Genomic DNA, 55,199 nt, shown 5'->3' with positions numbered 1-55,199 from the left:
CGAGGTCGAGGACCTGCGTGAGCGCATCAAGGTGCTCGAGCGGATCACCACCGAAACCAACACCACCGCCGCCCTCGAGACGCGCCGCGTCGCGGACGAGATTGAGGCGCTGCGCGACCGCGAACATTCGTAACGGCCATTGGTTCAAGGGAGGACCTGACCATGATGAGCGACCAGATCGTCACCGCCGCCGCATCGCTCACGGCCATCTCCATCGTCGCCTTCGCCATGCTGCGCGGGTGGCATGGATGGCTGACGCTGAAGGAGCATGAGCTCGACCGCGCGACATCGGGCAAGGCGCCCGAACGCGAAGTGGATACCGGCAGCGCGCTCGGTGCAGCGAGGATCGAGCTGAGCGACCTCAAGGAGCGCATCAAGAAGCTAGAGGCAATCGCCAGCGGAGTCGACCCATGAGCAATGCCGCCAACAACGCCGCGCAGGCGGGAATAGGTCTCGGGAGCGCAATCGCCGTCGCGATCTCGTGGTCGCTGCACAAGTCGATCCTGTGGGCCGCCATCCAAGGGTTCTTTGGCTGGTTCTACGTGATCTACTACGCCTTCACCCGCCCGGGCGGCTTGTCGGGCTGAGCCCCCTTCCGCTAGAGGCGCGCGAAATGCGCAGCCTTCAAGACATCGCCGAGGAATACGATTTCCTCGATACCGACGACCGCTATCGGCTCCTGATCGAGCTCGGCCGTGAGCTCGAGCCCATGCCCGATGCGCTCAAGACCGACGCGACCCTTGTGCGCGGATGCTCGGCGGCGGTCTGGGTCTATCCGACCGGCGATACCGAGCGGCTGCACTTCCTGGCCGACAGCAATGCCGCGATCACCAAGGGCATCGTCGCGCTGGTGATCGCCGCGGTGCAGGACAAGCCGGCGCGCGAAGTCGCCGCAATGGACGTGGCGGAGGCGCTGGCCCCGTTCGACCTCAAGAACCAGCTCAGCAGCAACCGGACCCAGGGCGTGCCCAACATGATCGCGCTGGTACGCGATCACGCGGCGAGGATCGCAGCCGGCTAGGCGCGCAAGTCGTCGGGAATGGGGGCCAGGCGCGGTCCGGCGTCCCGGAAATGACGCAGGTCGAGGAAACGCGACAGGAACGGCATGTCCGGGTTGGCAATACGCGCGGGCGTCCGGCCGGCGAACATGCGGATCTCGCGGATCATGTGCGGCTGGTCGTAGAAGTGGTCCTGGATCGCGGCGAAATCCTCGTCGGAAAGATCCGGGCGCGACAGGAGCACCGCCGCGCGCAATGCCCGGTACTTGCGGATGAGCGTTCGCGGCGCGAGCCCGAAGTAACGCTCGGTCAGACGCTGGACCTGCCTCACCCCTATCCGGAACGGGCCACGAGATCGTCGAGCGATGGCGAGAGCGACCCGGCGATCCATTCCGCAACGATACGAATGAACGCGACGTGCCGGGGCGGCAGGGGACGCGCCGCCGCAGCCATTCCGCGCGCGAGCATGGCGGCCTTGTCGGCGTCGGAGAGCCGCTCGTAATCCTCGATGATCCCGGCGCAAGCCTCTGCCAGGGGACGCGGAACGATGTCGGCACCTGCGCAAACCTTGTTGCCATGCGCCTCGGCCGACAGCCCGGTAAGGCTTGCCCAGCCAACCGGGCTCAGCATCGCGCCGAACGCGTCCCACGGCCCGTCCATTTCGAGGGCCGTCGCGTCCGAGGTCGGCGTGACCAGGGTGAACGGCGGCCCCTGTTCGACCCGCCCGTCGAGGAACCGTAGGGTGCCCGAGCCCTTGCCGAGCAATATCAGGATGCCGATCGACGAAGGCTGCACGTCCCGGATGTGCGGCTCGTCACAGCGAACCCGGTAGAATGTCGTCGCCAGCCCCGCCGCTTCTTCAGGTGGTACGATAAGTTCCATCCGGACGAGGTCTTTCCGCGTCAGACGCGGTTCGTCCGATGCTTCGGCGGCAGGAAAGTCCGTCAGGTCGCGACCCATCGGTCGGATTTCTTCCCGATCGCGAGCGGCGAGTCCAGTCGTTTGCGCGCCTAGGCTCCCACGCTCTCGCGTACGACCGCGATGCCCGCCTCGCGCTGGCGCTTCAGCTCGGCCTTGAGCTTGGCAGGGTCACGCGCGAAGACGAACCCGAAGCTCACCCCGCCTTCCTTGCCGATCGTCGCGTGGTGCAGCTTGTGAGCCTGCACCAGCCGCTTGGCATAGCCGCGCTTGGGCACCCAGCGGAACCAGCGCTGATGGACCAGTCCGTCATGTACCAGGGTGTAGATGATCCCGTAGGCCAGCACGCCGAGACCGATCCAGGTGCCCGGCCACCAGGCGTCCACGCCCATGATCATCGGGCTGCCGATCGCGAACATCGAGATGCTCATGGCTGCGCCCACGAGGGCATACAGGTCGTTCTTCTCGAGGAAGCCGTCGTGCGGTTCGTGATGGTCGCGATGCCACGCCCAGCCGAACCCGTGCATCACATACTTGTGGCTCGACCACGCGACGAATTCCATCGCCAGCACGGTGAGCACAACGATCAGGGTCGGAAGCAGCCAGTCCATCGGTGGCGAGTATAGGTCAGTCGCCGGGGAAAAAGAACCGCGCGATTTCCTCGGTGATGCGCGCGGGGCGCAGAGTTCCGGCATCGACGCAGCACCAGCTGGAACTGACTTCCGCGAGAACCTCCTCGCCGCGCTGGATGACCGTGCGATAGAACGCCCGCGCGCCATGGATCTTTTCGAGAACCGTGCTGGCGATCACGTCGTCTTCGAGGAATGCCGGCCGCCGGTAGGTGATCTCATGCTTCAGTGCGACCCACAGCCGCTCCGCGACGGCTTCGGCCGGGGCGAGCTTCTGCCAGTGCGCCAGGACCGCGTCCTGCACCCAGCCGAGATAGCGCGCGTTATTCACGTGCCCCATGAAATCGATGTCCCCGGGAACGATGCGAATCGGGAAATGGAACGGCGCTGCTGCTGACATGCTTGTCAGTTAAGCACGAATGCATTGCTTTTCCATGACCAATCGCACCGGGGGTCTTGGGAGCGGCCAAGTTTTCCCATCTTGTCCGGACCGCGACGGGGCGCATAGCCCGTTCGCATGGCCAGCCGACCCCGCACGCTCTACGAAAAGATCTGGGACGCGCACGTCGTCGAAACCCGCGACGACGGTACCGCGCTCATCTACATCGACCGGCACCTCGTCCACGAAGTGACGAGCCCGCAGGCGTTCGAGGCGCTGCGCGTCGCCGGCCGCCCCGTGCGTCGGCCCGACCTGACCCTTGCCGTCCCCGACCACAACCTGCCGACGACGCCCCGGCTCGATAGCGCCGGTAAGCGTCTTCCCATCGCCGACCCGGAAAGCGCCGCGCAGCTTGCCGCGCTCGAAGCGAACGCCCCGGCCTTCGGCATCCGTTACATCGGCGCGACCGACGCCGCGCAGGGCATCGTCCACGTGGTCGGGCCGGAACAGGGGTTTTCGCTCCCCGGCGCGACGATCGTCTGCGGCGACAGCCACACCGCCGCGCACGGCGGCATCGGCGCGCTCGCCTTCGGCATCGGGACGAGCGAGGTCGAACACGTCCTCGCCACGCAGACGCTGCTGCTGCGCAAGTCGCGGACGATGGAAGTGCGGGTCGATGGCCAGCTCGGCCCCGGCGTTACGCCCAAGGATTTGATCCTCCACATCATCGGCGTCGTCGGGACCGCGGGCGGAACGGGCCACGTGATCGAGTACCGGGGGCCGGTGTTCGAGGCGATGAGCGTCGAGGGCCGGCTAACCGTGTGCAATATGAGCATCGAGGCGGGTGCGCGCGCCGGTCTCATTGCACCCGACGACATCACTTTCGCCTATCTCAAGGGTCGGCCTCTGGCGCCCGAGGGGCAGGACTGGGACCGCGCCGTCGAGTGGTGGCGCTCGCTGGCGACCGATCCCGGCGCGGCATTCGACAAGTCCGTCGTCATCGATGCGTCGGCGGTCGAGCCGACCGTCAGCTGGGGCACCAGCCCCGAGGATGTCGTGCCGATCGGTGGCCGCGTGCCCGCACCGGACAGCTTTGCAGACCCGTCCAAGCAGGATGCCGCGCGGCGCAGCCTCGATTACATGGGACTCGAGCCCGGCCAGCGGATGGTCGACGTGGCAATCGAGAACGTGTTCATCGGCAGCTGCACCAACAGCCGCATCGAGGACTTGCGGGCCGCCGCCGAAGTCCTCCGCGGGCGCCACAAGGCCGATGGCGTCAAGTGGGCGATCGTCGTTCCCGGTTCGGGCCTGGTGAAGGCCCAGGCCGAGGCCGAGGGACTCGACCGCGTGTTCATCGAAGCCGGGCTCGAATGGCGCGAGCCGGGTTGTTCGGCCTGCCTGGGCATGAACCCCGACAAGGTTCCGCCGGGCGAACGCTGCGCCTCGACCAGCAACCGCAACTTCGTTGGCCGTCAGGGTCCCGGATCGCGCACCCATCTCGTCAGCCCCGCGATGGCCGCCGCGGCGGCGGTGACAGGCAGGCTCACCGACGTGCGCGAGCTGGCGAGCTGAGCGTCCGCAAGACCGCCTTCGCGCCCGTCGCCGCCGGCGACGCACGTGTCCTGATCCTTGGCAGCCTGCCGGGCGACGCGTCCCTCGCCGCCGGACGGTATTACGCCCATCCGCAAAACCGCTTCTGGCACCTCGTCGGCCACGTCATCGGCAGCGACGTCTCCCACCTTGCGTACGAGGAGCGACTCGATGCGCTGAAGTCCGCCGGTATTGCCTTGTGGGACACGGTCGCCTCCGCGCGTCGCGAAGGCAGCCTGGATGCGGCCATTCGCGAAGCCAGCCATGCGCCGCTGGCCGATCTTGCAGCGGGGCTGCCGGATCTTCGCGCGGTCGCCTTCAACGGCCGCAAGGCGAGCGCAATCGGGCGGCCGCAACTTGCCGGCAGGGACCTCGCGCTGATCGACCTTCCTTCATCATCGCCTGCCTTCGCGGCGATGCCCCTAGCCGACAAAGAGCGGCTTTGGGCGCGGCTAGCCGATTTCCTGATCTGACCCCTTGCGTGGCCCCGCGCAGCGCCGCATGGATAGGCCCATGACCAAGAAACTCACTGGCAAGGCGATCGCCGCAGGCGCTGCGATCGGGTCCGCCGCCATCGCCGCCGCGCTGCTCTATGCGAACAAGCGCAAGGAAGAGAAGAAACCTCCGGCGCCACCGCAAGCACCTTCGGGCGAGCCCCCGGAAACCGACTGATGGAGCCGCTGCGCGAAGTCGAAGGCCGGGCGATCCCGTTCGGCGCGAAGAACGTCGATACCGACGTGATCATCCCGGCGCACTGGCTCAAGACGATCACCCGCGAGGGCCTCGGCCGGGGTGCTTTCGAGACGGTGCGCGCGAAAGGGGACAGCGTCTTCGACGACCCCGAGTTCGCCGGCGCGCCGATCCTGATCGCGGGCGACAATTTCGGCTGCGGTTCGAGCCGCGAGCATGCCGCCTGGGCCCTGCTCGACATGGGCATACGCGCGGTGATCGCGCCGAGCTTTTCCGACATCTTCGCCAGCAATGCGTTCAAGAACGGCGTCCTCACCGTCGCGCTGCCGCAGGACCAGGTCGACAGGCTGTTGGAGGTTGCACGGACCGATCCGATCGCAATCGACCTCGAGAGCCAGGTCGTGACCACGCCTTTCCAGGATCGCTTCGCGTTCGAGATCGACCCGTTCCGCAAGCATTGCCTGCTCGAAGGGCTCGACGAAGTCGGCCTGACACTCGCGCGCGATGCGGCGATTGGAGAATACGAGACGCGCCAGGCGACACAGATGCCCTGGTTCGCACATGGAACGGAGAAAGCTGCATGAAGGCCTTGCGTTCGCACACGGTCGGTGGACCCGAGACCCTTACCCTCGATGAGGTGGAGGTACCGACCCCCGGGAAAGGGCAGGTGCTCGTCGATGTGAAGGCCTGCGCCATCAACTACCCCGACGGGCTGATCGTACGCGATCTCTACCAGTTCAAGCCCGAGCGGCCCTTCTCTCCCGGGGGCGAGATTGCCGGGGTGATCGAGGCGCTCGGCGAGGGCGTCGAGGGCTGGCAGGTCGGCGACCGCGTGCTCGCGGGGATCGGCAATGGCGGGCTGGCCGAAAAGGTCTGCGTGGCCGCGGGACGGATGTTCAAGGTGCCCGACGGCGTGCCTTTCGAAAAAGCGGCGTCCTTGATGATGACCTACGGCACGACCATCCACGGCCTCAAGGACCGCGGCCATATCAAGCCCGGCGACGTGATGCTGGTGCTCGGCGCTGCGGGCGGTGTGGGCCTGTCGGCCGTCGAGCTCGGCAAGGCGTTCGGCGCGAAGGTCATCGCTGCGGTCTCGAGCGAGGCCAAGGGCGAAGTTGCGCGCCAGGCCGGGGCCGACGAGGTCGTGATCTACCCGCGCGATGCGATGGACAAGGACGCGTCGAAGGAGCTGGCGAACAAGTTCAAGGCAGCCTGCGGGCCCGATGGAGCGAATATCGTCTACGACATCGTCGGCGGGCAGTATTCCGAACCGGCCCTGCGCGCGATCGCGTGGGAAGGGCGCTTCCTGGTGGTCGGCTTTCCCGCCGGCATTCCGAAGATGCCGCTAAACCTGACCCTGCTGAAGAGCTGCGACATCTGCGGCGTGTTCTGGGGCGCCTTCACCGCGCGCGAACCCGAGAAGTTTCGCGCGCAGGCCGACGAGCTGTTCGACCTGATGGCCGCGGGCAAGATCGACCCGCTGATCTCGGAGACATTCCCGCTCGAACGCGGGGGCGAGGCGATTGCCAAGCTCGAAGCGCGTGAGGCAGTCGGCAAGCTCGTCGTCACCATGGATTGAGGACAACGCGATGAAGGCAAGAACCATTCTGCTGGGCGCAGCGACCGCTTGTGCCCTGGCTGCGGCAGGTCATGCGCATGTCCACCCGGCCAAGTCGCTCAAGCCCGACGATCCTGCGCTGCTCGTCGAGGCTCGGCAGGGAGGCATGGCGATGTCGGTTGCCGCGATCGGGGCGATCGGCAGTGGCCTCGAGCGCAAGGCCCCGCCCAAGTCGTATCGCATGGCGGCCATGGGCCTCGCGCATTTCGCGACTTCGCTGCCCGCCCTCTTCGACCAGAAAACCTCGAAAGTGGCCGGGACCGAGGCGAGTCCGGCGATCTGGAGCGATAGCGCCGGATTCGCAGCCCGCATGGCGGAGTATCGCGATGCAACCGGGGCTTTGCTCTCGGCCATCGATGCCAACGACGAGGCGGCTGTCGCGGCCGCCCTTGCCAGCACGAAGGCAGCGTGCAAAGCGTGCCACGATACGTACCAGCTCAAATAGACAGGCAGGATTTCCATGACCGATTTCAGGGATCGCGAGCGCGCCGAGGAAGCCAAGTTCGCGATGGACGAAGACACCGCGTTCCGCGTCGCTGCCAGGCGCAACCGGCTTCTGGGCCACTGGGCCGCGGAGAAGATGGGCCTCACACCCGAAGAAACCGACGCCTATGCCAAGGCAGTGGTCCAGGCCGATTTCGAGGAAGCGGGCGACGAGGACGTCATCCGCAAGGTTCTGGGCGACCTCACCCAGGCTGGATGCGAGATCGACGAGGCCGCGGTGCGTGCCGCCCTCGAGGAGAAGTCGGTCGAGGCGCGCCGCCAGCTGATGAGCGAAAGCTGAGCCCATGCCGATGGCGGCTGCCGATATCGTCGCGATGATCGAGGCCGCGCTTCCGGGCGCGGTCGTCGAGATGCGCGATCTTGCCGGCGACAACGATCATTGGGCGGCGCGAGTGACCGCACCGCAGTTTGCCGGGCTCACGCGGGTGAAGCAGCACAAGCTGGTCTACGATGCCCTCGGTGGACGGATGGGCGGGGAACTCCACGCCTTGCAACTGACGACCGCCGTTCCCAACTGATCATCCATACTCCATTCCAAAGGGAAGGATCGGCCATGTCCGACGTCACCCAGCGTATTGCCGACATCGTCGAAGCCAACGATGTCGTCCTCTTCATGAAGGGCACTCCGCTCTTCCCCCAGTGCGGGTTTTCCAACCGCGCGGTATCGATCCTCGACCATTGCGGCGTGACCTACGAGAGCGTCGACGTGCTGCAGGACATGGAAATCCGCCAGGGCATCAAGTCGTTCAGCGACTGGCCGACGATCCCCCAGCTCTACGTGAAGGGCGAATTCGTCGGCGGCAGCGACATCATGATGGAGATGTTCGAGGCCGGCGAGCTGCAGACGATGTTCGGCGAAAAGGGCGTCGCCTCAGCCAGCTGACTGTTCGGTCCCTCGGGATCCGGAAAAGAAAATCCCGTCCGGCTGGGTAAGGCCGGACGGGTTTTTCGTATGGGATCTTGGTCGGGGAGGCAGAACCGGAGACCGGTGGTCCCGCCTCATGGGAAGACCGTTGGGGTGCCATCTTCTCTGCACAGTCCGTGCCAGATCGGCGGATTCGCGGAAAACCGCGCGTTTCGATGGTTAAGGAAATTAACTCCAGAACCAGTGTGTAAGGAATCCCGACAAGCCAGCGCCGACAATCGGTGTTGGCATGCAACCGATCGCGCGCCACAGTCGGTCCATGAGCGACAGCGAATCCAGACCCACCATCCCCGCTGCCACCGTTGTGGTCTTTCGCCGCGCCAGGGATGAAGGTCCGCCCGAGATTCTGATGACCATCCGCCATACCGCGATGGCATTCGCGGGCGGAATGGCCGTGTTCCCCGGAGGGCGCGTCGACGAAGCAGACCGGGTGCTGGCAGCGCACCTTCCAGGCGACACCGACGAGATCGCCCACCGCATCGCAGCGGTTCGCGAGGCGCTCGAAGAGACCGGGCTTGCGATCGGGATTCGGGAACGGCCCACCGCCGACGAGGTCAGGCGCGCGCGCGAACTCCTGCTGGCTGACGGCAGCCTGGCGCCCGTTCTTGCCGCGATGGGCTGGACACTCGAGCTCGGCAGCGTGGTGCCGTTTGCCCGCTGGCATCCCAAGAACGAGCGGATTCCGCGCATATTCGACACGCGCTTTTACCTCGCCGACCTGGGTACGGGCGCGGTCGAGCTGGAAATCGACGAAACCGAGACGACCCACCTGTTCTGGACAACCGCGCAGGGCGCGCTCGACGCAGCCGACCGCGGCGAGATCGCGCTGATCTTTCCCACCCGCCGCAATCTCGAGCGTCTCGCCCTGTTCGGCACCTTCGCCGAGGCCCGGGACCAGGCCGAGGCGATCCCGGTCAAGACGATCACGCCCTGGATGGAAGAGCGCGACGGCGAGAAATGGCTGATGATACCCGACGACGCCGGATACCCGGTCCCGGGCGAGCCGCTGAGCAGCGCCGCCCGGGCCTGATGCCTCAACGCAGCAAGGCCACCATGATGTCGGCATCGGTCTTGAAGTCGGCCACCCGATAGCCGCGCTCGGCCATTTCCTTCGAATAGTCCTTCTGCGCGTCGTGGAGTTCGCGGTAGTACTCGGCCCACGCCTCGCGGACGTCCTCTTCGTCGGTTGCACGATCGAGGTCGGAGGCCAGTTCGCGCTTCGCCTCGCTGACGTCGGTCTGGTAGTCGAGCCAGTACTTGTTGCTGTCGTTGCTGACCGCGATCGGCAGCATCGAGGCGGCGACGGTGATCTCCGTCTCGGCCTCGACCGACGCATTGGCTTTGCCTTCCGCGGCCGCGATGTAATGCGGCGCTGCGGCGAGCATGACGGCAATCACGATGGTTCCGGTTCGCACGGTATGTTCCTCCTCTGATATCTCGATGAGGAGAAAACGGTCGCGCAGACGAGATTCATCCATGCTCGCCACGTATCATTCGAAAATGGCCGCTAAGGCGAGAAAAAGTCCGGCTTACCTTGATCCCATCGCCTGGCGCCGTTAGCCTTCCCCCCCCACGATCATTCTTCGAGGGGATTTTCATCATGGGTCGCACATTCCGGCAGCCGCTTCGTCGGCTTGCCTTCGCTTCGCTTGCCTTGCGCGCCTCCGCCTTCGCTGTCGCAGGCGCTACCGCACTGGTGTTTCCGGTTGCTGCGCAGGTAGCGCCCGCCAAGTAGCAGCAGGGCGGCGTGCCCGCGTGGGAGATCACCAGCAGCGACCTGCCCGCCGATCCCGCTGTCCGGTTCGGGACCCTGCCCAGCGGCATGCGCTACGCGATCAAGCACCACGAGAACCCCAAGGCCGCGGCCGCGATCCGCATGGCCTTCGACGTGGGCAAGCGCGAAGAGGCCGACGGCGAGATAAACGCCGCGCACTTCGTCGAGTACATGGCCTTCAACGGATCGACCAACATTCCCGAAGGCGAACTCATCAAGCGGCTCGAACGGCTCGGGTTGGCCTTTGGCGCCGACTCCAACGCCGAAACCGATATCGAGCACACGACCTACAAGCTCGACCTGCCGAACCTCAATCCCGAGACCGTCGACGCGGGCTTCACTGTCATGCGCGAGATCGCCTCGGAGCTGACGATCGCGCAGGCCGCGGTCGACCGCGAGCGCGGCATCCTGGTGTCCGAATACAACCAGCGGAATACGCCGCCGCTGCGCCGCCTGCTTGACCTGCTGCAGAAGGGTATCCCCGGTTCGCGGTTCGGTCCGCAACTCGTCGGCGATCCCGACTCCATCCGCGCGATCAGCGCCGAGGGCCTGCGGGCCTATTACAACGGCTATTATCGCCCCGAACGGGCGACGCTGGTCGTGGTCGGCGACGTCGACGTCGATGCGATGGAGGCCGAGATCAAGAAGCGCTTCTCGGGCCGGAAGGGGACCGGCGAAGCCCGCGAGAACTATCTTCCCACGATTGCCGTACCGGCTCAGCCGGTCGTCGCGACCTTTTCCGATCCGTCGATCGCCGAACTGATCCAGTTCGACCGGGTCACCCCGGCGCGTACCGCGACAAACACCGTCGCCGATGTCCGCCGCGACTATCTCGAGGCGATCGCCAACCAGGCGCTCGCCAACCGCTTCAATGCCCTCGCCCGGCAGGACGGCAGCCCGATCATCGGCGGCCAGGCCATGGCGCAGGACCTCGGGCGCAGCGCGCAGGTCGCCACCTTGCTCGTGATCGCCAAGGACGGTGAATGGAAGGCCGCGACCACTATAGGCGAGCAGCAGCTTCGCAGGGCGCGGCAGTACGGTTTCACGGCCAGCGAGATCACCGAAATCAAGGCCAACATCCTCGCCAATCTCAAGAACGCGGCCGAACAGGCCGACGGGCGCAAGAGCAGCGCGATCGCAGACGCACTCACCCGCGCTTCGCTCTCCGACCAGGTACCCCTGGCCCCTGAGACCGCACTTGCCGCATACCAGGCGATCTCGGATTCGATCGATGCCGCTGCGGTCAGCGCCGCTTTCGCCGGCTTGTGGGACGGCGGACCGACCTTGGTCCACGTGTCCACCAAGACCGTCGTCGAAGGCGGAAACCCCGCCATCGCAGCCGCGCTGACGGAAAGCGCGAAGGTCGCGGTCACTGCTCCGGTCGAGGAAGTGACGAAGGCGTTCGCCTATGAAACGTTCGGTCCCGCAGGCAAGGTCGTGGCCGATACCACGATCGCCGACCTCGGCATCCGCACCGTGCGGTTCGCCAACGGCGTCCAGCTCAACATGAAGAAGACCGACTTCGTGCCGGGTCAGGTCCTGTGGCGGGCCGAAATCGGGTCGGGCGCTCGCGTGTTCCCGCAAGGCAAGCCGGGGCTCGACATCGCCGCGGGCATCATGACCCAAAGCGACGGTCTGGGCCAGCACGACCCCGAAGAACTTCGCCGCATCCTTGCCGGCCGCAAGGCATCGACCGGACTTTCGGTCGAAGGCGACGCCATCGTTTCGGCCGGGTCTTCGACCCGCGAGGACATCGGCCTGCAGTTGAAGCTCATCGCCGCGCAGATCACCGATCCCGCATGGCGCGCGACGACCGGCGCGCAGTGGGCCGGCGTTGCGCCGGTTCTCGCCAAGAACATCCTCGGCAACCCGACTCAGCGGTTCGGCTCGGCGCTTTCGACCGTGCTCGCGAGCGGTGACGATCGTGTCGGCCTGGGCGACCCGGCCGCGCTCCCTGCCATCACGATGGACGATGTGCGTGCAGCGCTGACACCGCAGCTCTCCAAGGGCGGAATCGAGATCGGCCTCGTGGGCGACATCGACGAGGCGGCCATGATCGCCGCGGTCGCATCGACGCTGGGCGCACTGTCGGCACGAGGCGAACCGGGGGCGGCATCAGCGCCGGTCAGCCCGCTGGTCTTCCCCGCCGACAGGGCGGTGCGGACGATCCCGCACAACGGCGCCGCAGACCAGGGCCTGATCGGGGTTGCGTGGTCGACCGAAGACGGAAAGGATCACAAGGACACGCTCGAGCGCGAACTTCTCGCCGCGGTGATGCAGCTCCGTTTGACCGACGTGCTGCGCGAGGAACTGGGTGCGAGCTACACCCCGCAGGCGCTGTCCAGTGCATCGCTCACGTTCGACGACTACGGGTTCCTCGTGGCCTTCGCGCCCGCCGAGCCGGCATCGATGGACACCGTGGCCGCTGCGGTGAAGCGTATTGCGGCAGGCCTCATCGCCGCTCCTCCGAGCGAGGATGAAATCCTGCGGGCGCGGCAGCCTATCGTCCAGCGCTGGGACCGCCAGTTGCGCGAGAACAGCGGGTGGTCGAGCCTCGTCACCGAGGCGCAGAGCCGGCCCGAGCTGCTCGACCGGCGCCGCCAGCGGGCTGACGTCATGAACGCGATTACTGCGAAGGACCTGCAGGCAGCCGCGCAGCGGTACCTCGATCCGGCAAAGGCGCTCGAAGTGCGGGCGCTGCCCCAGCCGGCAGCGGGCCAGTAAGCAGCCGCGAATGCCAGGCCCTCTCGCCGCAATGGGCGGCGGGAGGGTTTGGCGCGCCCGGCAGGACTCGAACCTGCAACTCCAAGCTTAGAAGGCTCGTGCTCTATCCAGTTGAACTACGGGCGCGCTCGGGCACGCGCATAGCGTGCTTTTCGCGGGGCACAAATCGCGATAACCCGTGCCGATGAGCGAAAAGGTGGCAGCGATCGAGGGGGAAGCCGCCGCGCCGCGGCACTTCCGCTATTACGACATCATCATGGCGGCATTCGTCGCCATCCTGCTGCTGTCGAACATCATCGGCGCTTCGAAGCCAAGCTACGTGACGCTGCCCGTGGTCGGCGAATGGTCGTTCGGCGCGGGCGTGCTGTTCTTTCCCATCAGCTACATCATTGGCGACATCCTGACCGAGGTATACGGCTACGCCCGCGCGCGCCGAGTGATCTGGACCGGGTTCGCAGCGCTTGCCTTCATGGCGTTCATGGCGTGGGTGGTGGTCAAGCTGCCGCCGGCCGCAGGCTGGCCCGGCCAGGAGGCCTACGAGTTCGTATTCGGCAATTCGTGGCGCATCGTGCTCGCGTCGATGACGGCGTTCTGGGTTGGCGAGTTCGCCAACAGTTTCGTGCTCGCGAAACTCAAGGTCTGGACCGAAGGCCGCCACCTGTGGCTGCGGACGATCGGATCGACTTTCGTCGGCCAGGGCCTCGACAGCCTGATCTTCTACCCGCTGGCGTTCTACGGCCTCGCCGGCTGGCCGCCCGAGCAGCTGATGATGGTGGTGGTTTCGCAATGGGCGATCAAGACCGCCTGGGAAGCGCTGCTCACCCCGGTCACGTACGTTGTCGTCGGCCGCCTCAAGCGTGCCGAAGGGGTCGAGGTGTTTGACCGCGACACGAACTTCTCGCCCTTCGGCAAGGCCGCATAGAAAAAGGGCCGGGAGTTTCCCCCCGGCCCCGTTTCTCGCTATGGCGGCGACCGCTCAGAACTTGGTGCGGACGGTCAGGCCGTAAGTCCGCGGCTCCTCGATGAAGCCGATCCGCGAACGCGCGCCGGCTGGACCACGGAGCGGCGTGTTTGCAGTGATGCCGCGAGTCACTTCATTCGAGATGTTGTTGACCCACGCTTCGATCGCGAACCGCTCGTTCGGCAGCGACAGGCCGAGACGGGCGTTCATCTTGATCGCCGCTTCCTGAATGTCGAACGGGATCGGCAGGCCGTTGGTATCGAGCGGGATGGTAGAGGTGCGGCGGCTGCTCGAGTAGTTGGCGTTGAACGCCGCGAGCAGGCCCAGCCCCGAATCGTTGATGGGGCCGTCATACGTCACGCCGAACACGCCAGAGAACTTGGGCGCGTTGGTCAGCGATGCGCCGCAAAGGCGAACGGCCGAGGGACGAACCGCAGGGTTCGTGATGCTGTCCGCGCAATCGCTCGGATACCGCGAATCGGCATACGTCAGCGCGAGGTTCAGGTTGATGTACGGATCGAGCCGCCCGAACAGTTCGAGTTCCGCACCGGTCGACTTGGCCTTGTCGACGTTGAACGTGATGAACTGGATTCCAGTGAATTCGAGCACCTGGAAGTCGGTGAGGTCCATATGGAACACCGCAAGGTTCGCCTTGATGCGGCCGTTGGCGAATTCGGTCTTGATACCCGCTTCGTAGGCATCGACCTTTTCCGACTTGAACCGCGGATCGCCCCCCGCGAACGTCGTCGCCGCCGCTGGATCGAGGTTGAAGCCGCCCGACTTAAAGCCGTGGCTGAGGCCTGCATACAGCAGGGTTCCCTGGTTGGTGTTGTAAGCGACCTGCGCAGTATAGGTCAGTTCGTTGTCCTTGAACCTCGTGTTGTATTCGCGCGGCAGGAACGAGAGCGGCGGGGTGGCGACCGAACTGGCAAGGGTAGTGCTGCCCGGCAGGGTCAGCGCGGTCGAAGTCGCAAACGGGAAGCACGTGGCGGCGAGGAAGTTTGCCTGGGTCGCCCCGAATGCAGCCGAACGCCCGGATGCGATCGCGTTGACCACCGCCTGGCACGCGTTCGATCGCGCGGCGATCTGGTCGAAGAAGCCGTCCTTGGTCTCGTCAACGTACCGCGCACCGAGCGTGACCGAGATATTGTCGGTCAGATCGAAGACGTTGTGCGTGAATACCGAGAAGCTCTCCGAATCCGCCCCGAACTGGTTGATCGCGTAATCGCCGGCAGCGTTGACCGCGGTGCCGCCGGTGATGGGAATGCCAGCCGCACCCGGGATGCCCGCGAGCGTACCGCCGGTACCCAGCCTGGTGACCTGAAGGAGCGGATTGGCCCCGAGGGCGCCGCCGAAGTTGAACGCGCTGACATAGGCCTGATAGGCCGATCCGAGCGTCATGGCCTGCGTCTCACGGATCTTCTCGTCCGAGTAGTAGGCGCCGATAAGCCAGTCGAGCTTGTCCGAGAAAGCCGAGCCCTGGAGCCGCAGCTCGTGCGTCATGGTCTTGATCGGGCCGCCGTTGCTCGGGAAGTTGGGTGTGCCCGTCAACGCACCGGTGTCGGCGCCGTTACCCGAGAAATAGACATTGAGATTGACGAACTCGGAGTCCTGATCTGACCGGGCGCGGAAATTGCGATAGCCGCCGATGTAGGTCAGCTTGGTGGAGCTTGCGATATCGTAGGTCACCTCTCCCGAGATGCCCCACTGCCTCTGCGAGTTGTTGAACGAAGACCCATTCGAATTGCGACGCTGCACTGCACCGGGCCCGAAGTCCTCCACGCCATCGCGCGGCAGTCCGTGCAGCGCAAAGAACGGCGCCAGCTCGGTTTCGCGGACGATCACCGCATCGCAGCAGTTCTCGCTCGCCTTCGAGTAGTCTCCGATGATGCGGACCGAGAGATCGGCGGTCGGCTCGTAAACGAGCTGGCCGCGCAGGATATAACGGTCGCGATTGAGGCTTTCTGCTCCCGTCGAGCTGGTCAGCAGCCCATCGCGCTTGCGATAGGCACCCGACAGGCGGACCCCGGCTACGCCCTCGGCGAGCGGAAGCGACACGCCGCCCTGGACATTAAAGAAGTCGAAATTGCCGTAGGTCGCGTTCGCGAAGCCTTCGATCCGGTTCAGGTTGGGGCGCCGGGTGGTGATGTTGAGGGCACCGGCCGAAGTGTTGCGCCCGAAGAGCGTGCCTTGCGGTCCGCGGAGGATTTCCAGCCGCTCGAGGTCCAGCAGGTCGCCCAGCGCCACGCCGGGCCGCGACTGGTAGACCCCGTCGATAAATACGCCGACCGAGCTTTCGAGGCCGGTGTTGTTGCCGGTAGTGCCGACACCGCGGATTTTGATCGAGGTGCCCTGCGTTTCGGTCTGCGACGACTGGATGTTAAAGCTCGGCGAGATTGACGACAGGGTCTTAATATCGACTACGCCTTGGCGCTCGAGGGTTTCGGGCGCTACCGCCGTCACCGCAAGCGGGATGTCCTGGACGTCGGCCTGACGAAGCGTCGCCGTAACGATGATGACGTCGGCATCGTCGTCCTGATCGGCGGTGTCCTGTGCGAATGCGGCGACCGGAAAAGCGGAAAAGCAGATTCCTGCGAGCAGAGCAGCCTTGGCTCTCATGTGTCCTCTCCTATCGATTGGGCCGTCTGAAGCGCGGCTCATATCATGGGCAAGGTAATGCAATTTCTCATGGGCTTGCAATGGCTATGCGCCATGGTCGGACGGCTGGGCCCCAGCGCAACAATCGTGCTGTTGGCCGCCAGCGTGCGAGAAGCGGTTTTACGCTACGGAATGGGTGGCCGCGCGCGCGTTGCACTTTGGCAACATCATTCGGCAATATCGCGGGTCAGGCTATCGAGGCGCTCTCGGCGATCGCGGTAATGCCGCGCTTGCCCTCTCCATCGCGGCCAAGCTGGACGATCACGTCGATCACGCCCGCGGCATAGGCGATGGTGTCGCTGCGCATGAGGCCGATGCCGGTCTGCATGACCATCAGCGCCAGCTGCTCGAGCGCGCCGCGCAGCGAGTTCGCGTGGATGGTCGAGAAGCTGCCGGGATGCCCGGTGTTGATCGCACGCAGGAAGCTGACGCTTTCGGCCCCGCGCAACTCGCCCAGCACGATCCGGTCTGGACGTAGGCGAAGCGCGGCTTGCAGCAACTCGTTCGCGGTGACTTTGGCCTCGCCCAGCTCGCCCTTGACCGCGACAAGGCCGACACCGTTCTCGCCGGGTAGGCGCAGTTCGGGCGTGTCCTCGACGAGGATAACCCGCTCACCGTGCGGTATTTCGCCGAGCATGGCGTTGAGAAATGTGGTCTTGCCCGTGCTGGTCCCGCCCGAGATGAGGATCGTGCGCCGCTGGCGTATCGCCTCGCGCAGGAAGGCGATCGGTTCGGCCTGCGCGTCGGGCATCGGCGCACGAACGTCCCCGCCGAGCGGGCCCGCGTCGTAGGCGTCGAGCGGCAGGTCGAGCCGGCGGTGGCGCCGGATCGCCATCGCCCAGTGCCTGCGCGCAGCCGGCGGGCCGCAGAACTGCACGCGCGCGCCGTCCGGCAGCGTCGCACCGAGCAGCGGGTGCTCGCGGTTGATGCCCTGGTGGCTGACCCGCGCGACCTGTTCGGCAAGGCGCTGGACAAGGCGGTCGTCGATCTCGGGGGCTTCGATCCGCTGCATGCCGGGATGGGCGGCATCCTCGATCCACACCTCGCCCGGCCGGTTGACGAGGATCTCGGTGATCGTGTCGACGTCGAGCCAGCGCTGGAAGGGCGCGAGATAGGCGTCGAGATACACGCTGCGCTCGGCAGACGACCCCGGCTGAAGCGGATGCACGTCTGCCGTCATCAACTCACTTCACCGCGGAGAAGTCGAGATCGCGCGCCGTGAAGACGCGGATCGGCTCACCGGCGCGGACCCGCACCGTCGGGGCGATCTGCCCGTCCTGCTGGAGCGCTGTCGAAGCCGCGCTGGTCCCGCCGCCGAGAACGACCGAGGCTCCGCCGGTGGCGAGACCGCCAATCACCGAGAGCAACATCGACGAGCCGAAGCGCTTGAAGAAGTGGCTGTTCACCTTGCCTTCGAGCCCCGTCGTCCCGTCGAAACCGACCGCTGGAGAGGCCAGGTTCACCGAAGCACCATCGGGCCGGATCAGCCGGGTCCAGATAACGTAGGCGCGCTTCTGCCCGCCTTGCAGTCCCGACTGGTATTGGCCGATCAGCCGGCTCGAGCGGGGCACGAGGATGCGCGTGCCATCGAAGCTCCGCACGTCCTGGCTCACCACCGCGCGGACATAGCCGGGGACGTCGGTGTTGATCGCGGTCTCGAGCACTGCCGGGATCAGCGTGCCTTGGGTCACCGTGGTTTGCGGATTGACCATGGCGCTTGCCTGAGCGGGTGCGCCGCCTACCCCGCCGACCCGGCTGGCGAAGTCGTTCGCACTGCCGCCGCCCGGCGTTGCCTGGCCGGGCGCGCCGGTGACCGCTTCGCCAAGACCGCCGCCAAGGTTGCTCGCGTCGAACACCACCGTTGGGTTGGAATAGGGATTGGCACGCACGCCCGGGACCTGCTGCACCGGCTGGGCATAGACCGGCTGCGGTGCCGGATCGGGGCGCGGCGCGACCGCCTGCTGCGGCGGCGCGACTGTGGTCACTGCCTGCGGCGGGACGACCGGGGCCGGTTGCACCGGTTGCGGAGCAGCGGCGACTTGTTGCTGGTCGGTCCGCGCCGCGTTCATGCTCCACAGGGTGATCGCGCCGATCAGGCCGATGACCGCTACGCCGGCCGCAAGCCCGAATCCGTCCGACTTGCCCTTGCGCTGGGTAACCGCGGGAAAGGCGTTGCGGCTGGCGAGATCGATGATCTCGGCGCTTTCCCCCTCGCGCGGGTCGCTGTCGGTAGCGGTGTCGCCCGGCTTCTTCGCGGGCAGTCGCATGGCGAGACGCATTATCGGTTCTCCCCTGAAATCGGCATGTCGGAACGGGCCAGTGCAGCCTGCGGGCTCGGCGGAGCAGCCTTGGCTGGGCCGCTGTTGATCAACGTCGCGGCGTCCTTGCCCGAACGCAGCACGATCTCGCGCGGGACCCCGTCGACGACGATCACGTCGCCGCGCACGGTGAAGTTGACCGGCCCTTCGGTACCCGCGGCATCTTTGATCAGGATCGCCGGAACCGGACTGCCCGCGGGCCAGGCGAGGAAGGTCGCGCTGCCATCGTCGTAGGTGCGCGCGGGAAGCAGCTTGCGATCGCCCTTGCCCTCCCAGGCGAAGTTGAGCTCGGCTGGGTCGGTCACCGCCTGCGGCTGGGTGATCGCGGCGATCTCGTCCTCGGTCGGAGCCCCGCTCTCGGCCATGCGAACGGCCGGCTTGGGCTCTTCAGGATAGGTGAACCGCAGGACGTAGAGCGGCTTGGCGCCGGCGCTCGCGACGAGATCGAACAGGTAGGTATGCCGGTCGGTGACGACGGTCATGTTGGTCGACGCGTTGGGCGCGAGCGGCTTCACGAACAGCAGGTTGGCCCGCTTGTTCGGCGTGACCTGCCACGCCTCGCTGTCGCCGATCGCCACGTTCTCGATATGCTCGTCCTCGCCGAACTGGATCGTCGCCTGGACCTTGGTGCGGCCTTCGATGCGGACGATCTTGCCGGCATCGTAGAAACGCTCGACGATCCGCGCATCCTGCGCAGAAGCGGCAACGGAAGTGGCAGCGAGTGCAAGCACGAGGCTGGCGCGGATCATTTCATTTTCTCCGAGAGACGCGGCGGCGGGGCCCGGAACCGACTGCCGACCCCCTTGGCGCGCGTGGTCCCCGGCATGGCGGATGCCGCCTGACCGGAACCTGAAGCGACGGTGTTGGTGATGACGCGGGTATCGCGGCTGCCTCCGCTTGCCGCGACGACGTCGTTGGCGGCGGGTGCGGTGGCGAATGCGGCGACCGGGATCCGGCGATCGCTTGCCGCGGACGATTGAGCGGAAGGGCTCGCGGCGGCCGCCGCCGACACCACGGTCGGCGCGGCACTCGCCCCGCTTTCGCCGCGGTCGCCCTTGTCGGGCACCAGGCCGAACACGCGCCAGCCGGCGACCATGGTCCCCGCGACCTTGAGCACCATGATCATCAGCGCGGCATGGACCGCGCCGACGACGAAGAAGGCCATCGCCGCCTGCGGATCGACCTGCCCCGGCGTGGCGACGAGCGCGGCCAGGATCGGGACTGCGAGTTCCAGCATCACGCTGCCCCCGAGAACCGCGAACAACGGAACGAGCGCCAGCATCACGAGGCCTTTGAGCCAGCCGGTGAACAGCCCGCGCGTGCCCGGAAACAGCGCCATGACCACGAAAACCGGCCCGATTGCCACCAGCACCGCAAGCCCGATGCGCGCCGTCACGAGCACGCCCACGGTGCCGAGCAGGAAAAGCATCGCACCGAGCCACATCATGCCCTCTGGCGAGAACGCCCCGATGTCCTTGCCCTCGGTCTGCGGGCTTGCCTGCTGGAGCGCCTGGAAGACGACGTCGATCTTCTGCGCGAAGACCTGCGTTGCACTTTCCCGGGCACCGGTGATGACGCCCGCGATCCAGTCGGGCCCGCCGACCGCGAGGTTCCATAAGAGCGTGCTGTAGGCGACCCAGCTCGTCACCAGCGTCAGCACCACGCCGATCGTCATCATCCGCGGGGTGAGCGAGCGGACCGAAAGGTTCGCCCGGCCGAGCAGCAGGTTGATGCCGAACCACGCCACGAACAGCGTCAGGAGGATCGTCAGCACCGTGACGAGCGCACCGCCCGGTGCGAAGAGGCGGCCGAACGCGGCCGCGGTGGTTTCGGCGGCGACGCAATCGACCGCCTGCAGCGCCGCGGCGACGCCGTTGCCGACGCCCTTTGCGGCCTGATCGCAGGCCGCGCTCATTCGGCGGCGAGGCGGAAGGGCACTTCGCCCCCGCCTCCCCCGATCGGCGCCTCGTCGATGGTCGAACCGCCGGGCCAGGCATGGCCGGTGAGCGGCGGGAACCAGTCTGCAGGGTTGTCGCCCACCGCCTCGCGCAGCAGGTCGAGCCTCCGGACCGTGCTTTCCCTGCCCGAAAGCACCGCGAGCACCTCGGGCGCGCCCGACAGGTCGAGCCGCACGACGACGCTGGCGTCCGGCTGGCGGATCAGGAACGCCCGGCTATGCGCCGGGAGGGAGCGAATCAGCGCGAGTTCGTGCTGGGTCAGGCCGAACCCGTCGCAGTAGTCTTCGGCCCGGGCGCGGGCATTGGGCATGAAGATCATCGTCGCGGTCTGCTCGACGAGCGCAGTCGCGATGCGGCTTTCGAGCGCGTCACGCGCCGACTGCGTCGCGAAGCCGACGAGCGCATTGCGCTTGCGCAGCGTTTTCAGCCAGTCGCGGATGCGCGCGGCGAAGACCTCGTCGTCGAGCGCTTTCCAGCCCTCGTCGATCAGGAGCATCGTCGGCTTTCCGTCGAGCCGCTCCTCGATCCGGTGGAACAGGTACATCATCGTCGGCGTGCGCAGACGCGGGCTTTCGAGCAGCGCGGTCATGTCGAAGCCGAGCACGCGCTGCGACAGGTCTAGCCGGTCGTGGTCGTTGTCGAACAGCCAGCTGTGCTCGCCGCCCGAAATCCACGCCGAGAGCCGGTCGGCAAGGTCGCCCGGCTGCGGCCGCTTCGCCCCCGACAAAAGCTCGCGGAAATGCCTGAGGCGGCGCAGCGACGCGTCGTTGGCATAGGCCGCGTCGACCGCGCCCGCGATGGTCGCCAATTCCTCCGGCCCTTCGGCCTTGAGCAGCACGGCGAGCCATTCGCGCAGGAACGCGCGGTTGCCCGGCGTATCGGGCAGGGCGAGCGGGTTGAACCCGGTCGGCTCTCCGCTGGCGATCCGGTCGTACCGTCCGCCGATTCCGCGGATGAAGAGTTCAGCACCCCGGTCCTTGTCGAAAAGGATCGTCCTGGGGCTGAATTTCTGCGCCTGCGCGGCGAGGAAATTCATCACCACGGTCTTGCCGCTGCCCGATGGGCCGATGACGGTGAAGTTGCCGAGATCGCCGGTGTGGAAGTTGAAGAAGAACGGCGTCTGGCTGGTGGTCTGCAGCAGCGTGACCGCTTCGCCCCAGTGGTTCCCGTCGGCCTGACCCAAGGCCATGCCATGGAACGAGCCGAAGCTGGCCATGTTGGCGCTCGAGATCATCGCGCGGCGGGCGATATAGGCCTCGTTGCCGGGGAACTGTGCCCAGAACGCGGGTTCGAGATTGGTATCCTCGCGCACGACGATCGCGCCGGTATCGGCGAGCGCCGCGGCACAGGCCGCGGTCGCTTCGTCGAGCGAGGGCAAGCTGCGCTCGCGCACCAGCACGGTCAGGTGATGGTCGCCAAAGCCGACCGCGCCGTTCCCGAGGGCATCGCGAGCGGCGAGCATGTCGTGCCGCTCGGCCATCGCTTCCTCGTCGGCCGACTTGAGGCGTCGGATCGCGAGGTCCATCCGCTCGCGCGCCGTCGTGCGTTCGGACGGAGCGTAGCTTTCGCTGACGACCATCTCGAACGGCTGACGCAGCAGCGCATCGAGCAGACCCGGGCTGGTCGCTTCGGGATAATCCTTGAGGCTGAGAAGCGCGGCGAAATCGGGTTCGCCCGAACCGCGCAGCTCCATCGCGTCGAGCCCGAAGCTCGCGCGGCGATACGGCAGCATCTGCCCGATGTCGGTTTCGTCCGCGGGGCGGCGGACCGGGCGCATTTCGCCGTTGTAGAGCGCCGACAGAAGCTCGAGGATCTCGTTGTTGGTCGCCCCACTCGGCCCTTCGTAATCGTCGAGCAGCGCCGCGCCGTAGGCTTGCAGCGAAGCGACGAGTCCGGTCGCGGCGGCTTTGAGGGCACGCACGTCCCTGGGATCGGCCTCGACCTCGCGCTGGCCTTTCCGGCTCCACATCCTGGATGCCTTTTCGGCCAGGCCGGCCTTGCCGCGTGCCGGCCGGCGGATGAGCGTGACGAACTGGTCATTCACGAACAGCGAGCCGCCGGCCAGCCGCTCCTTCCAGCGCCGGTCGATGTGCGCGGTCAGCGGATCGGGGAACTCGGCCTCGAGCTCGATCTGCACCCGGCGGCGGATGACGTGATGGTAGAGCACGAAGCGCGCATCGAGCGTCGAACGCAGCATCACCTCACGGGTGGCGGCATGGTGATTGAGTGCGTCCGAATCCTCGGTTTCGAACAGCAGGCCGGGCACCTGCAGCGCGGTCATCACGCTGCCGTCGCGCAGCAGGACGGTGTTCCCGTCGATCAGCTTCGCATAAGGCAGCCGATCGCCCGCGCGCGCTTCCTTCGCGCTCCAGGCGGCGGCGCCGATCCATTTGCTCATCGCCGTCTCCTTCTCGTCAGGCGGCGTAACTGTTGCAGCCCCAGCGCTTCCAGTTCGGAACGCGGGGACATTTGCTGACCTTGGTCAGCCACAGGTCGAAGATACGCGGTTCGCGCAGGCAGGCGAAGTAGCCGATGCCGTGGAACACCAGCGCGGCGGGCAGCGCCCACCAGCTGCCGGTGATCAGGAACAGTTCCGTCGTCAGCGCGAAGTTGATGATGAAATAGTTGTAGGTCACCCCCGCGAACATCTGCGGGCGGGTGAGCGCGCGATGGACGGGATGGCGCACGAGTTCCATCGCTCAGGTCCCGGCCGCCGCGCCCTGGATGCCGGCGACGATGCTCGCCGATCCGAACAGGATGAACACGCCGATGATCACGGTCGCGCCGAAACGCCAGTTGAGCCTACCCGTCAGCATCATGAACCCTACCGCGGCGACCGCCATCACAGCGACGGCCGTGGCGACGTTGCCAAGCAGCGTGCCTTGCAACCACGACAGCGCCGCGACGATGGGGCCCGACCCTTGCGGGTCCTGCGCGAAGGCGGCGCTCGAAACGGCGAGCAGTGAAACGGGAAGAAAACGTACGAAACGAAGCATGGATCAGTTGGGCTTTCGTGAGTGGTCGGACAGGCGGCCCATTATGGCGGCCACATACCCTTGAGTTTCGCGGATGCGCGGGATGCCGCCGGCGGCGATGACCCGCCCCGGACCCGCGTTGTAGGCGGCGAGCGCCTTTTCGATGTCGCCGTCGAAGCGGTCCATCTGCTCGCGCAGGTAACGCGCCCCGCCTTCGAGATTGGCGAACGGATCGTCCGGATTGACGCCGAGGTACCGCGCGGTGCCGGGCATCAGTTGTGCGAGCCCGCGGGCGCCCACCGGCGAGCGGGCCGCGGCATTCCAGCGGCTTTCCTGCCAGACCACCGCCTCGATCAGGGTCGGACTGAGATCGAAGCGGCGTGCGAGTTCGGCGACCTTGGCGGCATAGAGCGCCGGCACGATTCCCGACTGCGCCGCAGCGTCGGCGACAGCGGACGGCGGCACGGCGAAATCGGCGGACAGTTCGACAAGTCCCGGGTCCTCGGCGGCCTCGACTGGCGCCGGCGCGACCGCGAGAGCGCCGGAAATCCAGCGCGGACCCGTCGGCCCGATCTCCATCACGTCGGCATGCGCGGGAGCCGCGGCGCACAAGAGCGCAATCGCCGTCCCAATGCCCGCGCGGGCAAGAATCATCGCACAACCCTCCGTCCGGGTCCCCGTGCCTACACTAAATGACAGGCGGGTGACAGATTCCTGAACCGGGATCGTTAAACCATCAGCAAAAAATCAGCCCGCCGGCGCGAACCGGCGGGCCGACAAGCCCCATTGGGGAAAGGGAAAATCAGCGGCGGGCGGTGCGGGTCGCGCTCGCCGAGCCCAATGCGCCACGATCGAGCGCGGCCAGCGCCTTCAGCGCGAGCGAACGACTGTCGACCCAGGTGCCGCTCGCGGTTTCGAGCTCGTAACGCTGGGTCATCGCGGCAGCGCGCTGAAACAGGCGCCGGGCTTCGGCTTCGTCCCCGCGCCGGGCATGCGCCACACCAAGATTGATCAGACCTGCGGGATGGCCCTCTGCCTCCGCGCCGGTGGTTTCGAGCCGAGCGATCGCCTCTCCGTTGCGCCCGGCGGACAGCTGGTCAAAGGCCACGTCGACCTGCTCCACCTGCGGGACCGGCGCGATCACGAGGATCGAGGTTGCAAGCATCAACGACATCATTCTCTCTCCCGGCTCTCAATGGCCACGGGGATCATAATCATCGCCGTCGCGGGCAATTGCAACATATCTGAAACATTGTCACTGACTTGTAATATTTCCCTCCGCTCAACGAGGTCCACCTCGCGCCGGAGAACACCCACGGTGCAACTGCGTAATATTGTTGCTTCGTCGTAAATGTAATATTCTCGTCAAATATCAGTCATGTCGCAAACCTGACGAGTTTGCAAAGAAACTGTCACCTCCCCCGACTAGTCCGCGAGTCGAGGCGATCGAGTATCGCCCGTTTCCGCGACATGAGGGGAATTCAATCGTGCAGAAGTTTCAGGGCCTCGTCCTTGCAGGATGCAGTGCGCTCGCGTTGACTGCTTGTGGTGCCGACGACGTCGTCGCGCCCGGCGGGCCGATCATCGTCAATCCGGCACCCGCACCGACCCCGACGCCGACGAGCGTTCCGGGCGGGTCGGTCACCGCGGCAGCCTCATGCACCCCGGGCACGACCGACGGCGGCACAGTCGCGCTGCAGAACAGCCGCGGCACCGTTCGCAATTGCGTCGTGCCCAGCCTGATTTCGGGCACGCTCACCCTCAGCGGGCGCCGCGCCGACGGCATCATGTACTCGATGAGCGGCCGCACCGACGTGGGCCGTGACGTCGACCTGACGGGCGGTGCGGCAGCGACGCTCAACGTCCTGCCCGGCGTGACGGTTTTCGCCGCCACGCGCGAGACCACCCTGGTCGTCAACCGCGGATCGCGCCTGAACGCCGACGGCACCCAGGCCCAGCCGATCATCTTCACCGCGCTCGCCAACCTGACAGGCGCGGGGCTGACCGAAGCGACCGACAACCTGTGGGGCGGACTGATCATCAACGGCCGGGCACCGGTATCGGACTGCGATCCGACCGTTTCGACCTCGACCACCGGCGGCGCCGCAGGCTGCTGGCGCAAGGCCGAAGGCGTGGCCCAGGACACCCTGTTCGGCGGCAATGTCGCCAACGACAGCTCGGGCACGCTCCGCTACGTCCAGGTGAACTTCACCGGGGTCGGCTCGGGCGGCAGCGAGATCCAGGGCATCACCACGGGCGGCGTCGGCTCGGGCACTGTCATGAGCTACCTGCAAATCCATAACAGCCTCGACGATGGTATCGAATCGTTCGGCGGCACGCAGAACATGGATCACCTGGTGATGACCGGCATAGCCGACGATTCACTTGATACCGACAACGGCTACATCGGCTCCGTGCAGTTCCTGTTCGCTGCCCGGCGCGCCAACGGCACGGTCGGCGACAGCATCGGCGGCCAGAACATGCTCGAGATCGACAGCTCGGCGGCGAACGACGCCAGCCCGCGCCAGTACCTCAAGCTCGCCAACTTCACCCTGCTCCAGACCACTCCGAACGAGCCCGCGATCCGGCTGCGTGGCGGTGCAGACATCGACTTCGTCAACGGCATCGTAGTCGCCCGGGTCGGCGGCACGCAGGGCTGTCTCGACGTCGACAACGCCGAGACCGTGCAGGCTGCAGGCACCTACAACGGCACCGCTGACCGCGGCCCGCCGCGGTTCCTCTCGGTCGTGTTCGACTGTCAGGTTCTGATCGATGCCGACAGCGACACGTTCGAGGAAACCGCGCTGAGCAACGCGGCCAACTCCAATGTGACCCGCGCGTTCACGAACACGCTCCAGTTCCTGACCGGATCGAGCGTCGGTCGGATTGCCAACGGCAGCAACGAATCGGCGGTGGTCGCTGCGACGGGCCTCGGCTCGATCAGCAGCTTCTTCCAGCAGGTTAACTACATCGGCGCCTTCAGCGGTCCGAGCGACACCTGGACGCGCGACTGGACCTGCAACAGCGACGTAGCCGACCTGCGCGGCGCGCTCGCCTGCACCGACATTCGCGTTTTCTGATCGACACCTGTCGGACGGGGAGGCGGCGCGACGGGCGCTTCCTCCCCGTCCATCCATACCCGGGGGAACCCACAATGCGCCGCCTGCGACCCTACGCCGCCGCTCTCCTCGCGGGGACCGGCCTTGTCGCCGCGCCTGCCCTTGCGCAGGCCCAGCCCCAGCCGCTTCCGACCGCCGGCGAGCAAGTCGCCGAGCCTGCCCCCGAGCCGGCCCCAGAACCGATAGAGGCCGACGAGCAGGTCGAGGAGGAAGTCGAGATCTCCGCTCCCGGCTCCGAAGGCGCCGAGATCGTCGTCACCGGACGCTTCATCCCCGAACCGGTGCGCAACACCGCGCAAGTGGTGAGCGTCCTGTCGGCGGGCGAAATCGCCCGTACCGGCGACGGAGACATCGCGGGCGCACTGGTGCGGGTGACCGGACTTTCGGTCAACACCAACGGCTTCGTCTATGTCCGTGGTCTGGGCGATCGCTACAGCCTCGCGCTGTTGAATGGACTGGCCCTGCCCTCGCCCGAGCCGCTGCGCCGCGTCGTCCCGCTGGATATCTTCCCCACCAGCATCGTCTCAAGTGCGGTCGTCCAGAAAAGCTACTCGGTCAATTATCCGGGCGAATACGGCGGTGGTGCTATCAACCTCACCACCGCTTCGCTCCCCGACGATAACTACCTGACCCTCGGCGTCGGTATCAGCGGCGACAGCGAAACAACCGCCCAGCTCGGCTACACCTATTATGGCAGCAAGCGCGACGTCTTCGGCTTCGACGACGGCACCCGCGACTTGCCGGGCGCGCTGCGCGATAATGACGGCGCCCTGGTCGATGCCGGAGTCCTCGAGAACGAGGATACGCTCATCCTCCAGCGCAACCGGCAAATCCCGGCCAATTTCAGCGCTTCGCTCGCCGCGGGCTACGGCACCGACTTCGGCGACACCCGGTTCGGCGCGATTGCCAGCGCCAGCTTCTCGAATGGCTGGAAGACACGCGGCGCGACGCAGCAGACCGCCACCGCCGGATCGCTGGTCAACAGCAGCTACGGCGTGCGGACCGAGAACAAGATCCAGGCGAGCGGCCTTCTCGCTCTCGGCCTCGACCTGCCGCAGGGCCACAAGGTGCGCCTGACGAACGTGTTCATCCGCGACACGTCCAAGGTGGCCCGGGTGCGCGGCGCTTTCGAGAACATCCAGACGCCGTTCGAGGATCTCGAGGACGACCGGCTTTCCGGCCCCTACGATTCGCTCAATTACGAAAGCAGTTACGTCCAGCGCCAGCTGTTCACTTCGCAGGCGGTCGGCGAGTTCGAGTTCGGCGCGATCGAACTGGACCTGCGTGGCAGCTATTCGAAATCGGACCGCGATTCCCCATACGAGCGCACCACACAGTATCGCTACGTCGGCAGCACCGGCGGTTACGCGGTAAGGCTTGGGGTGCCCACGGGGGTCATTTTCAGCGCGCTCGACGAGACCGTCTGGGCCGGCGGCGCCGATATCGGGTACGATCTCACCGGCATCGTCAATGGCAAGCTGTCGGCCGGATACGCCTACAGCGACACGGCGCGAACGTTCCAGAGCCTGAACTTCGTCTATGACGACGGCGGCGCGCCGATCGCCGGCACGGGCCAGTCGTACCTGCCGATCTACCTCCTGCTCAGCCCGGAGCTCATCGACTTCGAGGACATCACGCTACGCCAGGTGAACCGGGCGTACGGCCAGGCGCAGTATGGGGGCGACCTCACCGTCCACGGTGCGTACGTCCGCGCCGACGTCGAGGTGGCGACCGGCCTGCGGCTGGAAGCGGGCGTTCGCTACGAGGACGCCGAGCAGTTGCTCACCCTGCCGGACCTCTATGGGAACAATCCCGCGGGAGCGGGCAACGCTGCGGTCATAACCAAGGCCAATGATTACTGGCTCCCCGCAGCCACCGCGACGTGGAATTTCGCCGAGGACTTCCAGTTCCGACTCCACGGATCGAAGACGATCGCCCGCCCGCAGTTTCGCGAGCTGGGCACCATCCCCGTCCTCGACGTCGAGTCTGACCGCGTCCTCGCCGGCAATCCGTTCCTGACCGACAGCGTGCTGTGGAATGCGGAGACCCGCGTCGAATGGTATCCCGCGCGGGGCGAACGGGTGTCGCTTGCGGGGTTCTTCAAGTCGCTCGACGCGCCGATCGAAACGATCGCCACAATCGACGCCGCGGGGACGCTCCAGGTAACCAATGCGAACGCGCCCAAGGCCACGCTCTACGGCGTCGAGGCCGAAGTCGTGAAGTACATCGGGCTCGAAGGTCTGGGCGATGCACTGGCACCCTATCGCATTGCGCTGTCGGCCAACTATACCTGGAGCAAGTCGAAGCTGAAGGTCGGGGCGGGCGACACGACCGTGCTGTTTCCCGGAAACATCGACAGCCCGCTGATCGCTCCTGCGACGCAGGTATTCACCGACGGCAGCCCGTTGACGGGCCAGTCGGAGCACCTCGCGAACTTCCAGTTCGGCATCGAGAACACCGACCGCCTCGAACAGCTCACGTTCCTGCTCACCTACGCGAGCGAGCGGGTCACTTCGCGCGGTGCGAACACCGGCGGGGTGCTCGATCCGGACATTATCGAACGGCCCGGGTTCAACCTCGACATCGTCGCCCGTCAGGGCTTCGAATGGCCGGGCTTCGGCGAGATGGAGTTGAAGTTCGAGGCGCGCAACGTCCTGGGACGCGGGCACATCGAGTTCCAGGACTACGGGACCGGTCGCGCAGCGATCAACAACTACGACATCGGCACGACGTTCGCCGCCTCGCTCAGCGCGAAATTCTAGCCCACCGGCTCAGAAGAGCATCGACAAGCGGGTCGCTCCATCACGGAGCGGCCCGCTTTTCGACTTGGCGTCAGGGAAGATCCAGCACGTAGCCGAGCGAGCGCACGGTGCGCAGCGGATTGCCCGCGCCCGCAGCCTTGAGTGCGCGGCGCAGGCGGCCGATCCACACGTCGACCGTGCGCGCATCGATCGCCGGCTCCTGCTTGCCGAGCCCGGCGATGAGCTGTTCGCGCGTCATGACCCGGTTGGGGTTCTCCGCGAAATAGAGCAGCAGGCGAAACTCGTTGGGCGGAAGCACGAGAGGGGTACCACTCCAGCGCGCCTGGAGCGCCGCCATGTCGATGGTCAGATCGCCGACCTCGAAACGCTGGCCGATGCTGCGCTGCTGTTGCAGTGGATCGACCGCTATGACCCGGTCGAGCACCGCCGTCCGGTCGACGGGGCCCAGCATGTAATCGTCGGCGCCAGCCTTCAACGCACGCCTACGATCCTCGGGGTCGTCTTCCTCCAGGACCATGGTGATGTGGGCTTCGCTCGTGCGCGGATCGGAGCGTAGGCGGCGGCACATCTCGAGCCCCGCAAGCTCGGGCAGCACCCAGTCGACGAACGCCCAGACCGGACCCTCTACCAGCCGTTGCGGTCCTTCGCCGCCGATGCGGGCAAAAGTGTAGCGGCGCCCGGCGTGGACGAAATCGTCCATCGTCTCGGCGCTGCTGTCGGTGAGGAAAATATTGACCACGTCCATCCATGCCCCCGGCCTGTCGGGATGGAATGGCGGGCTGATGTGACGCGCGCGTGACTAATGTTACGGCGCGGCGATTTCCCTGGCGGGTTCGCGAAGCTGGCGGTTGTAGAACCAGCCGATGCCGATAAGGCTGAAGCCCAGCGCCATGAACGAGCCGACCCGCGCCAGCCCCTCGAGCCCGGCGGCGTCGACCAGGAACACCTTGAGCACCGCGATCACCATCGCCGCGAGCGAACCGATGCGCCAGGTCCGCCCGCCGCCGCGCGAACCCCACAGGAGGAACCCGATCGCGAGCACGATACCGGCGAGCGAGCGAAGCAGGTCCTCCGTGGGCCCGACGGCCGTGGCGGTGAGGATCGAACCTGCGAACGCCTGTCGCAGCTGCGACAGCGCGAAGAGGGCAAGCAGCGCCATCGTCGCACCATCGGCTGTCCAGCGCAGCCACGGCGGATCGTCCGGCAACCGGCGTCGCAGCAGGACCAGCCCCGCAAGCCCGGCGCCGTACATCGGCACGAGGGCATTGGCGATCGGCAACGGGCCGACCGCTTGATTCGCCCACAGCGGGTTGTGGAGGATCACGGCGAACCAGCCGAAATGCGCGAGGGCCGCCAGCGCGAGAGCGAGCGCCACCCGGTTCAGCCCGCGCGCCATGGTCAGACATGCCGCTGCGAGCAGCAAACCCTCCCACCCGGCACGCTCGATGACCCCGGTCGCCGCGAAGTCGGTCCCCGCAATCCCGGCGAACACATGGCGGTACGCGATGTGGACGGAGACGAGCAGCCCCGCGACCGCGACTGCTTCCAGCACGCGGCGGGTTGTATCGGTCGGTCCGGCAAGCAGTCGCCATGCGCTCGCCGCCGCGACGACAGGCAATAGCGATTGCGCCATCGCGCGCAGGGTTGGCAGGTCGATCGCCATCACGGCGCTCCCCGCAAGGCCATAGAGGCCTTCCTCCAGCCAGTCGTTGAGCGGAATTAGCGCCCATGCACCTGCCAGCGCCGCCAGGGTGGCGAGCGCTCCGGCAAGCCCCCTCCCTCGCCAGGCCAGCACGATTACGGCCAGTGCGGCGATCCAGGCCAGGGCGGCATCCGGTGCCAACTGGGCGACGGCGTCGTAGGCGACAAGCGCAGCGACGCCTTGCGCAAGCCAGGCCCAACGATGGTCGGCTCCCTCGGCGCGCCGTGCGAGCGATGCCCCCAGAGCAGCGATGGCGGCCACGGCCAGCAATGCCAGGGCCAACAATGGCTCCACCGCATCGCCAAGCCCCAAGGCGAAGCGGCCGTGGATGACACCCGCCAGTCCGAGCGCGACACCGGCAGCCTGTGCCACGTCGATCTCGCGCCCATGTCCGCGCCATAGCTGCGCCAGCGGGACCAGCGCGAAGATCGCCGCCAGCCCGGTCGCCACAAGCGCGAACTCGCCCGCCGGGGGCGTCGGCCAGACCGCCAGCAGGACAATCCCGACTGCCGCCGCGACGGCATTCGCCTCCCGCATCGCCGGTTCGCGCCAACCGAACCATGCGAGGGCGCCACCGAGCAGCAGGTAGAGCCCCCATTCAAGGCCGCCGAAGCCGCCCTGTTCGACCAGCACCGCGATCTGGAATGCCGCGAGTCCGGCCGTGCCCACCCGTACGAGCCAGTGCGGACGCCCGCCGCCTCCGGCGAGCGCGGGCAGGATTGCCCCGAGCATTACGAGATAGGCGCCCAGGATCGCGGCATCTGCCGTCTCGCTCGCAGCACCTCCGGCGAGCAGGAGCGCACCCCAGCCGAGCCCGCCCGCCAGCGCCGCCACGCCGAGCCACGCGCGGTCTTGGCGCCGCCCGGTAAACGCGAGGCCCGCGGTCACCAGCGCGAGGTAAAGCGTAAGCAGCGGCAGGTTCGCATCTTCGCTGCCGACCAGCACGGGTGCGGCAAATCCGCCGACCAGCGCGAGAACCGCGCTCGGCAAGCCGAACCGGAACGACAGCCCGATCGCCGCGGCGGTCACCGCGGCCAGCCCGAGAAACGCGAAGGTCGATCCGATCAGCCCGTAAGTGCTCCCGGCAAGGTAGAAAGCCGCGTAGAGTGTCGCGAGCCCGGCACCGGCGAGCGCCTGCGCGACCCGCGGATCGGCGACCCGTTCACGCCATCGGAACGCCACTTCCGCCCCCGCGACAAGCGCGACCCCGAACAGGCCCGCGAGCAGAACCCGCACCGCCGGAGTCAGCAGCCCGGCATCGATCGACCACCGCACGAGGAAGAACCCGGCCACCGCCAGCGTGACACCGCCCGCCCAAATCGGCAGCATCCGACCGAAGAGGTCTTCGAAATCGAAGCTCGGCAGCGCAAGTCGAGATTCCGGAGGCTTGGCTTCCACTGCGGCAACCGGATCGGCGACCTGCGATTGCTCTGGCTCCCAGACCTTGCTGGCCGGTCGCGCACTCGCTGCGATGGGGGCCGCAGGGGCGATGTCGAACGGAAGGACGGACTGTTCGGCAAGGCGCCGTTCGAGGCTGCTTACGCGCCGCCAGAGGACGACCGTCGCCACGATCAGCGCAATGACGACGAATTCCATCACAGCGCCAGCCTCGACCGTCGAGCGCGTTTTTTCAAGCTGCGCCGGAACCGAATGCACATTCCAAACGATAGGAACGGGACATGGTGGACGATGTCGCAAAGTATCCGCTCACGGGCCGGTTCCTCATGGGCCGTTCGCGCCATGCGTTGGGCGAGCGGGAGAAAGAGCTGCTTGAATTGTCGATCGAGCAGGTGATTGCCTACGATCGACCGACCCGTATCCTCGCACGCGGCGCGCTAGCCGACCGATCGACCATGCTCATCGAAGGCTTCATCCTGCGCACGATCGAGGAGAACAACCGGCGCTACGTCGTCGGCATCCAGGTACCGGGGGACTTCGTCGACCTCCACGCCTACGCACTGAAGCGCCTCGACCACGACGTCGTCACCATCGGTCCGGCGAAAGTGGGTCACGTCTCACATGACCGGATCGGGCACATCCACCAGACGGTGCCGCACCTCTCCCGGCTGTTCTGGTTTTCCACCTTGCTCGACGCGGCCATCCACCGCCAGTGGACCTTGAAGCTCGAGCAGCTCAAGGCCAGTCGCCGCGTCGCGCACCGGATCGCGGAGATCTGGACGCGGCTCGAGATGGTCGGGCTGGGCCGGCCGTCCGGATTTCGCTCCCCGCTGACCCAGACAGACCTCGCCGACATGTGCGGGACGACGCCGATCCACATGAACCGCGCCCTCGCCGAAATGCGCCGCGAGGAGGTGATGGAATTCCGCCGCGGCCTCGTGGTCGTGCGCGATCGGGCCAAGCTGGAGCGATACGGGGATTTCGACCCTGCCTATCTCTATGGCGATGGCCCGCTTCACGTCGAACACGAGCTCGACGACGTCGTCTGACCCGCGTCAGCCGTGCGCGCCGAACAGGTTGGCGATCGCCACCGAAACCCGCAGCGAGAGCGCATGGGCGGCCTCGATCGGTTCGATGTAGTCGCGGTGTATTGCGGCGTATCCTTCGCCTTCGCCGTCCGGGTAGTCGCCCGGCTCGTCGACCGCGAAGTCGCTCGCCCGCGCCACCTGCACGGGATAGGCGCGGCGCAACTGCGCCAATGCATCGTCGATGCGCAGCGTGAACACCATTTCCAGCACATCGTCGCGGCTGATGTCGTTGGCGCGGCTGAACGCGGGGATGCTCACCGCCTTCAGGAACATGTGCTGGAGCAATGCGAGGCGGAGCGCCTGGAGCACGCCGATCTCGCGCCGCACCTGCTCCCGCGTCGCGAGGGGGCTGTCGTCGGGCACGAGGTCGAGCAATCGGTGCAGCTTGAGCGCATCGACCCTGAGGCGCGACGCGAGGCGCCGGAAGACGCCGTTACGATCGTCCTTGGTCAGGTATTCGGCAAGCGCCGCGCAGGCCGGCGCGAGGTGCTCTTCGGTACCGCGATAGGTGCGGCTGGCCCAATAGGCCGAGTTAAAGAGCTCGCCATACGCAGCCACGGTCTTGATGCTGGCGAGCGAGTTCGCTGCCCGCAGCAGCCGTACGATCTGCCGCCCGCGGGGACTTTCGCGCAGCAAGCCCGCCATTTCGTCGAGGTTGCCGTCAGCCGCGCTGCCGACCCCGGCGATCACGTTCACCGGATAACCGAGCTGCTGCAGGATCGCGTTGTGCGGGATCGCCCGGATCTGCCGCAAGCTCATGTCGCGGTCGGCGGCGAGGTCCGACTGGCGGCGTGACTTGCGGCTCCCGGTCTCGACCAGCATCCCCAGCCCGAACGCGGTGATCGCGCGGCTGTAGGTGCGACTCTCGAGATGTTCGCGCTGGTGCTCCTTGATCGCGCGGTAGAAATCGAGGCTGAGGTCGGTGCGGCGATAGAACTCGTCGGTCGGCGCTTGCGCGTCGGTTTCGGCGGGTCGCAACGCTGCGATCCGGGTGAGCGTGGCCAATGCGAGCTCGGGAGTCGCGAAGAACAGGTACCCATCGCCTCCCTGGAAGCTGACCTCAGGCTCGAGCACGATTCCGGCGCGCACGAAGCGACGCCGGGCCCAGGGCGACAGCGGCCATTCAAGACGGTCAGAGAGGCTCGAGGGATGCGCGCCGCGACCCATGCTTTCGCCGTGGGTGTCGAAGATCAGCGCGGCGACATCGGTCAGGCCGTTGGCCTCCATCGCGCCCGCCAGGCGGCCCTGCAATCGCTCGATCGCGAGGCTCGCGGGGATCTGTCCGACGAACCGTCCGGCGTCGGAGAAGCCGGTCTGCACCGCGACCCGTCCGCGCCCGCGGGCGTAGGCCTGATAGGCCGGCTCGGCGAGCAAGGCGTCGAGCAGGCGGCCACCGTGTTCCAGCGCGCTCTCGGTCTCGAACAGCGGCGAGACGTCGACCTTGTCCTCGATCCCGAAAAGCCGGGCGAAATAGAGCGCCGCCAGCACCGTCGCAGGCTGCTCGCATTCGGCAATCAGCATGCGGATCGGCGCATCGGCGTCCACGTGATGGAGTATCTGCGCCATCGCCAGGAACTGGCGGATGGCGGTCGAGCTCTCGACCGCGAGCGCAGCGAAATTCGCGCGCAGCGGTTTCACTTCCGCCAGCATCGCGCGCAGCGTCGCAAGGGCACCGCGGCTGCCGATGTCGATCTCCTGCCCCTCGGGCAGCCGGCGGCGGAAGGCGTTGTGGAGCTGGCTGGCGTTCACGCGGAAGTGGATCCAGCCCATCCCCAGCCCGTCGGCGCGCATTGCCGCGGCAAGGGTACGCAAGCCGACCGCGATGTCTCCGGTCGCTTCGGCTTCGAGCCTCTCGACGATGGGGGTCAGCGAGAGGAGCTTGTCCGGATCGTCAGCCGTCAGCTCGTTGGCCGCGGCGACGAGCGCCTGCGGGTCCGAAAGATCCTGGGTGAAGGCCGCGGCATGCCGGGCCGCATGGGCGGCGGCACTGCGCAGCGTTCCGACGAGCTCGTGATCGGTTACGATCTGCGCCAGTCTGTCCGCATACCGATCAAGCCGCCGGGCCTTTTCGGCGAGGCGATAGGCGATCGAGGTGTACCACTTGATGTCGGTGCGCCCGTCCATGTCGTAGCCGACCCACGTCGCAAAGCGGAACGGCAGGGGGGCGAACTCGGTCCAGCGATCGGGCCATTTCGCTCTCGCCCGCGAAAGCAGGTCGCCGACGATCGCGTCACGGGCGTCCTGGGCATGGGCGATCGCACGCAATGCCCGTTCGTGTTCGTAGTCGAGGGTTATCGCAGGCCGCTCGGCGGGGACCGCGCAAACCGTCTCATCGACGCCGCCGGGACCGCTTGCGGCCTGCGCCACCGCATCGGACTGCGCCGGCGCAAGCAGGAACGTCGGGTGCGCAGTGAACACCGCGTGGAGCTGCGGATGCGACCAGCGGGCGGCGAAGGCGTCGAAATCGGCGTTCTCGCCGACCAGGCTCGCGAGCGTTTCCCGGGCCTTGCCGGGTTCGACGAGGCATTGCAGCCGCGCGGCCCGGCTTTTGAGGCCGGAGCATTCCAGTTCCGCCAGGATAGACCCGAGGCCGCCCAGCGTGAGCACACCGCCCTCCAGCTCGCGCGACAGGTCGAGCGACAGCTGGAAGACCGGGTTGAACAACGGCGTGTCGGCGGTCTGCCGATGGTGGGCCTGAAGGCGCTCGACGAGATCGGTGACGGTTTTCATCGGCCGAGCGATGCCGCCTCGCGAGCAAGGGCTTCGACAATCGCCCGATCCGGCGCGCCCTTCGGCGACACCCAGCTACCCCCGACGCACAGAACCGGCTCGAACGCGAGCCATTCGGGCGCCGTATCGAGACCGATGCCTCCCGTCGGACAGAAGCGACACTGACCGAAGGGGGCGGCGAGCGCCTTCAATGCTGGGAGTCCGCCCGCGGCCATGGCCGGGAAGAACTTGAAGTGGGTGAGGCCCAGATCGAGCCCGCGCATGATGTCGCCCGCATTGGCGATGCCGGGCAAGAAGGGGATCTCGGCTGCGATCGCCGCGCAGCCGAGCGGCTCGGTCAGGCCCGGCGACACGATGAATTCGCTTCCCGCGTTGATCGCCTCGTCGAGCTGGCGGGGGTTGGTCACCGTGCCGGCGCCGACTATCGCCCCTTCGACCTGCTTCATCTCCCGGATCGCATCGAGTGCCGCTGGGGTCCGCATGGTCACTTCGAGCACCGGCAGGCCGCCCGCGACCAGTGCATCGGCAAGCGGGACGGCGTGGGCGAGGTCGTCGATCACGATCACCGGGATCACCGGCGCAGTGCGCATGATGGCGGAAATGTCGGTCACAGGTGCTCCGAGGCGAAGGCGGCGGCGGCGCCGAAAAGGCCGGGCTGCGGATGGACGATGAGCTTCACGGGAATGCCGGCCATCAGCTCGGCGAAGCGGCCTTTCGCGCGGAACCGCTCGGAAAAGCCGGAGGTGAGCAGGGTGTCGCGGATGCGGTAGCCCAGCCCACCGGCTATCACGACCCCGCCGAAACCGCCCTGCGCCAACGCGATGTCCCCGGCGACCGAACCGAGCGAGAGGCAGAACCGGTCCACTGCCGCTGCGGCGAGGCTGTCTTCGCCGCTGGTCCCGCGGGTCCAGATCGCGATGTCGTCTTCTTCATGGATCGCCCGCCCCTCGAGCGCGGCGAGCGTTTGATAAATGTCCGAGATCGCCGGTCCGGCAACCACGCGCTCGACCGAGACGCGATTGTGGTGTTTGCGAAGGCGCGCGAGGATCGCGTCTTCGATGGAGTCGAGCGGGGCGAAATCGATGTGTCCGCCTTCGGTGGCCTGGACGTGATAGCCGCCCTTTCCGTCGCGCCACAGGTGCGCGACGCCGAGCCCGGTGCCAGGGCCGATCACGCTGATCGTGCCCTTGTCGGCAAGCGGCTTGTCGGGTCCCGCAAGGTGGATGAACTGGTCGTCGGGAGCGCGCGCGACCGCATGCGCCACGGCCTCGAAATCGTTGACGAGGGTGTACCTCTCGACCCCAAGCTTCTCCTTGATCAGCGCGGGTCGGATGATCCAGGGGTTGTTCGTGAAGCGGATGACCTCGCCGCCGACCGGCCCGGCGATCGCCATCGCGATGGCATCGGGCAGCTTGCCTCCGTGTCGCGCGCGCGCGTCCTCCCACGCGGTCTGGAAACTTGCGTGGTCCTCGGTGTGGAGCGTTTCGGGCTCACCAAGCGTGATCGATCCGTCATCGCCGATGGTAGCGATAGCAAAGCGCGCGTGCGTGCCGCCGATGTCGACCGTGACGATGTCCATCACAGCCCTCCCGCCGCGAGCATCGCGCTCGCTCCGCGTTCGGCCGAGTCCGCGCCGAGCCGGAACATCGCGTAGAGTTCGCGGCCCACGCCTTCGTGTTCCTCGCTCTGGACGGCAGGCTCGCGACCCGAAAGATCGGCATCGGTCGACAGCGAGCCGGTGGTCGCGCAGAGCCGCACCACGTCGCCGTCGCGCAGTCGGGCCAGCGGGCCGCCGCCCAGCGCCTCGGGCACGCAGTGGATCGCTGCGGGCACCTTGCCGCTTGCACCGCTCATACGCCCGTCGGTGACGAGCGCCACCTTGTATCCGCGGTCCTGCAGCACGCCCAGCGGCGGGGTCAGTTTGTGAAGTTCGGGCATTCCGTTCGCGCGCGGACCCTGGAACCGGACGACCACAACGACGTCGCGGTCGAGTTCGCCCGCCTTGAAAGATTCGACCACCGCGACCTGGCTGTCGAACACCCGGCACGGCGCTTCGATCGTATACCGCTCGGGATCGACGGCGCTGGTCTTGAAGCAGGCCCGGCCGAGGTTGCCTTCGACGAGCCGCATTCCGCCGTCCGCCTGGAACGGGTCACTCGCCGGGCGGAGCATGGTGTCGTCGCCGCTTGCACCGACCTCGCGCCAGGCGAGCGTCTCGCCGTCGAGCCACGGCTCCTTCGCATAGTCCGAAAGGTCGCCGCCCCACACCGTCACAATGTCGCGATGGGCGAGGCCCGCCTCGAGCAGTTCGCCGACCACATAGCCCATCCCGCCTGCAGCGTGGAAATGGTTCACGTCGCCCGATCCGTTGGGATAGACCCGCGCGATCAGCGGCACCGCGCTCGAGAGCTCGGACACATCGTTCCAGTCGAGCGCGATTCCGGCAGAGCGCGCCATTGCCGGCAGGTGGATCGCATGGTTGGTCGACCCGCCCGTCGCGAGGAGGCCGACGACCGCGTTGACGAAGGCCTTTTCGTCGCAGGTGCGCGCCATGGCGAACTCGGGCTTGTCGGCGATTTCCACCAGCCGGTGCACCGCCGCGCGGGTCAGCGCCTGCCGAAGCGGGGTGTTCGGCGGCACGAACGCGGCACCGGGAACGTGGAGACCCATCATCTCCATCATCATCTGGTTGGAATTGGCGGTGCCGTAGAACGTGCAGGTGCCGGGCGAATGATAGCTCGCGCTTTCGCTCTCCAGCAGTTCGTCGCGCCCGACCTTACCCTCGGCATAGAGCTGGCGAACCTTCTGCTTCTCCTTGTTGGCGATGCCGCTCGGCATCGGGCCCGAAGGGATGAAGATGCCCGGGATGTGGCCAAAGCGCAGTGCGCCCATGACGAGGCCGGGCACGATCTTGTCGCATATGCCGAGCAGCGCCATGCCGTCGTACATCGCGTGGCTCATCGCGATCGCGGTCGAAAGGGCGATCGCGTCGCGGCTGAACAGCGACAGCTCCATGCCGTCCTGGCCCTGGGTCACCCCGTCGCACATCGCCGGGGTGGCGCCCGCGACCTGCGCAGTGGCGCCAACCTCGCGCGCCCAGACCTTCATCTGCGGCGGGTAGGCGCCATAGGGCTGGTGCGCGGAGAGCATGTCGTTGTAGCTCGTCACGATCGCCAGGTTCGGCGCATGGCCCGCCTTGATCGCGGGCTTGTCCTCCAGCGCGGCAGCGAAGCCGTGGGCCAGGTTCGAGCAGCCGAGCGAATTGCGATCGGGCCCGCGCTCGCGCTCGCGCTCCATAAGGTCGAGGTAGCGCTTGCGGCTATCGCGACTGTTGGCGACGATCCGCTCGGTCACGCGATGGACGGTGTCGTGAAGATTACTCATGCCAGCTCACTCCGTCGCGCTCGGCGAGCGCGATTGCTGCGCTCGGGCCCCAGGCCCCCGCGGTGTAGGTCTTCGGCGTCAGGCCAGTCTCAACCCAGCCCGCGCGGATCGCGTCGATCCACTCCCACTGCGCTTCGACTTCGTCGCGGCGGACGAACAGCGTCTGGTCGCCTTCGACGAGGTCGAGCAGCAGCCGCTCGTAAGCGATGCGCTTGACCGCGCCGGCGAAGGCATCGGGCATCGAGATGTCGAGCGGCACCGGGCGCAGGCGGATGCCTTCGCGGTCGAGCCCCGGCACCTTGGCCATCAGCCGCAGCGAGATGTTCTCTTCGGGCTGGATACCGATGACGAGGCGGTTGGGCACCGTCTTCGCGCCGCGGTCCTCGAAGATCGAGAACGGGATGCAGCGGAACTGGACGACGATCTCGGTCACACGCTCGGGCAGGCGCTTGCCGGTGCGCAGGTAGAACGGCACGCCCTTCCAGCGCCAGTTGTCGACATGGGCCTTGATGGCGACGAAGGTCTCGGTGTCCGATTCCTTGCCCAGTTCCTCGTCGTAACCCGGCACCGCCGTGCCCGAGATCGCGCCCGCGCGGTACTGGCCGGTAACGGTCTCCCCCTCGCCCACGGCACGCAGGCTGCGCAGCACCTTGACCTTCTCGTCGCGCACCGCAGTCGCGTCGAAGCTGGTCGGCGGTTCCATGCACACGAGCGCGAGGAGCTGGAGCATGTGGTTCTGCACCATGTCGCGCAGCGCGCCGCTGTCGTCGTAATAGGCGACGCGGCTCTCGAGCCCGACGGTCTCGGCGACGGTGATCTGCACGTGATCGATGTAGTTCGCGTTCCAGATCGGCTCGAACATCACGTTGGCGAACCGCAGCGCCAGGAGGTTCTGGACCGTTTCCTTGCCGAGGTAGTGATCGATCCGGAATATCCGGTCCTCGCTGAACGCGGCGGCCACCGCGTCATTGATCTCGCAGCTCGAATCGAGATCCGTCCCAAGCGGTTTCTCGAGCCCGATCCGCACCTTCGGCCCCGTCAGACCGGCGGATTGCAGGCCGGCGATCGTCGGTTCGAACAGGCTGGGCGCGGTCGAGAGGAAGATCGCAAGGCCCTGGTCCGGCGTGCCGACTTTCGCGGCGAGCATGTCGAACCCTGCGGTCGTCGAGGCATCGAGCGCCTGGTATGTCAGGCGACCGAGGAAATCGTCCATCCCGCCGCGGCGGCTGTCGGGCAGGTACTTCTCCAGCGCCTCGCGGGCGAAGTCGCGATACTCGGCGTCGCTCATCTCCGAACGGGCGGTGCCGACGATCCGGAGGTCGGGCGACAGCAGCCCGTCGTGCGCCAGCGCGCAAAGCGACGGCAGGAGCATCCGCTGGGCAAGGTCGCCTGTGGCGCCGAACAGCAGCAGCCGGTCGGCGGTGAATGCGTGGCTGGACTGATAACCGGTCATGGTGCTCCTGGTCGAACGACAGTAATCGTCCACGTCTCGTGGCCTAGCAACCGCTGGCCCGCGGGCAAAGCGCGGGCATACTTATTCATGCGCCGGACGCGGTCACTCGCCGGTCGCGGAAACGACGACTTCGCGTCTGTGCCCCCTCGCGCGATGCTCGGCGAGATAGACCGCCTGCCAGGTTCCCAGGAGCATACGCCCGCCGGAGAACGGCACCGTTAGCGCGCTGCCGGTGAGCATCGATTGTATGTGCGCGGGCATGTCGTCGGCGCCCTCCTCGTCATGCTCGTAATGCGGACCTTCGGGCGCGAGCCGGTCGAGCCAGCGCAGGAGGTCGCGCTGGACCGCGGGGCTGGCATTCTCGCTGATCAGCAGCCCGGCACTGGTGTGGCGGCAGAAGACCGTCAGCGTACCGTTCACCAGCCGTGCCCCGGCAAGCCAGACCGCGACTTTCGAGGTGATGTCGACCAAGCCCTTTCCGGACGTGTCGATGCGCAGGATGCCCTGTTCGACCCTCACCCTTCGCCCGCCAGGCCCAGTGTCCGGCGTGCTGCCTTGAGATGAGGCATGTCGAGCATCTTGCCGTCGAGACCGACCACCCCCGCGCCCGGCTCGGCATCGAACGCCGCGATCACGCGCCGCGCGTGCTCGATTTCGTCGGCGCTTGGCGTGAACCCCTCGTTGATCGGCCCGACCTGCGCCGGGTGGATCGCGAGGCGTCCCGAGAACCCTTCGGCCCTTGCCTGGCGGCTGCTGGCGAGCAGGCCTGCCTCGTCGCGGAAATCGGCTTGCAGCGTCTCGATCGCAGGCACGCCGGCCGCGTGCGCGGCCATCAAGGTCAGCGATCGTACAAGACGGAAGGTAAACAGCCATTCGCCGTCTTCGCCCCGGTTGCCGGTGGCTCCGAGTGCTGCGGCGAGATCCTCGGCCCCCCATGTCAGCCCGCGCAGACGCTTGAGGCCGGCGGTGGCATAGTCCCCGAGGCGAAAGGGTGAAGCGGCCGTCTCGGTCGCGACCGGGATGATCCCGATCGACCCCGGTGCCACCCCGTGCGCCAGTTCCATGTGATCGAGCAGGTTCGACAGCCTGACGCAGTCCTCCGGCCCATCGGGCTTGGGCAGCATGATCCCGTCGGGCCGCGACGGGACCACGGCGGCAAGGTCGCTTTCGGCCAGCCCGCTGTCGAAGGGGTTGATCCGAACCCATAACTGCGGAGCGCCTTCCGCCTCGCGGGGGAAACCGAAGAGGAAATCGGCCACCTTGTTACGGGCCTCGGGCTTGTTGGCCATCCCGACGGCGTCCTCGAGGTCGAGGATGACCGCATCGGCGCCGCACTTGGCGACTTTGGCGAGTTTCTTGTCGCTGTCGCCGGGAATGAACAGCAACGATCGCAGCGGCTTCGTCATGCCGGTTTCCTCCGCTGAAGTCCGCTTCGCTTGCAAGTCGCGACGAGGGTACCGGCCTGGTTGTATGCGCGATGGACGAAAGTGACGATGCCGGCTTCGGGGCGCGACTTGCTGTCGCGCAGTTCGACGACTTCGGTCTCGATCCGCAAGGTGTCGCCCACGAAGACGGGCGCAGGAAATCGCACTTCATCCCACCCCAGGTTGGCGATCGCGGTCCCGAGCGTGGTATCCCCCACCGACACCCCGACCATCAGCGAGAGCGTGAAGCACGAATTCACGAGCACGCGGCCGTACTCGCTGTCCTTCATCGCCTCGGCATCGAGGTGCAGTGCGGCCGGGTTATGGCTCAGCGTCGTGAACAGCAGGTTGTCGGTTTCGGTCACCGTTCGGCGGATCGGGTGATCGAAGGTTTGCCCCACGGATAATTCGTCGAACCACAGGCCCGGCATGCGCATCTCCTTTGCATGACGGACTAGCGCCGGGTCCGCACAAATGACAGGGGGCAGCGCGAAACCAACCCAGCCCACCGAGCGTTCCGACCCCGCATGACCATCGCCATCTCTACCCGCTTCGACTTCACCCTCGACAGCCCGACCGACGTTATCCTCCAGTTCGAGGCTGCGGCGATTCCCGAGCAGGAGATCCTGTCGGCCAGGACCGTCCTGACCTGCGGGGATGCGTGTGCCCGCGTGCCCGCGCACGAGGCGATCGGGGAACGGGTACTCGTCAGCACACAGGGCCGGTTCGAGGTGGCATACGACGCGCGTGTCGACGTCAAGCGGCTCACTCCCGATCTTGCCGGTCTGTCGCAGCTCGCGCCGCACGATCTGCCGGGGGACCCGCTCGAATACCTGCTCGATTCGCGCTACTGCCCGGCCGACCGGCTGCAATCGTTCGCCGAGGATGAATTCGGCGGCACAAGCGGAGGTGACCGGGCGCTGGCGATCCGCGACTGGATCGCGAAACACTTCACTTACGAGCCTGGCAGCAGCACCGCGACGACGACCGCGCTCGATACGTTCGTCGAGCGGCGCGGCATCTGCCGCGATTACGCCCACGTCCTGATCACGCTCGCGCGCGCCTCGACGATTCCCGCGCGCTACGTCTCCTGCTTTGCGCCGGGGGTCACGCCGCCCGATTTCCATGCGGTTGCCGAGGTATTCCTTGCCGACGAGACGACGCCCGGCGGAGGGGCATGGTACATCCTCGACGCGACCGGCATGGCCGAACCGCACGAGACGGTGAAGATCGGCGTCGGCCGCGATGCCGCCGATGTCAGCTTCCTCACCAGCTTCGGCTCCTCGCAATTCGGCGACAAGACGGTGACAGTCACCCGCGAGGATTAACCTTTGCGCCGCCGCCGTCCCGTGCGGGGACGCGGCGCGTCGGGGGCTGGAACCGGTTCGCTCGCCGAAGCATAAGAACCCCATGAACGCGATGCTCAAGTGGATAGGCGGCGGGACTGCGGCAGTGCTCCTCGGCCTTGCGGGCGCCGCGGTCGTGACGGGTGCTGGCGGAGACGATGGCCGAGAGCGGCAAGCCCTCGAGGACGCGATCCCGGTCGATCCGGCAGCCGTGGCCGGGCCGGCGCCTGCACCGAAGCCCAAGGCGGACGAGCAGTTCACGGTGAAGCGCATCCTGCCGATCGACGGCCCCATCAAGTACGGCGAATGGCACTGGGACGACAAGAACGTGCCCGATGGTCCGATCGTGATGACCGTCGACCTAGACGCCCGCGTCCTCTCGGTGTTCAAGGGTGGCTACGAGATTGGCGCCGCGGCGGTCCTCCTGGGGACCGACGACTACCCGACCCCGCTCGGCACCTTCCCGATCCTGTCCAAGCAGCGCCACAACGTGTCGGAGAAGTACGGCAACGCGCCGATGCCGTGGTCGATGTTCCTGACCCGTGACGGCGTCGCGATCCATGGCGGGAGCCAGGTCGAAAACGGCTATGCCAGCCACGGCTGCATCGCGGGACCCGACGATTTCGTGTCGAAGATCTTTGCCATAGCCAAGCCGGGCGACAAGGTCGTCATCACCCGCGGCGAGACCATCGGGATGGGCGACAAGATCGTCTGATCAGCCGTTCCTGCGCGGGGGTTCCGGCGCAAACCGCCACTCGCCCTTGCGGAAGCGAAGCTCCACGCCGCCCAGCGTCCCGCCCTTGCCCCCGGCCATCACCGCGTCGTGCAGGCGCGCGGCATCGGCCATCGAGAAATCGTCGCCGCCCGCTTCGGCCAGCGCGCGCATGACGCAGATCAACCGGGCCGCGCGGGGAATGTCGTCGGGTCGCCAGACGACCGCGTCGCCTTCGTATTCGACCGTCCGCTCGTAATCGCGGGTGGCGTAAGTCCACAATGCGAGATCGGCTTGCTGCAGGTACTGCGCCGACCGGGCGATGGCCACGGCGTCGAGCCAACCAGCTTCGCCGATCGCGGCCCGGATGCGCGCACGGTCGAAACGCGGGTCCTCGTTCGACGGATCGCGCACGGGATCCAGGCCCGATTCCGCGACGATCGCCTCCAGTTCCGCCTTACGCCATTGCAGCAGCGGGCGGATCGCGCTGACACCGCTCGGGAACGGCTGCATCGCGCGGATGCCGCACAGCCCGCCCGGGCCGCTCCCACGATTGAGCCGCATCAGGACGGTTTCGGCCTGGTCGTCGGCGTGGTGCGCGGTCAAAATGCCGTACATTCCGCGTCCGAGCGCCCACTCCCCCATTGCCCGGTACCGGGCCTCGCGAGCCGCATCGTGCATGTTGCCGGACGCGACTTCGACGGGGAGTATCGTATGCCGCACGCCGAGCCGCGCGCAGATTGCGCCGACCCTTGCGGCTTCCTCGCCGCTTTCGGGGCGCAGGCGATGATCGACGGTCACCGCCTCGAACTGGTCGCGGTTGAATCCATGGGCGAGGAGCAGCAGCGCGAGGCTGTCGGGGCCCCCGGAAACCGCCACGCCGAAGCGCACATGTGCGTCGACTGCGGCGGTCCAGACCTCCCGCAAATCGGCGCGGAAGCGCGCAATCAGTTCAGGCGGCAGACCCGTATCAATTGCACTTCACCTTGGTCCGGTTGGCGTCGTACTGGCCCTTGAGCCGGCCCGAGGCCACCGCGGGATAGGTCTCGCTGAACTCCGCCAGCGCGATGCACGCGCGCTTGGTGTCCCTCATCGCGATCATCGTCTCGGCGAGATAGAGCAGGCTGTCGGGCGCGCGGGCACCCTGCTTGTCGCTCTGGTAGTTCTTGAGGAACCACGGCGCCGCCTCCTTGGCTTTGCCGTCGTCGAGATAGGCGCGGCCCAGCAGGTTGCGCCCATAGCTGATCTGGCGGTGGTTCGGGTATTTCTCGACGAAGAGCGAGAGCTGCTGCTGTGCTTCGGGATAGAACTTGGCGTCCCACAGGCGGAAGCCATAGCTGTATTCGTCGTCCCCCGGATCGTCGGTCTGCGGCTTTGCGATCGCCTGCACCGCCGCCAGGCGCTGCGCGGTCGGCCCGGCCGGCCTGGCCGCAGCGGGAGGTGGCGGCGGCGGCGTTGCGGTCGCCGGACGCGTGGCAGTCGGCGTCGGCGTCACGGCGACAGGTACGATCGTCGCCGCGGGCGAAGGCGTGGCGGCGCTCGCCGCGGCCCCGCTGGTGACCTCGAGGGCGCCAAGCCGCGTGCCGAGTTGGCGGATCGCATTGGTGTTCTCTTCGGTCTGCGCGGTCAGCCGGGCGATCTGCGATTCCATCGCGTCGAGCCGCGCCAGGATGTCGGTCACCGCAGTCGTGGAAGGCGTGCCAGCGGTGGTCCCACCGGTCGGCTGCGCCGCGGTGATCTGCGGTTCGAAGTATCGGCCGTCGCCGCCGGGAAAGACCTTGCGCTGCAGCGCGCGGACTTCGGCCTCGACCTTCTTCAGCCGCTCGGCCGTGGCTGCATCCTGCGCCATCGCGGGCGTGGCGGTACCGGCCACCGAGAGGAGCACCAGCGGAGCGGCCAGCGCGCGAAACGTCATGATCCCCATCGAAACACTTCCCGTCAGCAATCTATCGTTGCGGCCCTCTCGCCCGCCGTCCGCGAACAGCGGATGAACGGAAGCCGCAGGTGGTTAACGCCCCTCGCCGCGCCTTGTCGAGCGGGCCGCAGGGCAAATTTGGGGACAGCGATCAGGTGCCGGCCGGTCCCTGATTGGCGGTTGCGGGCGGGCTTGCCGTCGGCGCCGGAGCAGTATTGCGCGCCAGCAGCGCTTCGGCAGTTACCGGCACGTCCTTCATGACGGTTTCGCTGTCGGCGAGCTTGGGCACGGACTTGCCCCCGATCGTGATGGCCAGCGCATCGGGACGACCCGTCCACACCTGCGGACCGGTGGCGTCGGCGGGTACGGTGTAGCTTTCGCCCTTGGCCATCTGCTTCTGCATCAGCTGGGCGCCCTGCCCATCGTAGAACTTGACCCAGACCCCTTCCTCGAGCGCAGTGAAGACCACCGCCCCTCCCGTCGGCGCAGCGGCTTGCGCGGCCGGGCGGGCCGTCGCCTGCGCCTGCGCGGCGGCCGCCTGCTCGGCAAGACGCTGCTCCTCGAGCAAGGACCCGGGGCCGGCACCGGGTGCCAGTACCCGGCTGTAAAAGAAGAACCCGCCGACGATCAGCATGACCACCGCGAAAAGGCTGAACAGGGCGAGCCCGCGCGACGGCACCCGCGCCGGGTCGCCTGGCTCGAAGCTCGATGCGCGCGAGCGATCGCCGGGCTCACTCATCGACAATTCGGCGCGCACCTCGTCCACCGTCGCGCGTGGGTCGAGCCCGACCGCCTTGGCATAGGTGCGGGCGAAGCCGGTGGCATAGGTCCGCGCAGGCAGGTCGTGCCAATCGCCGGCCTCGATCAGTTCGAGATGGCGCTGCGGAATCCGCGTCTCGGCAGCCAACTGCCCCAGCGTCATTCCGGCCTTCTCGCGCGCCATGCGCAGCTTGTCACCGACGCCGTGCAGCGGCAGCTGTCCGTCCAGCGAACCCGTTTCCATATTCATGCGGCGTCCCGAAGTTGTCTCAACCGCCCCCATTCGCGACTCAAGGGAAGCGCCGGCGAACTGTCAAGCTTTCCGACAACATGCGCCGAACAGGCCAGCGACGAAGTGCGCCGGGTGCACGACGAAATCAGTCCGTTTCGATACCCCGCGCTTCGGCCCAGGCCTGCAGCTCCGTACGGAGCGAAGCGGGCGGCGAAGACAGCCAGCCGGCCATCGCGGCGGTGATCTCGGCAAGGTCCACCTTGCGCACCAGCTCCTTGATCGGACCGACCGCTACCGGGGTGATCGACAGGCGTCGGAACCCGATGCCGAGCAGCGCGAGTGCCTCGAGCCGGCGCCCGCCCATCTCTCCGCACACCGCAAGGTCTACCCCCGAGCCGGCGGTGCCGAGCACGATGCGCTTGAGGAATCGCAGGATCGCCGGGCTCAGCCAGTCGTACCGTTCGGCCAGCTTGGGATTGGCCCGGTCGGCAGCGAAGAGGAATTGGGTGAGGTCGTTCGTCCCGATCGAAATGAAGCTGACCTTCGGCAGCAGCAAGTCGAGCGTCTCGGCCAGCGCCGGAACTTCGAGCATCGCCCCGAAGCGGATCTCGTCGGGCAGCATCTTCTTCTGCGACCGGAGCCATGCGAGCTGCTGGTCGAACACCGCCTTCGCAGCATCGAATTCCCACGGCTCGGAAACCATCGGGAACATGACATAGAGCGCCTTGCCTGCCGCAGCTTCGAGCAGCGCGCGCGCCTGCGCTTTCATCAGGCCCTCGCGTTCGAGTGCGAGGCGCAGCGCGCGCCAGCCCATCGCCGGGTTCTCGTCGGCGTCGGCGTTCTCGTTGTCGAGGTACGGCACCGCCTTGTCGCCACCGATGTCGACCGTGCGGAAGATCACCGGCTTGTCGCCTGCCGCCTCCAGCACGTCGCGATAAAGCCGTGTCTGCCGCTCGCGCTGCGGCAGGGTCGCCGAGACGAGAAACTGGAACTCGGTGCGGAACAGCCCGATCCCGTCGGCGCCGACAAGGCTCAGCGCCGCCATGTCGTCGCGAAGGCCGGCGTTGATCATGACCTGGATGCGCGTGCCGCACCGGGTGAAAGGCTCGACATCGCGCAGCTCGGCATAGGCCGCCTGCTTCTGGCGGGTCTGCGCGAAGCGTTCGGCGAACAGGTCCTGCGTCTGCTGCGTCGGGCGGATGTGCACCAGTCCCTTGTCGGCATCGAGCAGGATCTCGTCGCCTTCGCGCACGAGCCCGCGCAGCGCCCGTGCGCGGCCGAGCACCGGAATGCCCATCGCCCGCGCGACGATGACGACATGCGCGGTGAGCGATCCCTCTTCGAGCACGACGCCTTTCAGCCGGCGCCGATCGTATTCGAGCAGTTCGGCAGGCCCGAGGTTCCTCGCGACGAGGATCGTGTCGCGCTTCAGTCCCTGCGTAGCGGCGGTGCCAAGCTGGCCCGACACGATCCGCAGGAGCCGGTTCGACAGGTCCTCAAGGTCGTGCATCCGGTCGGCGAGCAGCGGATCGTCGATCTCGCGCATGCGCATCCGAGTACGCTGCTGGACGCGCTCGATCGCCGCCTCGGCGGTCAGGCCGCTGTCGATCGCCTCGTTGATGCGGCGGCCCCAGCCCTCGTCGTAGGCGAACATCTTGTAGGTCTGCAGAACCTCGTCGTGCTCGCCGCCAACGCCGAACTCGGCCTGGCTGGCCATCGCCTCGATCTGGTCGCGCATCTTGTCGAACGCGCGATAGACCCGCTGGCGCTCCGCCTCGGTATCCTCGGCAACGACATGGTCGATATGGACCCGCGGCTGGTGGAACACCGCGCAGCCCGCGGCGATGCCCTTGACCAGGGTCAGGCCTTGCACGACCTGCGGGCCCGACAAAGCCTCGCCGAGCGCACTCGATTCCTCGTCGACCAGCCCGGCGCTTGCGATGAGCTCGCTCAGCACCATGGCCACCGTCTGCAGCGCCTCGATCTCGACATCCTCGTAGCGGCGGGGGTCGGCATGCTGGACGCACAGCGTACCCACCGCGCGCTCGCGGTGGACGATCGGCACTCCGGCGAAAGAGTGGAACTTGTCCTCCCCGGTTTCCGGGCGATAGGCGAAGTCGGGGTGCGCCGCGGCCTCGGCCAGGTTCAGCGTCTCGACGTGTTCGGCGATGATGCCGTTCAGGCCCTCGCCGATCGCCAGCCGGGTGACGTGCACCGCGCTCTGCTCGAGCCCGCGGGTGGCAAAGAGTTCGAGCATGCCTTCGCGCAGCAGGTAGATCGAGCAGACCTCGCTATCGAGGCTCTCGCCGATGATCTGGACGACTTGGTCGAGCTTGCCCTGCGGATGCAGGCGCGAGGCCATGACCTCGTGCAGGCGGGTAAGGATCGATCGGGCGGCGGCGGCAGCGGTCATGTCCCATGCCGCCTAGCGCATCGGCGGCGGCGAAGGGAAGGGCGGCGAGGGTGTGCGTGGTCAAAAACGCAATGACGCGCCGCGACCGTCGCCGAAGCGAAGGTGCGGCGCGTCATCCCTCCCGTTATCGACGGGTGCGACCGGCCACGCGGGCCGGTCAGATCTCGCTCAGCTCTTCCTTGATGCGGAGCTTGGCCTTCTTGAGTTGCTGGATCGTACCCGCATCCGGCGAGGGCCGGCTCATCTCTTCGTGCAGACGCGCCTCGAGGTTGGCGTGCTTGGTTTCGAGAGCATTGGCGTGGGACGATGACAGCATCTGTGTCTCCTTTCAGGTGGCGACCTCAAGGCGACTCGTCCGGTTGCGGACTCGAGCCGCGCATTGGTCATTCAACCACAACAATCCTGGCTTGCGAACCCCTGACGAATGCCTAATCGACGAGCTGCGAAAAAACGTGCGACGAGGCGATTCTCGTCCTCTTCGCTGGGGGGATCGAGCGGGCGTGACCGAGCAGGAACTGAAGAAGCTGCTGGCATCGCTGCGCACGGAGCACCGCGACCTCGACGCGGCGATCGACGCGCTGTCCGCGGCCGGTTCGACCGACCAGCTGCAGATCGCCCGCCTCAAGAAGCGCAAGCTGCGCCTGCGCGACCAGATCGCGATCGTCGAGGATCAGCTGTTGCCCGACATCATCGCGTGAAGCCGCAAAACCGTCCCGCCGCGGGACGGTTCGAAAATGGTGCAGGATAGTTCGGTTACCGCGGTGGCGAGCCGATTCGCCCGGGGCTACCTATCTACGCGTATGGGACATCCCACCGACATCAACCAGCCGATCATCGAAACGCTGTATTGCGAGGCGCTCGTGCTCGCAGACGAGGTGCGCTCTGCGTTCGACCTCGTGCCGGCGCGCGCGGGCGACGAAGACCTGGTGCGGATCGCGCTGTCGGTGGAGGGCCTCCGCACGACCACGCGGATGATGCACGTGCTGGCCTGGCTGCTGAACCACCGCGCCTATTTCAGCGGCGAGTTGAGCGAATTCCAGCTTCGCCGCCACGGCGTGCTGCCCCCCGACCGGCCGGCCGACCCGGAGCAGCTTGCCCTGCTGGAGCCCGAAACCTGCGTGCTGATTGCCGAAACCCAGGCGTTCCATGGACGTATCGCCCGGCTCGACGCCGCCTGGCGCGACCGCTTCACGGTGAAATCCGACCCGGTGCAACGGCTGCACGAACGGCTGGGCCGCGAGTTCGGCGGCACCTAGCGCTCTAGACCGCCTCCAGCGCCTTGCGCCAGCGCGCGAGCCGCTCATCCTTAACCGCCTGGTCCATCGCCGGTTCGAAGCGCCGCACCGCGCCGCGCATCGACTGCGCCGCATCGGCAAGCGAGGCGAAGAGTCCCGTCCCAACCGCCGCGAGCATTCCCGCGCCGAGCGCTGTCGTCTCGACCATGTCGGGCCGCTCGACCTCGACCCCGAGCACGTCGGCAAGGTCCTGCGCCATCCAGTCGTTAGCGCTCATCCCGCCGTCAATCCTCAGCTTGCCCCACCGCGCGCCGTCGGCAGCAAAGGCCGAGGCGAGATCGTGGGTCTGGTGGGCCATCGCCTCGAGCGCGGCGCGGGCGAGTTGCGCCCTGCCGGTCGCGAAGCTCAACCCGGTGACGACCCCGCGCGCCTCGGCATCCCAGTGCGGCGCACCGAGCCCGGAGAGCGCCGGCACGATCGTGACCCCGCCGCTATCATCGACCGAGCGTGCGAGCGCGTCGGTTTCGGCCGCGCTCGCTATGAGGCCGAGCGAGTCGCGCAACCACTGGATCAGGCTGCCGGCAACGAAGACCGACCCCTCGAGCGCGTAGGTCCGCGCACCGCCAGCCTGCATCAGCACGGTTCCCAGGAGGCGATGCTCCGACCGCGGGAGAGCCTGTCCCATGTTGGTGAGCACGAACGCACCGGTGCCGTAGGTCGACTTCGTTTCGCCCGGCGCAAAGCAGCCCTGCCCGATCGTCGCCGCCTGCTGATCGCCGGCCAGGCCCGCAATCGGCAGTCGGCCGCCGAGCAGCGTGGTTTCGGCGAGCGGTCCTTGCGTATCGACAACTTCGGGAAGCGCGACGCGCGGCACACCGAGAAGATCGCACAGGCCTTCGTCGAACTGTGCTTCGTCGAGGGCGAGGAGCATCGTCCGGCTGGCGTTTGACGCATCCGACAGGTGCGCGCCGCCCGACAGCTTCCATACCAGCCAGCTCTCAACCGTCCCGAACGCCAGCCGCCCGGCCTCGGCCGCGGCGCGGACCGGCCCTTCGTTCTCGAGCATCCAGCGCATTTTCGTGCCCGAGAAATAGGGATCGAGCAGCAGTCCGGTCCGGCGCTGGACCTCGTCTTCTTGCCCCGCATCGCGCAGGGTGGCGCAGAAGTCCGCGGTCCGGCGGTCCTGCCACACGATCGCGCGGGCGAGCGGCTCGCCGCTGTCGCGATCCCAGGCGACGACCGTTTCGCGCTGGTTGGTAATGCCGATGCCGGCGATCCGCTCGTGACCGACCGTGCCGACCACTTCCTGTGCGCAGGCGAGCGTATGCTGCCAGATCTCTTGCGGATCGTGCTCCACCCAGCCCGGCCGCGGATAGTGCTGGGTCAGCGCGCGTTGCGCCACGGCGGCGATCCGGCCCGACAGGTCGAACGCGATCGCGCGGGTCGAGGTCGTGCCCGAATCGAGCACCAGAACATGATCTGACAAGGCATCCTCCCGTGAACGCGTGACATGCGGCAGAGCCGCCCCCATATGCAAGAGCATGGCTGGACCGCCTCCCAAACCCTGGCCCACCGGCACTGTCGAGCAGCTCGAACCGCTGGTCGCGCGCGTGCTCGCGCCCAACCCCTCGCCCTACACGTACACCGGGACGCAGACCTATATCGTCGGCGCTGAGGACCGGATCGCGGTGATCGATCCGGGGCCCGACGATCCGCGCCACCTGGCCGCGCTCGTGGACGCCATCGGCGGGCGGACGGTGGCGGCGATCATGTGCACCCACACCCACCGCGACCACTCGCCTGCCGCAAAGCCGCTGGCCGAGGCGACGGGTGCGCCGATCGTAGGCTGCGCACCGCTCGTTCTCGACGACAGCGGCCCCCGCGCCGACGCCAGCTTCGACCGGACCTACGAGCCCGATCGCGTGCTGCTCGACGGCGAAGGCATGACCGGCCCCGGCTGGACGCTGACCGCGGTGCATACGCCGGGGCACACCTCCAATCACCTGTGCTTCGCGCTCGAGGAAAGCGGCGCGTTGTTCACCGGCGATCACGTGATGGGCTGGTCGACCAGCGTCGTCGTCCCGCCCGACGGGGACATGGGCGCCTACATGGCGAGCCTCGACAAGCTCTACGGCCGCCCGGACCGGGTCTATTACCCTGCCCACGGCGCGCAAGTGGACAACCCTCGCCAGCTCGTGCGCGGGATGATCGGCCACCGCCGCCAGCGCGAGAACCAGATCGTGCGCATCCTGTCCGAAGGGCCGCTCACCGCAGCGGACTTCGTACCGCGGATGTACAAGGGATTGGACCCGCGCCTGGCGGGCGCAGCGGAGATGAGCGTGACGGCGCATCTCCTCGATCTGGAACGCCGGGGCCTTGCCGGCCGTTCGAGGGATGTATGGACCGGACCGTAGACGCCACCCGCACCGACCTAGACCCGCGCACGCCGGTGGTCGATGAGCGACCGCTGACCCGCGTGCAGGCGACGCCGTGGCTCCTCGTCATCCTCCTGCTCGCCGCCGTAGCCTGGCTCGGTTGGCGTGCGTTCTTCTATCAGGAGGAAGGCGATCCGGTCGGCTCGGCCATGCTGGCTTTCGAGAAGCAGAATTCGCTCAACGTCTTCTCGAGCCGTTTCGAGGTCGTCGCCGAAAGCGAGGACACCCGCGGCGTGCTTGGCATCGACCTGCTCAAGAGCCGGCAGGCAACGATAATCCCGGCCGACGTCACCTATCGCCTCGACCTTGCCAATATGGACCGCGACGCCTTCGACTGGGATGCGGGAAGCGAGACGTTGAGCGTCGTCCTGCCGCCGCTGCGCATCTCGCGCCCCAACCTCGACGAGGCACGGGCACGCGTGTTCACCGAGGGCAACTGGGTCACCGCGAATGCCCAGCGCGACCTCAGCAAGAACAACTCGCTCCAGGCCGAGCGCAAGGCTGCGGTGTTCGCCAAGAATCCCGAGGTCCTCGCACTCGCGCGCCAGGCGGCGAAGGACGCGATCCGCCAGAACCTCGCGATCCCGCTGCAGGTCGCAGGGTACGGCGATGTGAAGGTGAACGTCCGTTTCGAAGGCGAGAAGCCGGGGCAATAACCGGCGGTTCTGCCGACCCGTCGCATCGTTACAAGAAGGTTTCCAACGAAACTGGTAAACACCCCTCCGGGATTCAGGACGGAGGGCATCCCGATGGCGACCTTGGCTTCGGGCAGCGCGCCGGTTTCGACCGAGCGCGCCGAACGAAAATTCTTCTTCATCATGGCCTGTGTGATGTCGGCGCTGATCATCGCGGGCTTCAGCTTCAATCTGGCGATGGGGCGATCGAGCTTTTCGCTTCCGTGGTTCTATCACTTCCACGCGTGGGTCATGCTCGCGTGGATCGGGCTCTACCTCGCCCAGAACGCGCTGATTTTCAGGGGCAACGGCGCACTCCACCGCAAGCTGGGGTGGCTTTCGCTCCCGCTGATTCCGCTGGTCGCGATCATGGCGATCCTCATCACCCGCACGTCGCTCCAGACAACCGGCGGGCCATTCTTCTTCGACCAGAACCAGTTCCTTATCAGCAACAGCGCTGGGCTCGGCGTCTTCCTGACACTGGCCATCTGGGCCATCGTGGTCCGCGCAAACACCGGCTGGCACCGGCGCCTGATGTTCACCGGCTTCGCCATCCTGCTCGGCCCGGGCCTCGGGAGACTCCTGCCGATGCCGCTCCTGATGCCATATGCCTGGTGGATCGGATCGATCGTAGTGCCGATGCTGTTCCCAGTGATGGGCATGATTGCCGACAAGAGGCGATACGGGACGATTCATCCCGCCTGGTTCTGGGGCGTCGGTCTCGTTGTCGGCGTGCAGATCCTCTCGGATCTCGTCGCCTACAGCGAATGGGGCCTGGCCTTCACCCGCGATTTCGTCG

The 55,199-nt window shown here is 67.0% G+C and carries 57 protein-coding genes and 1 tRNA gene (2 of these 58 running past the window's edge); 26 read left to right on the top strand and 32 right to left on the bottom strand.

The window, feature by feature from the left end; genetic code table 11:
* The 4 genes in view from A6F68_RS05060 to A6F68_RS05050 are tightly spaced (at most 32 nt apart) and all read left to right on the top strand, a layout consistent with a single transcriptional unit that may run on beyond the window.
* A protein-coding gene (locus A6F68_RS05060) for a hypothetical protein (RefSeq protein ID WP_067677043.1) crosses the window boundary here: on the top strand, nt 1-133 show its final stretch. The gene continues 143 nt to the left of window position 1, outside the view; 133 of the gene's 276 nt are visible here — the last part of the coding sequence; the start codon falls outside the window, past its left edge; its stop codon occupies nt 131-133.
* A gap of 32 nt (nt 134-165) precedes the next feature.
* Complete coding sequence (locus A6F68_RS05055) at nt 166-414, top strand: hypothetical protein (protein WP_067682096.1); 249 nt, start codon at nt 166-168, stop codon at nt 412-414.
* Complete coding sequence (locus tag A6F68_RS15160; RefSeq protein ID WP_198152682.1) at nt 411-587, top strand: hypothetical protein; 177 nt, start codon at nt 411-413, stop codon at nt 585-587. The genes A6F68_RS05055 and A6F68_RS15160 overlap by 4 nt, the downstream gene beginning before the upstream one ends.
* Nucleotides 588-613: 26 nt before the next feature.
* Nucleotides 614-1,021 (top strand): SufE family protein, encoded by a 408-nt coding sequence (locus tag A6F68_RS05050; protein ID WP_067677041.1) that lies wholly within the window; start codon nt 614-616, stop codon nt 1,019-1,021.
* Here the strand turns inward: A6F68_RS05050 and A6F68_RS05045 are convergent.
* Genes A6F68_RS05045 through A6F68_RS05030 form a run of 4 tightly spaced genes read right to left on the bottom strand, consistent with a single transcriptional unit; the run spans nt 1,018 to nt 2,945 of the window.
* The gene (locus tag A6F68_RS05045; RefSeq protein ID WP_067677040.1) at nt 1,018-1,329 is read right to left on the bottom strand and encodes a helix-turn-helix domain-containing protein; all 312 of its coding nucleotides are present in this window, start codon (nt 1,327-1,329) and stop codon (nt 1,018-1,020) included. The genes A6F68_RS05050 and A6F68_RS05045 overlap by 4 nt on opposite strands.
* Before the next feature lie 2 nt (nt 1,330-1,331).
* Nucleotides 1,332-1,958: a hypothetical protein gene (locus tag A6F68_RS05040; RefSeq protein WP_067677038.1), complete on the bottom strand. Its 627-nt coding sequence runs from the start codon at nt 1,956-1,958 to the stop codon at nt 1,332-1,334.
* Between the two features lie 50 nt (nt 1,959-2,008).
* Nucleotides 2,009-2,527, bottom strand: a complete 519-nt coding sequence (locus A6F68_RS05035; protein WP_067677036.1) for a sterol desaturase family protein — start codon at nt 2,525-2,527, stop codon at nt 2,009-2,011.
* A gap of 16 nt (nt 2,528-2,543) precedes the next feature.
* Nucleotides 2,544-2,945, bottom strand: coding sequence for an acyl-CoA thioesterase (locus A6F68_RS05030; protein ID WP_067677034.1), 402 nt, complete (start codon nt 2,943-2,945; stop codon nt 2,544-2,546).
* A 117-nt stretch (nt 2,946-3,062) separates the two neighbouring features.
* On the opposite strand from A6F68_RS05030, the gene leuC reads away from it, so the two are divergent.
* From leuC to A6F68_RS04980, 10 genes are all read left to right on the top strand, one after another.
* Nucleotides 3,063-4,496, top strand: a complete 1,434-nt coding sequence (leuC, locus tag A6F68_RS05025) for a 3-isopropylmalate dehydratase large subunit (RefSeq protein WP_067677031.1) — start codon at nt 3,063-3,065, stop codon at nt 4,494-4,496.
* Nucleotides 4,409-4,987, top strand: a complete 579-nt coding sequence (locus tag A6F68_RS05020; protein ID WP_232308241.1) for a DNA-deoxyinosine glycosylase — start codon at nt 4,409-4,411, stop codon at nt 4,985-4,987. Before leuC ends, A6F68_RS05020 begins: the two co-directional genes overlap by 88 nt.
* A gap of 40 nt (nt 4,988-5,027) precedes the next feature.
* Nucleotides 5,028-5,186 (top strand): isopropylmalate isomerase, encoded by a 159-nt coding sequence (locus tag A6F68_RS05015; protein ID WP_067677030.1) that lies wholly within the window; start codon nt 5,028-5,030, stop codon nt 5,184-5,186.
* Nucleotides 5,186-5,788, top strand: coding sequence for a 3-isopropylmalate dehydratase small subunit (gene leuD, locus A6F68_RS05010; protein ID WP_067677028.1), 603 nt, complete (start codon nt 5,186-5,188; stop codon nt 5,786-5,788). The genes A6F68_RS05015 and leuD overlap by 1 nt, the downstream gene beginning before the upstream one ends.
* The gene (locus tag A6F68_RS05005) at nt 5,785-6,783 is read left to right on the top strand and encodes an NADPH:quinone oxidoreductase family protein (RefSeq protein ID WP_067677025.1); all 999 of its coding nucleotides are present in this window, start codon (nt 5,785-5,787) and stop codon (nt 6,781-6,783) included. Before leuD ends, A6F68_RS05005 begins: the two co-directional genes overlap by 4 nt.
* Before the next feature lie 10 nt (nt 6,784-6,793).
* Entirely contained in the window at nt 6,794-7,267 is a 474-nt protein-coding gene (locus A6F68_RS05000; RefSeq protein ID WP_067677023.1) for a cytochrome c, read from the top strand.
* Nucleotides 7,268-7,282: 15 nt separating this feature from the next.
* Entirely contained in the window at nt 7,283-7,606 is a 324-nt protein-coding gene (locus tag A6F68_RS04995) for a DUF1476 domain-containing protein (protein ID WP_067677021.1), read from the top strand.
* A 4-nt stretch (nt 7,607-7,610) separates the two neighbouring features.
* Nucleotides 7,611-7,844 (top strand): BolA/IbaG family iron-sulfur metabolism protein, encoded by a 234-nt coding sequence (locus A6F68_RS04990; protein WP_067677019.1) that lies wholly within the window; start codon nt 7,611-7,613, stop codon nt 7,842-7,844.
* Nucleotides 7,845-7,879: 35 nt separating this feature from the next.
* Nucleotides 7,880-8,209 (top strand): Grx4 family monothiol glutaredoxin, encoded by a 330-nt coding sequence (grxD, locus tag A6F68_RS04985; protein WP_067677017.1) that lies wholly within the window; start codon nt 7,880-7,882, stop codon nt 8,207-8,209.
* A gap of 301 nt (nt 8,210-8,510) precedes the next feature.
* Entirely contained in the window at nt 8,511-9,281 is a 771-nt protein-coding gene (locus tag A6F68_RS04980) for an NUDIX hydrolase (RefSeq protein WP_067677014.1), read from the top strand.
* Between the two features lie 4 nt (nt 9,282-9,285).
* On the opposite strand, the gene A6F68_RS04975 is transcribed toward A6F68_RS04980, so the two are convergent.
* Entirely contained in the window at nt 9,286-9,729 is a 444-nt protein-coding gene (locus tag A6F68_RS04975) for a hypothetical protein (protein WP_157096660.1), read from the bottom strand.
* 269 nt (nt 9,730-9,998) lie between these two features.
* Between A6F68_RS04975 and A6F68_RS04970 the strand changes: the two genes are divergently transcribed.
* Entirely contained in the window at nt 9,999-12,749 is a 2,751-nt protein-coding gene (locus A6F68_RS04970; protein WP_067677012.1) for a M16 family metallopeptidase, read from the top strand.
* Between the two features lie 49 nt (nt 12,750-12,798).
* Here the strand turns inward: A6F68_RS04970 and A6F68_RS04965 are convergent.
* A tRNA-Arg gene (locus A6F68_RS04965) sits at nt 12,799-12,875 on the bottom strand.
* Between the two features lie 58 nt (nt 12,876-12,933).
* Between A6F68_RS04965 and A6F68_RS04960 the strand changes: the two genes are divergently transcribed.
* The gene (locus tag A6F68_RS04960) at nt 12,934-13,671 is read left to right on the top strand and encodes a queuosine precursor transporter (protein ID WP_067677007.1); all 738 of its coding nucleotides are present in this window, start codon (nt 12,934-12,936) and stop codon (nt 13,669-13,671) included.
* A 54-nt stretch (nt 13,672-13,725) separates the two neighbouring features.
* On the opposite strand, the gene A6F68_RS04955 is transcribed toward A6F68_RS04960, so the two are convergent.
* The 10 genes from A6F68_RS04955 to A6F68_RS04910 form a co-directional block, all read right to left on the bottom strand.
* Nucleotides 13,726-16,329, bottom strand: coding sequence for a TonB-dependent receptor (locus A6F68_RS04955; protein WP_067677005.1), 2,604 nt, complete (start codon nt 16,327-16,329; stop codon nt 13,726-13,728).
* A gap of 226 nt (nt 16,330-16,555) precedes the next feature.
* Nucleotides 16,556-17,548 carry a P-type DNA transfer ATPase VirB11 gene (gene virB11 / locus A6F68_RS04950; protein WP_067677003.1) on the bottom strand — a complete coding sequence of 331 codons (993 nt, stop codon included), beginning with the start codon at nt 17,546-17,548 and terminating at the stop codon, nt 16,556-16,558.
* Between the two features lie 4 nt (nt 17,549-17,552).
* The gene (locus A6F68_RS04945; protein ID WP_232308200.1) at nt 17,553-18,647 is read right to left on the bottom strand and encodes a TrbI/VirB10 family protein; all 1,095 of its coding nucleotides are present in this window, start codon (nt 18,645-18,647) and stop codon (nt 17,553-17,555) included.
* Nucleotides 18,647-19,435, bottom strand: a complete 789-nt coding sequence (locus tag A6F68_RS04940) for a TrbG/VirB9 family P-type conjugative transfer protein (protein ID WP_067677002.1) — start codon at nt 19,433-19,435, stop codon at nt 18,647-18,649. Before A6F68_RS04940 ends, A6F68_RS04945 begins: the two co-directional genes overlap by 1 nt.
* Complete coding sequence (locus A6F68_RS04935) at nt 19,432-20,601, bottom strand: TrbL/VirB6 family protein (RefSeq protein ID WP_067677000.1); 1,170 nt, start codon at nt 20,599-20,601, stop codon at nt 19,432-19,434. The genes A6F68_RS04940 and A6F68_RS04935 overlap by 4 nt, the downstream gene beginning before the upstream one ends.
* On the bottom strand, nt 20,598-23,042 hold the full coding sequence (locus tag A6F68_RS04930) for a VirB4 family type IV secretion/conjugal transfer ATPase (RefSeq protein WP_067676997.1): 2,445 nt from the start codon (nt 23,040-23,042) through the stop codon (nt 20,598-20,600). The genes A6F68_RS04935 and A6F68_RS04930 overlap by 4 nt, the downstream gene beginning before the upstream one ends.
* A 16-nt stretch (nt 23,043-23,058) precedes the next feature.
* Nucleotides 23,059-23,340, bottom strand: a complete 282-nt coding sequence (locus A6F68_RS04925) for a VirB3 family type IV secretion system protein (protein ID WP_067676995.1) — start codon at nt 23,338-23,340, stop codon at nt 23,059-23,061.
* A 3-nt stretch (nt 23,341-23,343) separates the two neighbouring features.
* Nucleotides 23,344-23,640, bottom strand: a complete 297-nt coding sequence (locus A6F68_RS04920) for a TrbC/VirB2 family type IV secretion system protein (protein ID WP_067676992.1) — start codon at nt 23,638-23,640, stop codon at nt 23,344-23,346.
* A gap of 3 nt (nt 23,641-23,643) precedes the next feature.
* A complete protein-coding gene (locus A6F68_RS04915; RefSeq protein ID WP_067676990.1) occupies nt 23,644-24,273 on the bottom strand; it encodes a lytic transglycosylase domain-containing protein in 630 nt (209 codons plus the stop codon).
* A 148-nt stretch (nt 24,274-24,421) separates the two neighbouring features.
* On the bottom strand, nt 24,422-24,796 hold the full coding sequence (locus A6F68_RS04910) for a hypothetical protein (protein ID WP_198152681.1): 375 nt from the start codon (nt 24,794-24,796) through the stop codon (nt 24,422-24,424).
* A gap of 310 nt (nt 24,797-25,106) precedes the next feature.
* Here A6F68_RS04910 and A6F68_RS04905 point away from each other — a divergent pair, with 310 nt between their 5' ends.
* Both A6F68_RS04905 and A6F68_RS04900 read left to right on the top strand, forming a co-directional pair.
* The gene (locus A6F68_RS04905; RefSeq protein WP_067676986.1) at nt 25,107-26,699 is read left to right on the top strand and encodes a hypothetical protein; all 1,593 of its coding nucleotides are present in this window, start codon (nt 25,107-25,109) and stop codon (nt 26,697-26,699) included.
* Between the two features lie 74 nt (nt 26,700-26,773).
* Complete coding sequence (locus tag A6F68_RS04900) at nt 26,774-29,500, top strand: TonB-dependent receptor domain-containing protein (RefSeq protein ID WP_067676984.1); 2,727 nt, start codon at nt 26,774-26,776, stop codon at nt 29,498-29,500.
* 70 nt (nt 29,501-29,570) lie between these two features.
* On the opposite strand, the gene A6F68_RS04895 is transcribed toward A6F68_RS04900, so the two are convergent.
* Nucleotides 29,571-30,245 (bottom strand): response regulator transcription factor, encoded by a 675-nt coding sequence (locus A6F68_RS04895; protein WP_067676982.1) that lies wholly within the window; start codon nt 30,243-30,245, stop codon nt 29,571-29,573.
* Nucleotides 30,246-30,305: 60 nt separating this feature from the next.
* Nucleotides 30,306-32,858 carry a DUF2339 domain-containing protein gene (locus tag A6F68_RS04890; RefSeq protein ID WP_198152680.1) on the bottom strand — a complete coding sequence of 851 codons (2,553 nt, stop codon included), beginning with the start codon at nt 32,856-32,858 and terminating at the stop codon, nt 30,306-30,308.
* Between the two features lie 23 nt (nt 32,859-32,881).
* Between A6F68_RS04890 and A6F68_RS04885 the strand changes: the two genes are divergently transcribed.
* Nucleotides 32,882-33,649, top strand: coding sequence for a Crp/Fnr family transcriptional regulator (locus A6F68_RS04885; protein ID WP_067676976.1), 768 nt, complete (start codon nt 32,882-32,884; stop codon nt 33,647-33,649).
* Nucleotides 33,650-33,655: 6 nt separating this feature from the next.
* Here the strand turns inward: A6F68_RS04885 and A6F68_RS04880 are convergent, their stop codons facing one another.
* From A6F68_RS04880 to A6F68_RS04845, 8 genes are all read right to left on the bottom strand, one after another.
* Complete coding sequence (locus tag A6F68_RS04880; protein ID WP_067676975.1) at nt 33,656-36,418, bottom strand: phosphoenolpyruvate carboxylase; 2,763 nt, start codon at nt 36,416-36,418, stop codon at nt 33,656-33,658.
* The gene (eda, locus tag A6F68_RS04875; RefSeq protein ID WP_067682082.1) at nt 36,415-37,008 is read right to left on the bottom strand and encodes a bifunctional 4-hydroxy-2-oxoglutarate aldolase/2-dehydro-3-deoxy-phosphogluconate aldolase; all 594 of its coding nucleotides are present in this window, start codon (nt 37,006-37,008) and stop codon (nt 36,415-36,417) included. The genes A6F68_RS04880 and eda overlap by 4 nt, the downstream gene beginning before the upstream one ends.
* A gap of 17 nt (nt 37,009-37,025) precedes the next feature.
* Nucleotides 37,026-37,997: a glucokinase gene (glk, locus tag A6F68_RS04870; RefSeq protein ID WP_067676973.1), complete on the bottom strand. Its 972-nt coding sequence runs from the start codon at nt 37,995-37,997 to the stop codon at nt 37,026-37,028.
* Nucleotides 37,997-39,802, bottom strand: a complete 1,806-nt coding sequence (gene edd / locus A6F68_RS04865) for a phosphogluconate dehydratase (RefSeq protein ID WP_067676972.1) — start codon at nt 39,800-39,802, stop codon at nt 37,997-37,999. The genes glk and edd overlap by 1 nt, the downstream gene beginning before the upstream one ends.
* Complete coding sequence (gene zwf / locus A6F68_RS04860; RefSeq protein WP_067682079.1) at nt 39,795-41,255, bottom strand: glucose-6-phosphate dehydrogenase; 1,461 nt, start codon at nt 41,253-41,255, stop codon at nt 39,795-39,797. Before zwf ends, edd begins: the two co-directional genes overlap by 8 nt.
* A gap of 102 nt (nt 41,256-41,357) precedes the next feature.
* Nucleotides 41,358-41,774, bottom strand: coding sequence for a secondary thiamine-phosphate synthase enzyme YjbQ (locus A6F68_RS14980; RefSeq protein ID WP_067676971.1), 417 nt, complete (start codon nt 41,772-41,774; stop codon nt 41,358-41,360).
* Nucleotides 41,771-42,661 (bottom strand): HpcH/HpaI aldolase/citrate lyase family protein, encoded by an 891-nt coding sequence (locus A6F68_RS14975; protein WP_067676969.1) that lies wholly within the window; start codon nt 42,659-42,661, stop codon nt 41,771-41,773. Before A6F68_RS14975 ends, A6F68_RS14980 begins: the two co-directional genes overlap by 4 nt.
* Nucleotides 42,658-43,110, bottom strand: a complete 453-nt coding sequence (locus A6F68_RS04845) for a MaoC family dehydratase (protein WP_067682076.1) — start codon at nt 43,108-43,110, stop codon at nt 42,658-42,660. Before A6F68_RS04845 ends, A6F68_RS14975 begins: the two co-directional genes overlap by 4 nt.
* A gap of 96 nt (nt 43,111-43,206) precedes the next feature.
* On the opposite strand from A6F68_RS04845, the gene A6F68_RS04840 reads away from it, so the two are divergent.
* Together A6F68_RS04840 and A6F68_RS04835 are read left to right on the top strand one after the other, a co-directional pair.
* A complete protein-coding gene (locus tag A6F68_RS04840; protein WP_067676965.1) occupies nt 43,207-44,007 on the top strand; it encodes a transglutaminase-like domain-containing protein in 801 nt (266 codons plus the stop codon).
* A gap of 82 nt (nt 44,008-44,089) precedes the next feature.
* A complete protein-coding gene (locus A6F68_RS04835) occupies nt 44,090-44,740 on the top strand; it encodes a L,D-transpeptidase family protein (protein WP_067676963.1) in 651 nt (216 codons plus the stop codon).
* On the opposite strand, the gene tilS is transcribed toward A6F68_RS04835, so the two are convergent.
* From tilS to A6F68_RS14665, 5 genes are all read right to left on the bottom strand, one after another.
* Complete coding sequence (gene tilS / locus A6F68_RS04830) at nt 44,741-45,664, bottom strand: tRNA lysidine(34) synthetase TilS (RefSeq protein ID WP_084001671.1); 924 nt, start codon at nt 45,662-45,664, stop codon at nt 44,741-44,743.
* Nucleotides 45,665-45,707: 43 nt separating this feature from the next.
* The gene (locus A6F68_RS04825; protein WP_067682073.1) at nt 45,708-46,652 is read right to left on the bottom strand and encodes a tetratricopeptide repeat protein; all 945 of its coding nucleotides are present in this window, start codon (nt 46,650-46,652) and stop codon (nt 45,708-45,710) included.
* Between the two features lie 151 nt (nt 46,653-46,803).
* On the bottom strand, nt 46,804-47,661 hold the full coding sequence (locus A6F68_RS04820; protein WP_067676959.1) for a helix-turn-helix domain-containing protein: 858 nt from the start codon (nt 47,659-47,661) through the stop codon (nt 46,804-46,806).
* A gap of 127 nt (nt 47,662-47,788) precedes the next feature.
* Complete coding sequence (gene ptsP, locus A6F68_RS04815) at nt 47,789-50,056, bottom strand: phosphoenolpyruvate--protein phosphotransferase (RefSeq protein ID WP_067676957.1); 2,268 nt, start codon at nt 50,054-50,056, stop codon at nt 47,789-47,791.
* 157 nt (nt 50,057-50,213) lie between these two features.
* The gene (locus A6F68_RS14665) at nt 50,214-50,372 is read right to left on the bottom strand and encodes a YdcH family protein (RefSeq protein ID WP_418368991.1); all 159 of its coding nucleotides are present in this window, start codon (nt 50,370-50,372) and stop codon (nt 50,214-50,216) included.
* 184 nt (nt 50,373-50,556) lie between these two features.
* Here A6F68_RS14665 and A6F68_RS04810 point away from each other — a divergent pair, with 184 nt between their 5' ends.
* On the top strand, nt 50,557-50,754 hold the full coding sequence (locus tag A6F68_RS04810) for a YdcH family protein (RefSeq protein WP_067676955.1): 198 nt from the start codon (nt 50,557-50,559) through the stop codon (nt 50,752-50,754).
* A 102-nt stretch (nt 50,755-50,856) separates the two neighbouring features.
* Complete coding sequence (locus A6F68_RS04805) at nt 50,857-51,312, top strand: DUF1465 family protein (RefSeq protein WP_067676953.1); 456 nt, start codon at nt 50,857-50,859, stop codon at nt 51,310-51,312.
* A 4-nt stretch (nt 51,313-51,316) separates the two neighbouring features.
* On the opposite strand, the gene glpK is transcribed toward A6F68_RS04805, so the two are convergent.
* The gene (gene glpK, locus A6F68_RS04800) at nt 51,317-52,777 is read right to left on the bottom strand and encodes a glycerol kinase GlpK (protein WP_067682070.1); all 1,461 of its coding nucleotides are present in this window, start codon (nt 52,775-52,777) and stop codon (nt 51,317-51,319) included.
* A gap of 55 nt (nt 52,778-52,832) precedes the next feature.
* On the opposite strand from glpK, the gene A6F68_RS04795 reads away from it, so the two are divergent.
* The 3 genes from A6F68_RS04795 to A6F68_RS04785 all read left to right on the top strand — a co-directional run.
* Entirely contained in the window at nt 52,833-53,705 is an 873-nt protein-coding gene (locus A6F68_RS04795; RefSeq protein ID WP_067676951.1) for an MBL fold metallo-hydrolase, read from the top strand.
* The gene (locus A6F68_RS04790) at nt 53,690-54,382 is read left to right on the top strand and encodes a DUF4230 domain-containing protein (protein WP_084001669.1); all 693 of its coding nucleotides are present in this window, start codon (nt 53,690-53,692) and stop codon (nt 54,380-54,382) included. The genes A6F68_RS04795 and A6F68_RS04790 overlap by 16 nt, the downstream gene beginning before the upstream one ends.
* 93 nt (nt 54,383-54,475) lie before the next feature.
* A protein-coding gene (locus A6F68_RS04785) for a hypothetical protein (protein ID WP_067676949.1) crosses the window boundary here: on the top strand, nt 54,476-55,199 show its 5' portion. Its footprint extends 62 nt past the window's final position; the window shows 724 of its 786 coding nt (coding positions 1-724); it begins with the start codon at nt 54,476-54,478; its stop codon lies off the right edge, out of view.

Source organism: Tsuneonella dongtanensis, from assembly GCF_001698205.1.
GTDB classification, from domain to species: domain Bacteria; phylum Pseudomonadota; class Alphaproteobacteria; order Sphingomonadales; family Sphingomonadaceae; genus Tsuneonella; species Tsuneonella dongtanensis.
This window is presented reverse-complemented; position numbering and strand designations above follow the sequence as displayed.

Excerpts from the sequence above, each read along its gene's own strand:
- A6F68_RS04920 (WP_067676992.1), bottom strand. The coding sequence starts at position 23,640 with ATGCTTCGTTTCGTACGTTTTCTTCCCGTTTCACTGCTCGCCGTTTCG.
- A6F68_RS04975 (WP_157096660.1), bottom strand. The coding sequence starts at position 9,729 with ATGGATGAATCTCGTCTGCGCGACCGTTTTCTCCTCATCGAGATATCA.
- zwf (WP_067682079.1), bottom strand. The coding sequence starts at position 41,255 with ATGACCGGTTATCAGTCCAGCCACGCATTCACCGCCGACCGGCTGCTG.
- A6F68_RS04990 (WP_067677019.1), top strand. The coding sequence starts at position 7,611 with ATGCCGATGGCGGCTGCCGATATCGTCGCGATGATCGAGGCCGCGCTT.
- edd (WP_067676972.1), bottom strand. The coding sequence starts at position 39,802 with ATGAGTAATCTTCACGACACCGTCCATCGCGTGACCGAGCGGATCGTC.
- A6F68_RS04790 (WP_084001669.1), top strand. The coding sequence starts at position 53,690 with ATGGACCGGACCGTAGACGCCACCCGCACCGACCTAGACCCGCGCACG.
- A6F68_RS04795 (WP_067676951.1), top strand. The coding sequence starts at position 52,833 with ATGGCTGGACCGCCTCCCAAACCCTGGCCCACCGGCACTGTCGAGCAG.
- A6F68_RS04960 (WP_067677007.1), top strand. The coding sequence starts at position 12,934 with ATGAGCGAAAAGGTGGCAGCGATCGAGGGGGAAGCCGCCGCGCCGCGG.
- eda (WP_067682082.1), bottom strand. The coding sequence starts at position 37,008 with ATGCGCACTGCGCCGGTGATCCCGGTGATCGTGATCGACGACCTCGCC.
- leuC (WP_067677031.1), top strand. The coding sequence starts at position 3,063 with ATGGCCAGCCGACCCCGCACGCTCTACGAAAAGATCTGGGACGCGCAC.
- A6F68_RS05030 (WP_067677034.1), bottom strand. The coding sequence starts at position 2,945 with ATGTCAGCAGCAGCGCCGTTCCATTTCCCGATTCGCATCGTTCCCGGG.
- A6F68_RS04980 (WP_067677014.1), top strand. The coding sequence starts at position 8,511 with ATGAGCGACAGCGAATCCAGACCCACCATCCCCGCTGCCACCGTTGTG.
- A6F68_RS04940 (WP_067677002.1), bottom strand. The coding sequence starts at position 19,435 with ATGATCCGCGCCAGCCTCGTGCTTGCACTCGCTGCCACTTCCGTTGCC.
- A6F68_RS04995 (WP_067677021.1), top strand. The coding sequence starts at position 7,283 with ATGACCGATTTCAGGGATCGCGAGCGCGCCGAGGAAGCCAAGTTCGCG.
- A6F68_RS04900 (WP_067676984.1), top strand. The coding sequence starts at position 26,774 with ATGCGCCGCCTGCGACCCTACGCCGCCGCTCTCCTCGCGGGGACCGGC.
- A6F68_RS04935 (WP_067677000.1), bottom strand. The coding sequence starts at position 20,601 with ATGAGCGCGGCCTGCGATCAGGCCGCAAAGGGCGTCGGCAACGGCGTC.
- A6F68_RS04880 (WP_067676975.1), bottom strand. The coding sequence starts at position 36,418 with ATGAAAACCGTCACCGATCTCGTCGAGCGCCTTCAGGCCCACCATCGG.
- leuD (WP_067677028.1), top strand. The coding sequence starts at position 5,186 with ATGGAGCCGCTGCGCGAAGTCGAAGGCCGGGCGATCCCGTTCGGCGCG.
- A6F68_RS04845 (WP_067682076.1), bottom strand. The coding sequence starts at position 43,110 with ATGCCGGGCCTGTGGTTCGACGAATTATCCGTGGGGCAAACCTTCGAT.
- A6F68_RS04895 (WP_067676982.1), bottom strand. The coding sequence starts at position 30,245 with ATGGACGTGGTCAATATTTTCCTCACCGACAGCAGCGCCGAGACGATG.
- A6F68_RS04925 (WP_067676995.1), bottom strand. The coding sequence starts at position 23,340 with ATGGAACTCGTGCGCCATCCCGTCCATCGCGCGCTCACCCGCCCGCAG.
- A6F68_RS15160 (WP_198152682.1), top strand. The coding sequence starts at position 411 with ATGAGCAATGCCGCCAACAACGCCGCGCAGGCGGGAATAGGTCTCGGG.
- ptsP (WP_067676957.1), bottom strand. The coding sequence starts at position 50,056 with ATGACCGCTGCCGCCGCCGCCCGATCGATCCTTACCCGCCTGCACGAG.
- A6F68_RS04805 (WP_067676953.1), top strand. The coding sequence starts at position 50,857 with ATGGGACATCCCACCGACATCAACCAGCCGATCATCGAAACGCTGTAT.
- virB11 (WP_067677003.1), bottom strand. The coding sequence starts at position 17,548 with ATGACGGCAGACGTGCATCCGCTTCAGCCGGGGTCGTCTGCCGAGCGC.
- A6F68_RS05050 (WP_067677041.1), top strand. The coding sequence starts at position 614 with ATGCGCAGCCTTCAAGACATCGCCGAGGAATACGATTTCCTCGATACC.
- A6F68_RS04955 (WP_067677005.1), bottom strand. The coding sequence starts at position 16,329 with ATGAGAGCCAAGGCTGCTCTGCTCGCAGGAATCTGCTTTTCCGCTTTT.
- A6F68_RS04835 (WP_067676963.1), top strand. The coding sequence starts at position 44,090 with ATGAACGCGATGCTCAAGTGGATAGGCGGCGGGACTGCGGCAGTGCTC.
- A6F68_RS05015 (WP_067677030.1), top strand. The coding sequence starts at position 5,028 with ATGACCAAGAAACTCACTGGCAAGGCGATCGCCGCAGGCGCTGCGATC.
- A6F68_RS05005 (WP_067677025.1), top strand. The coding sequence starts at position 5,785 with ATGAAGGCCTTGCGTTCGCACACGGTCGGTGGACCCGAGACCCTTACC.
- glk (WP_067676973.1), bottom strand. The coding sequence starts at position 37,997 with ATGGACATCGTCACGGTCGACATCGGCGGCACGCACGCGCGCTTTGCT.
- A6F68_RS04930 (WP_067676997.1), bottom strand. The coding sequence starts at position 23,042 with ATGAGCAAATGGATCGGCGCCGCCGCCTGGAGCGCGAAGGAAGCGCGC.
- A6F68_RS05055 (WP_067682096.1), top strand. The coding sequence starts at position 166 with ATGAGCGACCAGATCGTCACCGCCGCCGCATCGCTCACGGCCATCTCC.
- A6F68_RS14665 (WP_418368991.1), bottom strand. The coding sequence starts at position 50,372 with ATGCTGTCATCGTCCCACGCCAATGCTCTCGAAACCAAGCACGCCAAC.
- A6F68_RS04840 (WP_067676965.1), top strand. The coding sequence starts at position 43,207 with ATGACCATCGCCATCTCTACCCGCTTCGACTTCACCCTCGACAGCCCG.
- A6F68_RS04885 (WP_067676976.1), top strand. The coding sequence starts at position 32,882 with ATGGTGGACGATGTCGCAAAGTATCCGCTCACGGGCCGGTTCCTCATG.
- A6F68_RS05035 (WP_067677036.1), bottom strand. The coding sequence starts at position 2,527 with ATGGACTGGCTGCTTCCGACCCTGATCGTTGTGCTCACCGTGCTGGCG.
- A6F68_RS04915 (WP_067676990.1), bottom strand. The coding sequence starts at position 24,273 with ATGATTCTTGCCCGCGCGGGCATTGGGACGGCGATTGCGCTCTTGTGC.
- A6F68_RS04945 (WP_232308200.1), bottom strand. The coding sequence starts at position 18,647 with ATGCGTCTCGCCATGCGACTGCCCGCGAAGAAGCCGGGCGACACCGCT.
- A6F68_RS04820 (WP_067676959.1), bottom strand. The coding sequence starts at position 47,661 with ATGAATATGGAAACGGGTTCGCTGGACGGACAGCTGCCGCTGCACGGC.
- A6F68_RS14975 (WP_067676969.1), bottom strand. The coding sequence starts at position 42,661 with ATGACGAAGCCGCTGCGATCGTTGCTGTTCATTCCCGGCGACAGCGAC.
- A6F68_RS05000 (WP_067677023.1), top strand. The coding sequence starts at position 6,794 with ATGAAGGCAAGAACCATTCTGCTGGGCGCAGCGACCGCTTGTGCCCTG.
- A6F68_RS04825 (WP_067682073.1), bottom strand. The coding sequence starts at position 46,652 with ATGACGTTTCGCGCGCTGGCCGCTCCGCTGGTGCTCCTCTCGGTGGCC.
- grxD (WP_067677017.1), top strand. The coding sequence starts at position 7,880 with ATGTCCGACGTCACCCAGCGTATTGCCGACATCGTCGAAGCCAACGAT.
- A6F68_RS05040 (WP_067677038.1), bottom strand. The coding sequence starts at position 1,958 with ATGGGTCGCGACCTGACGGACTTTCCTGCCGCCGAAGCATCGGACGAA.
- A6F68_RS04910 (WP_198152681.1), bottom strand. The coding sequence starts at position 24,796 with ATGATGTCGTTGATGCTTGCAACCTCGATCCTCGTGATCGCGCCGGTC.